The 57,671-nt window shown below is 69.0% G+C and carries 49 protein-coding genes and 1 riboswitch (1 of these 50 running past the window's edge); of the genes, 22 read left to right on the top strand and 27 right to left on the bottom strand.

The annotated features are described in order from the left end of the window. On the top strand, window positions 1-602 hold the 3' portion of the coding sequence (locus ACZ6O0_RS32630) for a cation diffusion facilitator family transporter (RefSeq protein ID WP_465768864.1). The gene continues 328 nt to the left of window position 1, outside the view; 602 of the gene's 930 nt are visible here — the last part of the coding sequence; the start codon falls outside the window, past its left edge; the stop codon is at window positions 600-602. 22 nt (window positions 603-624) lie between these two features. On the opposite strand, the gene ACZ6O0_RS32625 is transcribed toward ACZ6O0_RS32630, so the two are convergent. Then, entirely contained in the window at window positions 625-1,917 is a 1,293-nt protein-coding gene (locus tag ACZ6O0_RS32625) for a M20 family metallopeptidase (protein WP_465769250.1), read from the bottom strand. Between ACZ6O0_RS32625 and ACZ6O0_RS32620 the strand changes: the two genes are divergently transcribed. Continuing rightward, a complete protein-coding gene (locus tag ACZ6O0_RS32620; protein WP_465769256.1) occupies window positions 1,855-2,097 on the top strand; it encodes a hypothetical protein in 243 nt (80 codons plus the stop codon). The two genes, ACZ6O0_RS32625 and ACZ6O0_RS32620, sit on opposite strands and share 63 nt — an antisense overlap. Here ACZ6O0_RS32620 and atzF read toward each other — a convergent pair. From atzF to ACZ6O0_RS32590, 6 genes are all read right to left on the bottom strand, one after another. Further along, complete coding sequence (atzF, locus tag ACZ6O0_RS32615; RefSeq protein ID WP_465768863.1) at window positions 2,089-3,810, bottom strand: allophanate hydrolase; 1,722 nt, start codon at window positions 3,808-3,810, stop codon at window positions 2,089-2,091. The genes ACZ6O0_RS32620 and atzF overlap by 9 nt on opposite strands. Further along, window positions 3,807-5,759, bottom strand: a complete 1,953-nt coding sequence (locus ACZ6O0_RS32610) for a 5-oxoprolinase/urea amidolyase family protein (protein ID WP_465768862.1) — start codon at window positions 5,757-5,759, stop codon at window positions 3,807-3,809. The genes atzF and ACZ6O0_RS32610 overlap by 4 nt, the downstream gene beginning before the upstream one ends. A gap of 2 nt (window positions 5,760-5,761) precedes the next feature. Next, window positions 5,762-6,379 carry an urea amidolyase associated protein UAAP2 gene (locus ACZ6O0_RS32605; protein ID WP_465768861.1) on the bottom strand — a complete coding sequence of 206 codons (618 nt, stop codon included), beginning with the start codon at window positions 6,377-6,379 and terminating at the stop codon, window positions 5,762-5,764. Next, window positions 6,376-7,011, bottom strand: a complete 636-nt coding sequence (locus ACZ6O0_RS32600) for a DUF1989 domain-containing protein (RefSeq protein WP_465768860.1) — start codon at window positions 7,009-7,011, stop codon at window positions 6,376-6,378. Before ACZ6O0_RS32600 ends, ACZ6O0_RS32605 begins: the two co-directional genes overlap by 4 nt. Then, window positions 7,008-8,585 (bottom strand): amino acid permease, encoded by a 1,578-nt coding sequence (locus ACZ6O0_RS32595; RefSeq protein ID WP_465768859.1) that lies wholly within the window; start codon window positions 8,583-8,585, stop codon window positions 7,008-7,010. The genes ACZ6O0_RS32600 and ACZ6O0_RS32595 overlap by 4 nt, the downstream gene beginning before the upstream one ends. Before the next feature lie 53 nt (window positions 8,586-8,638). Then, window positions 8,639-8,747: riboswitch (guanidine-I (ykkC/yxkD leader) on the bottom strand. A gap of 129 nt (window positions 8,748-8,876) precedes the next feature. Continuing rightward, complete coding sequence (locus ACZ6O0_RS32590; protein WP_465768858.1) at window positions 8,877-10,064, bottom strand: aminotransferase-like domain-containing protein; 1,188 nt, start codon at window positions 10,062-10,064, stop codon at window positions 8,877-8,879. A gap of 95 nt (window positions 10,065-10,159) precedes the next feature. Between ACZ6O0_RS32590 and ACZ6O0_RS32585 the strand changes: the two genes are divergently transcribed. Together ACZ6O0_RS32585 and ACZ6O0_RS32580 are read left to right on the top strand one after the other, a co-directional pair. Then, window positions 10,160-11,152 (top strand): D-2-hydroxyacid dehydrogenase, encoded by a 993-nt coding sequence (locus ACZ6O0_RS32585; RefSeq protein WP_465768857.1) that lies wholly within the window; start codon window positions 10,160-10,162, stop codon window positions 11,150-11,152. Further along, window positions 11,149-12,534, top strand: a complete 1,386-nt coding sequence (locus tag ACZ6O0_RS32580) for an amidase (protein WP_465768856.1) — start codon at window positions 11,149-11,151, stop codon at window positions 12,532-12,534. Before ACZ6O0_RS32585 ends, ACZ6O0_RS32580 begins: the two co-directional genes overlap by 4 nt. Before the next feature lie 55 nt (window positions 12,535-12,589). Here ACZ6O0_RS32580 and ACZ6O0_RS32575 read toward each other — a convergent pair whose 3' ends face one another. Both ACZ6O0_RS32575 and ACZ6O0_RS32570 read right to left on the bottom strand, forming a co-directional pair. Beyond that, window positions 12,590-13,528: an NAD-dependent epimerase/dehydratase family protein gene (locus tag ACZ6O0_RS32575; RefSeq protein WP_465768855.1), complete on the bottom strand. Its 939-nt coding sequence runs from the start codon at window positions 13,526-13,528 to the stop codon at window positions 12,590-12,592. Window positions 13,529-13,600: 72 nt separating this feature from the next. Further along, window positions 13,601-15,010: a serine hydrolase domain-containing protein gene (locus ACZ6O0_RS32570; protein WP_465768854.1), complete on the bottom strand. Its 1,410-nt coding sequence runs from the start codon at window positions 15,008-15,010 to the stop codon at window positions 13,601-13,603. Window positions 15,011-15,070: 60 nt separating this feature from the next. On the opposite strand from ACZ6O0_RS32570, the gene ACZ6O0_RS32565 reads away from it, so the two are divergent. Continuing rightward, window positions 15,071-15,940 carry a diacylglycerol/lipid kinase family protein gene (locus ACZ6O0_RS32565; RefSeq protein WP_465768853.1) on the top strand — a complete coding sequence of 290 codons (870 nt, stop codon included), beginning with the start codon at window positions 15,071-15,073 and terminating at the stop codon, window positions 15,938-15,940. On the opposite strand, the gene sigJ is transcribed toward ACZ6O0_RS32565, so the two are convergent. After that, window positions 15,914-16,780, bottom strand: coding sequence for an RNA polymerase sigma factor SigJ (sigJ, locus tag ACZ6O0_RS32560; RefSeq protein WP_465768852.1), 867 nt, complete (start codon window positions 16,778-16,780; stop codon window positions 15,914-15,916). The two genes, ACZ6O0_RS32565 and sigJ, sit on opposite strands and share 27 nt — an antisense overlap. Before the next feature lie 77 nt (window positions 16,781-16,857). Between sigJ and ACZ6O0_RS32555 the strand changes: the two genes are divergently transcribed. Continuing rightward, a complete protein-coding gene (locus tag ACZ6O0_RS32555) occupies window positions 16,858-17,226 on the top strand; it encodes a DoxX family protein (protein WP_465768851.1) in 369 nt (122 codons plus the stop codon). Here the strand turns inward: ACZ6O0_RS32555 and ACZ6O0_RS32550 are convergent. From ACZ6O0_RS32550 to ACZ6O0_RS32525, 6 genes are all read right to left on the bottom strand, one after another. Next, entirely contained in the window at window positions 17,223-19,346 is a 2,124-nt protein-coding gene (locus ACZ6O0_RS32550; protein WP_465768850.1) for a M1 family metallopeptidase, read from the bottom strand. The genes ACZ6O0_RS32555 and ACZ6O0_RS32550 overlap by 4 nt on opposite strands. 82 nt (window positions 19,347-19,428) lie before the next feature. Next, on the bottom strand, window positions 19,429-25,131 hold the full coding sequence (gene pulA, locus ACZ6O0_RS32545) for a pullulanase-type alpha-1,6-glucosidase (RefSeq protein WP_465768849.1): 5,703 nt from the start codon (window positions 25,129-25,131) through the stop codon (window positions 19,429-19,431). A gap of 74 nt (window positions 25,132-25,205) precedes the next feature. Beyond that, a complete protein-coding gene (locus tag ACZ6O0_RS32540; protein ID WP_465768848.1) occupies window positions 25,206-25,928 on the bottom strand; it encodes an SIR2 family NAD-dependent protein deacylase in 723 nt (240 codons plus the stop codon). After that, the gene (locus tag ACZ6O0_RS32535; RefSeq protein WP_465768847.1) at window positions 25,925-26,485 is read right to left on the bottom strand and encodes a GNAT family N-acetyltransferase; all 561 of its coding nucleotides are present in this window, start codon (window positions 26,483-26,485) and stop codon (window positions 25,925-25,927) included. The genes ACZ6O0_RS32540 and ACZ6O0_RS32535 overlap by 4 nt, the downstream gene beginning before the upstream one ends. A gap of 13 nt (window positions 26,486-26,498) precedes the next feature. Then, window positions 26,499-26,711, bottom strand: coding sequence for a sulfurtransferase TusA family protein (locus ACZ6O0_RS32530; RefSeq protein WP_465768846.1), 213 nt, complete (start codon window positions 26,709-26,711; stop codon window positions 26,499-26,501). Then, window positions 26,708-27,823 (bottom strand): cysteine desulfurase family protein, encoded by a 1,116-nt coding sequence (locus tag ACZ6O0_RS32525; RefSeq protein WP_465768845.1) that lies wholly within the window; start codon window positions 27,821-27,823, stop codon window positions 26,708-26,710. Before ACZ6O0_RS32525 ends, ACZ6O0_RS32530 begins: the two co-directional genes overlap by 4 nt. A gap of 193 nt (window positions 27,824-28,016) precedes the next feature. Here ACZ6O0_RS32525 and ctaC point away from each other — a divergent pair, with 193 nt between their 5' ends. The 4 genes from ctaC to ACZ6O0_RS32505 all read left to right on the top strand — a co-directional run bounded on the left by ctaC (window position 28,017) and on the right by ACZ6O0_RS32505 (window position 32,470). Next, entirely contained in the window at window positions 28,017-28,811 is a 795-nt protein-coding gene (gene ctaC / locus ACZ6O0_RS32520) for an aa3-type cytochrome oxidase subunit II (protein ID WP_465768844.1), read from the top strand. Further along, complete coding sequence (ctaD, locus tag ACZ6O0_RS32515; RefSeq protein WP_465768843.1) at window positions 28,808-30,580, top strand: aa3-type cytochrome oxidase subunit I; 1,773 nt, start codon at window positions 28,808-28,810, stop codon at window positions 30,578-30,580. The genes ctaC and ctaD overlap by 4 nt, the downstream gene beginning before the upstream one ends. Then, entirely contained in the window at window positions 30,577-30,972 is a 396-nt protein-coding gene (locus tag ACZ6O0_RS32510; RefSeq protein ID WP_465768842.1) for a cytochrome c oxidase subunit 4, read from the top strand. The genes ctaD and ACZ6O0_RS32510 overlap by 4 nt, the downstream gene beginning before the upstream one ends. A 259-nt stretch (window positions 30,973-31,231) precedes the next feature. Then, window positions 31,232-32,470: a L,D-transpeptidase gene (locus ACZ6O0_RS32505; protein WP_465768841.1), complete on the top strand. Its 1,239-nt coding sequence runs from the start codon at window positions 31,232-31,234 to the stop codon at window positions 32,468-32,470. A gap of 54 nt (window positions 32,471-32,524) precedes the next feature. Here ACZ6O0_RS32505 and ACZ6O0_RS32500 read toward each other — a convergent pair whose 3' ends face one another. Both ACZ6O0_RS32500 and ACZ6O0_RS32495 read right to left on the bottom strand, forming a co-directional pair. Continuing rightward, complete coding sequence (locus tag ACZ6O0_RS32500; protein WP_465768840.1) at window positions 32,525-33,289, bottom strand: hypothetical protein; 765 nt, start codon at window positions 33,287-33,289, stop codon at window positions 32,525-32,527. A gap of 115 nt (window positions 33,290-33,404) precedes the next feature. Then, a complete protein-coding gene (locus ACZ6O0_RS32495) occupies window positions 33,405-34,232 on the bottom strand; it encodes an alpha/beta fold hydrolase (protein WP_465768839.1) in 828 nt (275 codons plus the stop codon). Window positions 34,233-34,272: 40 nt separating this feature from the next. On the opposite strand from ACZ6O0_RS32495, the gene ACZ6O0_RS32490 reads away from it, so the two are divergent. Beyond that, window positions 34,273-34,737, top strand: coding sequence for a MarR family winged helix-turn-helix transcriptional regulator (locus ACZ6O0_RS32490; protein WP_465768838.1), 465 nt, complete (start codon window positions 34,273-34,275; stop codon window positions 34,735-34,737). A gap of 60 nt (window positions 34,738-34,797) precedes the next feature. Here ACZ6O0_RS32490 and qcrB read toward each other — a convergent pair whose 3' ends face one another. The 4 genes from qcrB to ctaE are packed head-to-tail and all read right to left on the bottom strand — an operon-like array spanning window position 34,798 to window position 39,090. Next, the gene (qcrB, locus tag ACZ6O0_RS32485; protein WP_465768837.1) at window positions 34,798-36,462 is read right to left on the bottom strand and encodes a cytochrome bc1 complex cytochrome b subunit; all 1,665 of its coding nucleotides are present in this window, start codon (window positions 36,460-36,462) and stop codon (window positions 34,798-34,800) included. 5 nt (window positions 36,463-36,467) lie between these two features. Beyond that, the gene (qcrA, locus tag ACZ6O0_RS32480) at window positions 36,468-37,517 is read right to left on the bottom strand and encodes a cytochrome bc1 complex Rieske iron-sulfur subunit (RefSeq protein WP_465768836.1); all 1,050 of its coding nucleotides are present in this window, start codon (window positions 37,515-37,517) and stop codon (window positions 36,468-36,470) included. Beyond that, complete coding sequence (gene qcrC / locus ACZ6O0_RS32475; protein ID WP_465768835.1) at window positions 37,514-38,380, bottom strand: cytochrome bc1 complex diheme cytochrome c subunit; 867 nt, start codon at window positions 38,378-38,380, stop codon at window positions 37,514-37,516. The genes qcrA and qcrC overlap by 4 nt, the downstream gene beginning before the upstream one ends. Next, complete coding sequence (gene ctaE, locus ACZ6O0_RS32470) at window positions 38,377-39,090, bottom strand: aa3-type cytochrome oxidase subunit III (protein WP_465768834.1); 714 nt, start codon at window positions 39,088-39,090, stop codon at window positions 38,377-38,379. Before ctaE ends, qcrC begins: the two co-directional genes overlap by 4 nt. A gap of 31 nt (window positions 39,091-39,121) precedes the next feature. Between ctaE and ACZ6O0_RS32465 the strand changes: the two genes are divergently transcribed. The 3 genes from ACZ6O0_RS32465 to trpD are packed head-to-tail and all read left to right on the top strand — an operon-like array spanning window position 39,122 to window position 41,555. Continuing rightward, window positions 39,122-40,039, top strand: a complete 918-nt coding sequence (locus tag ACZ6O0_RS32465; RefSeq protein WP_465768833.1) for a cytochrome c oxidase assembly protein — start codon at window positions 39,122-39,124, stop codon at window positions 40,037-40,039. A gap of 46 nt (window positions 40,040-40,085) precedes the next feature. Then, a complete protein-coding gene (locus ACZ6O0_RS32460; protein ID WP_465768832.1) occupies window positions 40,086-40,505 on the top strand; it encodes an Rv3143 family two-component system response regulator in 420 nt (139 codons plus the stop codon). Between the two features lie 6 nt (window positions 40,506-40,511). After that, entirely contained in the window at window positions 40,512-41,555 is a 1,044-nt protein-coding gene (gene trpD, locus ACZ6O0_RS32455) for an anthranilate phosphoribosyltransferase (protein WP_465768831.1), read from the top strand. Between the two features lie 33 nt (window positions 41,556-41,588). Here the strand turns inward: trpD and ACZ6O0_RS32450 are convergent, their stop codons facing one another. Beyond that, a complete protein-coding gene (locus ACZ6O0_RS32450) occupies window positions 41,589-42,314 on the bottom strand; it encodes a hypothetical protein (RefSeq protein ID WP_465768830.1) in 726 nt (241 codons plus the stop codon). 441 nt (window positions 42,315-42,755) lie between these two features. Between ACZ6O0_RS32450 and ACZ6O0_RS32445 the strand changes: the two genes are divergently transcribed. Next, window positions 42,756-43,136 carry a hypothetical protein gene (locus tag ACZ6O0_RS32445; RefSeq protein ID WP_465768829.1) on the top strand — a complete coding sequence of 127 codons (381 nt, stop codon included), beginning with the start codon at window positions 42,756-42,758 and terminating at the stop codon, window positions 43,134-43,136. Window positions 43,137-43,824: 688 nt separating this feature from the next. On the opposite strand, the gene ACZ6O0_RS32440 is transcribed toward ACZ6O0_RS32445, so the two are convergent. Genes ACZ6O0_RS32440 through ACZ6O0_RS32430 form a run of 3 tightly spaced genes read right to left on the bottom strand, consistent with a single transcriptional unit; the run spans window position 43,825 to window position 48,075 of the window. Continuing rightward, complete coding sequence (locus ACZ6O0_RS32440) at window positions 43,825-46,911, bottom strand: hypothetical protein (RefSeq protein WP_465768828.1); 3,087 nt, start codon at window positions 46,909-46,911, stop codon at window positions 43,825-43,827. Window positions 46,912-46,962: 51 nt separating this feature from the next. Further along, a complete protein-coding gene (locus tag ACZ6O0_RS32435) occupies window positions 46,963-47,250 on the bottom strand; it encodes an Lrp/AsnC family transcriptional regulator (protein ID WP_465768827.1) in 288 nt (95 codons plus the stop codon). Window positions 47,251-47,268: 18 nt separating this feature from the next. Next, window positions 47,269-48,075: a helix-turn-helix domain-containing protein gene (locus ACZ6O0_RS32430; protein ID WP_465768826.1), complete on the bottom strand. Its 807-nt coding sequence runs from the start codon at window positions 48,073-48,075 to the stop codon at window positions 47,269-47,271. Window positions 48,076-48,198: 123 nt separating this feature from the next. Here ACZ6O0_RS32430 and ACZ6O0_RS32425 point away from each other — a divergent pair, with 123 nt between their 5' ends. Continuing rightward, window positions 48,199-48,612 (top strand): hypothetical protein, encoded by a 414-nt coding sequence (locus ACZ6O0_RS32425; RefSeq protein ID WP_465768825.1) that lies wholly within the window; start codon window positions 48,199-48,201, stop codon window positions 48,610-48,612. Here the strand turns inward: ACZ6O0_RS32425 and ACZ6O0_RS32420 are convergent. Continuing rightward, window positions 48,609-50,402 carry a DEDD exonuclease domain-containing protein gene (locus ACZ6O0_RS32420; RefSeq protein ID WP_465768824.1) on the bottom strand — a complete coding sequence of 598 codons (1,794 nt, stop codon included), beginning with the start codon at window positions 50,400-50,402 and terminating at the stop codon, window positions 48,609-48,611. The two genes, ACZ6O0_RS32425 and ACZ6O0_RS32420, sit on opposite strands and share 4 nt — an antisense overlap. A gap of 186 nt (window positions 50,403-50,588) precedes the next feature. Between ACZ6O0_RS32420 and ACZ6O0_RS32415 the strand changes: the two genes are divergently transcribed. The 6 genes from ACZ6O0_RS32415 (at window position 50,589) to ACZ6O0_RS32390 (ending at window position 57,463) form a co-directional block, all read left to right on the top strand. Next, on the top strand, window positions 50,589-51,896 hold the full coding sequence (locus tag ACZ6O0_RS32415) for an NYN domain-containing protein (RefSeq protein WP_465768823.1): 1,308 nt from the start codon (window positions 50,589-50,591) through the stop codon (window positions 51,894-51,896). Between the two features lie 109 nt (window positions 51,897-52,005). Further along, the gene (locus ACZ6O0_RS32410) at window positions 52,006-52,236 is read left to right on the top strand and encodes a hypothetical protein (protein ID WP_465768822.1); all 231 of its coding nucleotides are present in this window, start codon (window positions 52,006-52,008) and stop codon (window positions 52,234-52,236) included. Window positions 52,237-52,451: 215 nt separating this feature from the next. Next, entirely contained in the window at window positions 52,452-53,501 is a 1,050-nt protein-coding gene (locus ACZ6O0_RS32405; protein WP_465768821.1) for a C40 family peptidase, read from the top strand. Window positions 53,502-53,641: 140 nt separating this feature from the next. Then, entirely contained in the window at window positions 53,642-55,111 is a 1,470-nt protein-coding gene (locus ACZ6O0_RS32400) for a hypothetical protein (protein WP_465768820.1), read from the top strand. Then, window positions 55,104-56,348 (top strand): M48 family metallopeptidase, encoded by a 1,245-nt coding sequence (locus tag ACZ6O0_RS32395; RefSeq protein WP_465768819.1) that lies wholly within the window; start codon window positions 55,104-55,106, stop codon window positions 56,346-56,348. The genes ACZ6O0_RS32400 and ACZ6O0_RS32395 overlap by 8 nt, the downstream gene beginning before the upstream one ends. Then, window positions 56,345-57,463, top strand: a complete 1,119-nt coding sequence (locus ACZ6O0_RS32390; RefSeq protein ID WP_465768818.1) for a glycosyltransferase family 4 protein — start codon at window positions 56,345-56,347, stop codon at window positions 57,461-57,463. Before ACZ6O0_RS32395 ends, ACZ6O0_RS32390 begins: the two co-directional genes overlap by 4 nt. Window positions 57,464-57,671 lie beyond the last annotated feature (208 nt).

Genomic DNA, 57,671 nt, shown 5'->3' with positions numbered 1-57,671 from the left:
TCGCGTTGTCGGCGGTGGTCGCCGGGTACGAGTCGGTGCGCCGGCTGATCGATCCGCAGCCGCCGGGGCATCTGGTCGCGTTGATCACCGCCGGGCTGGCCGGATTCGCGGGCAACGAGCTGGTCGCCGCGTACCGGATCCGCGTCGGCCGCCGGATCGGCTCAGCGGCGTTGGTGGCGGACGGGTTGCACGCTCGTACGGACGGGTTCACGTCGCTCGCGGTCGTGCTCGGTGCGTTGGGTGTGCTGGCGGGATTCCCACTGGCCGACCCGCTCGTGGGGCTCGTGATCACGATCGCGATTCTCGTCGTACTGAAGAGTGCTTGGACGGACGTGTACCGGCGGCTGATGGATGCGATCGACCCGGAGTTGCTGACCGCGGCCGAGGCGACTCTCCGCGGTACGCCCGGGGTCACCGCGATCGAGGACCTTCGCCTCCGCTGGACCGGACACCGCATCCGCGCCGAGACGAGCGTCCTCGTCGACCCGGCCCTCACGCTCGCCGACGCTCACGCGATCGCGCACGACGCCCATCACCGCCTGTCGCGCTCGTTGCCCAAGCTCCACACCGCCACGGTCCACGTAAGCCCCGCCAACCACTAACCCACGCACAACTGTGAGGGAGTTAGGTGAGGAGGCGGAGGGCGGTGAGGGTGTACGCGCGGGCGGCGGTGAGGAGCTCGGAGATCGCGACGGACTCGTCGGCGCGGTGGGCTTGGGTGGTGACGGAGCCCGGGCCTAGGACGACTACGGGTGCGCCGAGGTCGCGGGCGATGTAGCCGCCGTCGCAGGCGGCGGTCCAGCCGGCTAGTGGGAGGGCGGGACCGCCGGCGTCTACGCGGGCTGTCTCGGTGATGCGGACGAGGTCGGCGTTGGCTGGGGTTTCGAAGGCGGGCATCTCCATGGGCATGTCTAGGTCGACTGTCAGTCCGCGGTCCTCTAGGTGGAGCTCGGCGACGCATTGGCGGAGGTCTTCGAGCACGGTGGCGGGGGACTCGCCTGGGAGCAGTCGGCGGTCGGCGACGATCACGCACTCGGCTGGCACGATCGAGCCGCCGGTGCCGCCGTTGATCTGGCCTACGCTCCAGGTTGCCGGGCCGAGGAGGGGGTGCGGGTCGGCGGCGACTGTGGCGTGCAGGCGTTCGATCTCGGCGACGATGGCGGAGGCTCCGTAGATGGCGTTGGCGCCGTCGTCGGGGTTGCCGGCGTGGCAGGAGCGGCCGTGGATGGCGACGCGGAGGTAGGAGTCTCCGCGTGCGGCGATGATTGTCTGCAGGTCGGTCGGTTCCGCGGTGATGCAGCCGATGAAGGGTCGCTCGGTCTCGGCGACGTACGCGCGGATGCCCTTGCCGGTCTCCTCCTCGTCGACCACGGCGGCGAGCTCGACCGGTCCGCTCAAGGAGCATCCGCGGAGGGCGGCGAGGGCGATCAGCGCCGCCGCGAGGCCGCCCTTCATGTCGGAGGCCCCGCGGCCGTAGATCCGCCCGTCGCGGATCTCCCCGCCGAACGGGTCCGTCGTCCACCCTTCCCCAACCGGCACGACGTCCGTGTGTCCAAGCAACAACAGTCCCGGACCACCGCCAACAGAACCGTTGCCCCCAGCACCTTTATCCCCGCTGTCGGCTCCGGCTGCAGCACCAGGACCGGCTCCGGCTGCAGCACTGGCACCGCCTCTAGCACTGGCACCGGCTGGAGCATCGGGCCCGGTTCCGGTTGCAGCACTGGCACCGCCTCCAGCAAAGGCACCGGCGCCGGCTCCGGGACCGGCCCCGGTCGCTGCACTGGCATCGGCTCCGGCACCGGATCCGGTGTCGGCGGCACGGTTGTCCTCGGTGTCCGTGGTGCCGGGGCTGGCGTGGTTGTCGGTGAGTGTGATGGTGAGGTTGTCGCGGCCTGGCTCGACCTGGGTCGTCGTCACGGTGAGGCCCAGGGTGCGGGCGGCTGCGGCGAGGACTGCGACGGTTGGCGCCTCTTCGCCGGGTGGGTTCTGGCCGTGGGCCTGGAGGAGGGCGACGGTGACGCGCACGAGGAGGTCCTCGTCGATTCGGTCCAGGATGGCCTGCTCGGTGGGCGTTACGTTCATGCCGCCCTAGCCTAGGCTGACCTCCTCGCCAGAGCCGGAGTCCGCGGCCAGGTACGCGCGCCAGCCGCCGTACGATGTGATGTCGCGGGACGGATCCGCCGCGTCGGCGGTGCACACGAAGCCGAGGACCTGGCCGCCGTCGGACAGCTCTACCGGACCGATCGCGAGTGGTGGAGCGATCGTTGCGAGGAAGCCGCCGAGTTCGGCAGCCGGCATGCTCCAGAGTTCGACCTCGAGGCCAGGCCCGTCCGAACCAGAGCTGCCTGGTCCGCTGTGACCTGAGATGCCGAGCCCGTCCTCACGGGCGGGGCCGTCGAGGTTGGGCACGGTTCGAGTCAGGCCGGGGCGTGGTCCGTCGACCAGATACATGCGGTACGACGGAGCCGTGCGCGCAACCCGGTCGAGGCGGGCGCCCCGTCGGACGAGCTCGGCGTTCAACGGTTGCCCGCTCAGGTGTGCTCCGGCGACTGCCAGCAGAATCTCGCCGTCCGCCGACCCAACACCCGCACCCCCGACGTTCGCCGGCCCATCCTGCTCGCCGGACCACGTGGCGGCGAGGTTGATGACGACCTCGTCGTGGCCTGCGGGGGCCAGGAGTTGGATTCCGAAGGGGAGGCCGTCGGGGCGGTCTGGGCCGGGGAAGGCGATGGCGCAGAGGTCCAGGAGGTTGACCATGTTCGTGAAGCGGCCCAGGCGGCTGTTGACGGCTATCGGGTCCGCCGCGACCTCGGCCAGGGTCGGATGGTCGGGCGTCACCGGCAGGAGGAGTGCGTCGAGTTGCGTCCACAGATGTTCGCTCGCGCGGGCGAGTGTCGCGAGGCGGTCGAATCCGGCGAAGGCCTCCGCGGCGGTCAGGGACGCACCCTGACTGACGATCGCGCGGACGGTCGGGTCGACAGCAGGATCGTCGACAAGCTTCGAGCCGAAGGCGAGCCACCGCTCGGCGAGCCACGGCCCGGAGTACAGCAACTCCGCCGCCTCGAGCAACGGCCGTACGTCGACCTTGACCACCTCACCGAGCCGGTGCGCCTGATCGAGCGTCGCCTGCCAAGCCACCTCATGCTGTGGAGACAGGTCCAGCCCCACATCAGGCACCCCGATCACCGCCGAGGCGCGGGCCACCCGACCCGGCCGGGACCGGGGCAGCGACGAGACTCGCCGCGACCAGGCGTCGTCCGGGTCGAAGGCAACCATCACGTCGAACACCCGCCGCGCCGTAGCCACCGACCGAGCCATCACCGTCACGCAGTCGAGCGACCGGCACGCCGGTACGACGCCACGCGCGGACACGATCCCGCGACTCGGTTTGATGCCGACAATCCGATTGAAGGCAGCCGGTACCCGGCCACTCCCCGCGGTATCCGTGCCGAGCGCGAAGTCGACCTCCCCACGGGCGACCGCGACCGCGCTGCCCGAACTCGATCCACCCGACACGTGCTCGGCCGAGTAGACCGAGTGACAAGCGCCGTACGGCGACCGCGTCCCGACCAGCCCGGTCGCGTACTGGTCGAGATTCGTCTTCCCCACCGGTACGGCGCCGGCCGCCAGCAGCTGATCGACCACGAAGGCGTTGGAGGTCGCCGGCGAGGTGTTGCGCGGATCGCCCGCGGTCGTCGGCACACCGGCCAGGTCGATGTTGTCCTTCAACGCCATCGTGAGTCCGCGCAGCGGACCGGGTGCGGGCTCGATCGGGTCGACCCGCGTGATCCAGACAGGGTTGTCGTTCATGCGCCCCACCTCGCCCGCTCGGCCTCGAACGCCGCTCGTCGTTTCGCGCGCACGGTCGCGATGTCCACGGGTGCCTCCTGCTCGATCCGGCGTACGTCTGCGATCGAGAACGTGGCCGGGGTGACCCGCAGGTCCGCCCGACCGGCCGCGATCTCGGCCCGTTCGTGGGCGAGTTGCTCCGCGCTCACCGGGGTGAAGCGGATCAGGTCGAACTGCCGCAACAACCAAGGATGCTCGTCGGTTGCCGACAATCGCCAGATCGGGACCGTCCGCCCGACCAACTGGTAGCCGCCGGGTCCTTCCATCCCGTACACGCACAGGTAGACGCCGCCGATCCCGACCGCGTTCTGCGGCGTCCACGTGCGCGCCGGGTTGTACTTGGTCGTCACCAGCCGGTGCCGCGGATCGATCGGTACGGCGACCGGCGCGCCGAGGTACACGTCACCCAGCCCGACGACCAGGTACGTCGCCTGCTGCATGATCTCGAACACCTCGTCGCGCTGCCGCAGATCGTTGACCCGCCGGATGAACTCGACGTTGTCCGGGCACCAGGGCGCGTCCGACCGGACCGAGGTCGCGTACCGGCGCATCGCCTCGTGGGCCTCCGGGTGGTCGAACGCGATCGGCAAGGTCACCTCACGCGCCGGCAGCACCACGGTTTCGGGATCGTCCAGCCCGGCGGCGAGGAACGCGAGTCGCTCGGCGAGTTCGGTCAGTGTCAGCCGTGCCGAGTCGACCGCCACCAGCATCGACCGCACACCCTCGACGATCTCCGTCACGCCGCCCGGCAGGTCGGCGCGCAAGGACTGGGCCAGCAGGTGGATCCACACCCGGACCGTGAGATCGAGCTCGGCCGGTCCCGCCTCGACGAGCAGGTGCCGCTCGCCCGCGCATCTGATCGTGTACGGCGGCGCCGTGGCCGCACGCTCGCCGTGGTGCAGGGCCTTCGGACGGTCGGAGGTGCTGATCGGGGAGACGCTCTCCGCCGGGTCCTGCCGGAGATCACTCAGCCAATGACGTCGTACCCGGATCGCCTCGGTCGCCGCCGCTGGCGTCACCGGCACCAGCTGGACGGTGTCCCCGGCGCGGAGCTGCCCGAGCATCCACCGGTCGGCCTCGATCACCACGGCCGGTACGACGAAGCCGCCGAGCGACGGACCGTCCTTGCCGACGATGACCGGAGTATCGCCGGACAGCATGATGCCGCCGACCGGGTACGCCGAGTCGTGCACGTTGGACGGATGCAGACCAGCCTCGCCGCCGTCGGTCCGGGCCCAGCCCGGCGTCGGACCGACGAGCCTGATCCCGGTGCGGTCGGAGCGATGGTCGACAATCCAACTGTTGGCAAAGAACTCGTCGACACCCTCAGGCGTGAGGTGGTCCGGAGCGCCATGCGGACCCGCGATCACCCGGACCTGCCAACTGTCGGAGAACGCCGGCAGGTCGACCGACAGCGGGGTGAGCAGGTTCTCCCGCCGGCCCAAGGGAAGTTGGTCGGCGGCCGCAAGGGCGCGACCCTCCTGACCACCGAAACCACCGAGTACGAACGTCGACCGGCTGCCGAGCACGCGCGGAACGTCCAGCCCGCCCTCGATCGCCAGGTACCCACGCAGACCCGGACCGTCGATCAGGCCCAGGTCGAGGGTGGACCCGGCCGGCAGCCGGACAACCAGGCCGGGGCGGAACCGGATCCCGTCGATCGTCGCATTGTTGACCGCGCCACCGACGCAGACCAGCCGATCCTCGTCACAGGTCAGCACCGGACCGCTGACCACACACTCCAGCCCGGCCGCGCTGTCCGGATTGCCCACTGCCGAGTTGACCAGTGCGAAGCTGAGTTCGTCGGCCGCGCCGGACGGCGGTACGCCGACGTCCCACAGGCCCGGCCGCCCGGCCAGGTCCTGGATCGTGGTCTGCGTTCCCGGTCTGATGATCGTGATGACGGCCACCGTCACCACCAGCCCAGGAGCTGGATCGGCGTCGGATTCCAGCCGTTGCAGGGATTGTTGATCTGCGGACAGTTGCTGATCAGCACCAGGATGTCCCGGCTGGCGGTGAGCTCGACGTACCGGCCGGGGGCCGAGAGACCGTCGTCGAACTTCAGGTCTCCGGTCGAGGTGACCGGGACGTTCATGAAGAAGTTGATGTTGTGGGTGAGCTGACGCTGCCCGATGCCCGCCGGTCCGCCGTACGTCAGGAAGGTCTGGCGGCAGGCGTGCTGGTGCCGCGTGCTCACGCCGTACCGGATGACGTTGCTCTCCTGGGAACACGCGCCGCCGACGGTGTCGTGCCGGCCGCAGGTGTCGTCGGAGATCACCGCGAGTTCGTCGAGCCGGGTCGACAGCAGGCGTGAACCTGTGGTCAGGAAGACGGCCTGCTGTTCGCGGATCGTGTCGAAGGCCGAGTACCGGTTGTCGATGTCGTGCGCGTCGTAGAGCAAGGTGTCGACTGCCTGATTGCCATGCAGGTCGACAATCTGCAATCGACCACCCGCCGGCACGGTGATCAGTGCGCCGTCGCCCGGCTCCACCACGGTGTCCAGGGCGGTGCGCGTCTCGATGATGGTCATGCGATCAGCTCCCGGGTCAGCTCGAGCGCACGGACCGCTTCCTCGCGCAGCTCGAGCTCCGTCCCATCGGCAGAGCGCAGTTCGAGCTGCTCCGTCCCGTCGGCAGCCGCGATCTGTACGGCGACTCCCGCGGCCGGCCCGTCGGACAACGGATGCGGCGCGGTGGAGATGAACACCAAGAGGTTCTGCTCCGCCCGCAGCGTGACACTGTCCCCGGCGTGCGCGTGGCCGGGAACGAACGCGAGCGAGGCCCGCGCGTCGTCCGCGATGCAGACCTTCGAGAAGAAGTTGATGCAGCCGTGCAGATCCACTGCTCCGAAACCGTGCTTGGCCAGTTCGAGCAGCAGTAGTTGCTCAGGGCGTCCGCCGGTGAGGCAGTCGTGCCAGTCGAGGGTGGACGCGACGACCGTCGCCAGCGCGAGACCGCGGTCGGACATGAGGACCATGCCGGTGCGGATCCGCGCGGACATCTGCGACTTCAGCGTGTCCGGGATGTTCAGCCGATCGAGCCGATCGGCGCCGATGATCAGCACCGACGCGTTCGCGCCGTCGGCCAACGCGGTCAGGGTGATGCTTCGTCCGGCGCGGACCGGTGCCGACCACGCCGCGTCAGCGGGGATCTCGTGGTTCATGCGCCGGCCCCTTCGGCGATGGCGGGAGTGGCGGCCGGGACCACCAGGCCGATCGAGGCGTGATAGGCGGTGCGCTGGGCCCGGTAGGCGATCAGTCCACCCACGGCCACGATCGTGAGAGTGATCAGCGGTAGATAGTGCAGATACCAGCCCGCGCCGGCCGGGTCGTACACCTCGGCACGCGGCCACCCGAGGTTGATCGCCATCGCGAGCCCGTAGGCGACCGCGACGATGTTGACAATCAGACCGAACCGTCCGAGCGAGAACAGCGGACGCCCGTCCTCGTCCTTCCCGGCGGCCGGTCCGTTGCCGGTCAAGCGCCGTACCAGCAGGGGTGCGGTCACCATCAGATACGCGATGTAGAGCAGCATGATGCAGACGCTGGCCAGGCCGAGGAACAGGCCCGCGTTGCCGAAGTTCACCACGAGGCAGACGCCGGCGAGGATCCCGGGCACGATGGTCGCCGCGACCGGCGTACCGGTACGGCGGGACACCTGGCGCAACTGACGCGACGCCGGCAGGACGTTGTCACGCGCCATCGAGAAGATCATCCGCGCGGCCGCGGTCTGGATCGCGAGCGTGCACACGCACACCGCGAGCGCGACATCGAGGAGCAGCAGCTTGCCGGGCGTCGTACCAAGGCGGCTGGTCAGCACGTAGGGGAGACCCTGCGTGGCGAGATCGCCGTCGGTCAGCGAGGGCGCGGCCATCAGCGCGGCGACGATGAGGAACGCGCCGCCGATCCCGGACGCGACGACGGCCCGGATGATCGTCCGCGGCGTGGTCGCCCGGGGCTTGTGCGTCTCCTCCGACAGTTCGCCCGCGCTGTCGAACCCGACCAGCACGTACGCCGCCATCAACGCCGAGATGAGCAGGGGTACGACGTACCCGGTGGTGCTGTCGAGGTTCGTCGTGTGCAGGACCACGGACGGGCCGCGCTCGGCCGTGGTTGTCAACAATACGACGATCAGAACGACGCCGACCAGCTCACAGGTGACGCCGACCGAGTTGACGACCGCGGTGATCCGGACGCTGGTCGCGTTGAGAATGGTCGTCGCCGCGAGCAGGAGACAGCCCAGGACGACAGCGTTCGCCGCGCCGTCCTTCGACGAGAGCGCCGGGTCGGTCCCGACCAGCTGGAAGCCGGACCAGACCGCGGGCAGTACGACCTGCAGCGCGATCGCCGCGGTGGCGAGCGTGATGATCTGCGCGATCACCATCGTCCAGCCGGCGAACCAGCCGATGACGGCGCCGCCGAGCCGCCGGGCCCATTGATAGATCGCTCCGGACAGCGGGTAGCGCGCGGCGAGTTCGGCGAAGCACAGCGCCACCATCAGCTGGCCGGCGAGGACAGCGGGCCAGGTCCAGAAGAACGCCGTACCACCGAAGCCGAAGCCCAGTCCGAACAGCTGGAAGACAGTGGTGAGGATGGACACGAACGAGAAGCCGGCAGCGAACGACGCATAGCTGCCGACCCGGCGCGAGAGCTGCTGGGCGTAGCCGAACCGGCCCAGATCCTCAGCGCCCAGTGCATCGGTGGTGGGCGAGGTCAGTGTTTCAGGGGTGGCTGACATTCCGGCCTCCGTCGGTTCGGCCCGGAACGCACACGGCACCCGGGGCCCTCAAGGCCTCCCGGGCTTTTGTCCCGCCGTGGAACGGCGCCGTCACGACGGCACCGTCTCCCCTCTCGGACCAGTCCTGCCGGTAGTGGCAGCGGAACCCTAGGGGCGCCCCGCCGTGGCGGCGGGTCTCGACCAGTTCAGGGCGTGCCGGTTTCGCCGGCCGTCCTCGGGTGTAACAGGTCGGTTAACGAATTCTCTCACCAAGTGGCGGGCAGGTGAGAGCACAGAGAGCCGGATAGTTGCCTAGGGCACCAACTCGTCCACGGAGCGGCGGAGGCGGGCGATGCCTTCGTGGATGCGCTCCGGCGGGGTCGACGCGAAGCACAGCCGCAGTGCGTCGTGGAACCGGCCGGTGGGGGAGAACGCCGGGCCGGGGATGAACGCGACACCCTCGGCCAGCGCGATCTCGAACAGTTCACCGGTGTCGACACCGTACTCCAGCGTGACCCAGAGGAAGAAGCCGCCCTCGGGATCGGTCCAGCGGGCGATATCGCCGAAGTTCTCCCGCAGCGCCGTGTGCATCGCGTCCTTGCGGCGCTTGTACTCGAGTCGCTGCGTGACCAGATGCTCCTCGAGATGACCACCGGTCAGGAACCCGGCGAGCAGCCGCTGGGCCGGCAGGTTCGTGCATGTGTCCATCGCCTGCTTCGCGTTGATCAGCAGGGGCTGCAGCTCCGGATCGGTGTCCACCCAGCCGACCCGCAGTCCCGGCGCGACGATCTTCGAGAACGTCCGTACGGCGAACACCAGCGGATCGCCCGCACCGAGCTCACGCAGCGACGGCAACGGATCCCCGGCGAACCGCAGCAGCCCGTACGGATCGTCGTCGATCACCATCGATCCCCAGATACGGGCGAGTTCGAGCAGCTGGTGCCGCCGCTCCAGCGAGAGTGTCGCGCCGGACGGGTTCTGGAACGTCGGGATCGTGTAGATCGCCTTCGGCCGCCGTCCGTCGAGGAGCCGGGGGAGATCGTCGACAATCATTCCGTCGACATCGACCGGGACCTCGAGCAGTTCGGCGCCGTACGACAATGCCGTCGCGCTGCCGTTCGTGTACGTCGGTGACTCGACGACGACCAGGTCGCCGGGGTCGACGAAGAGCTTGCAGAACAGATCGAGCCCCTGCATCCCGCCCGCGGTGATCGTGAGCCGGTCGGGGGTGGTCTCGTCGCTCGTCCCGCGCAGCATCTCGAGGAGCGCGTCGAGCAGCGGCGGATCTCCCTCGGTGGCCGCGTAGTCGTACGCGTCCGGGCGGCTGAGTTGTTCGGCGGCGATCGCGGCGAGGACCGCCGATGGGACCGCTTCGGCGGCCGGTGATCCCATCGCGAACCGCACGATGTCGTGCGTCTGCTTGTGCAGCAACGACGTACTCGAGTCGATCACCGAGCCGACCAGTCCGGCCACGCGGCCGGCGTACGGGAGCGTTCGCAAGGGACTACCTCCTGAAGGCGCGCGGTCCTGCGAGTCAGTGTGCGACCAGCGGAGGATTGTTGACAATCCTACGGACGCCTTCCTAGCCTCGACGCATGCCACCTCCCGCCGGGCGCCCCGTGATCGCGGTGCTCTGTGAGCGGTCGTCCGCCGGTGAGCTGCTGATGCCGCCCGGGCTCGACGGGCTGGGCGTCGACTTCCGGTTCTGTGATGCGTCCGGGCTGGGCGAGGCGGTGCAGGGAGCGCGAGGCCTGCTGTTGTGGGACTACTTCTCCACGGCGGTTCGGACTGTCTGGGCCGAGGCCGGGTCGGTGGAGTGGATCCACGTGACGGCGGCGGGCGTGGACACGCTGCTGTTCGACGAGCTTCGGGATTCCGATGTCGTGGTGACGAACGCGCATGGGGTGTTCGACCGGCCGATCGCGGAGTACGTGCTGGGCGCGGTGATCGCGCACGCGAAGGACAGCCGGCGGAGCCTGGAGTTCCAGCGGCGGCACGAGTGGCGGCACCGGGAGACGCGCAGCGTGCTCGGTACGAACGCGCTGATTGTCGGCACGGGTGCGATCGGGCGGGAGACGGCACGGCTCCTCCGCGCCGCCGGCCTGCAGGTCCGTGGGGCCGGACGCGTGGCACGGCCGGCCGACCCCGACTTCGGCGAAGTCGTTGCCAGCAGCAACCTGTCGGCCGCAGCGGCGTGGGCCGATCACCTGGTCGTCGCGGCGCCGCTGACGGACGCGACCCGCGGGCTGGTCGACGCCGAGGTGCTGTCGGGAATGCGGCCCGGTGCACATCTGATCAACATCGCCCGCGGTCCGATTGTCGACGAAACCGCGCTGCTGAAGGCTTTGCGCGACGGACGGATCGCGGCCACCCTCGACGTCTTCGATCGCGAGCCGTTGCCCCCCGACCACCCACTCTGGGATGCGCCGAACGTCACCATCACCGCCCACATGTCGGGCGACGTGATCGGCTGGCGGGACACGCTCTCGGCCCAGTTCGTCGCCATCCTGCGCCGCTGGCTCACCGGAGAACCCCTGCTGAACGTGGTGGACAAGAAGCTCGGCTACGTCCCGACGGGAGATCGATGACGCAGGCAACGGAACTGGTCGAGGGCTACCGGATCGGGACGATCTCGCCGGTGGAGGCGACGCGGGCGGCGCTGGACGCGATCGAGCGGTACGACGACCAGGTCAACGCGTTCGTCCTGGTCGACACCGAGGGCGCCCTCGCCGCCGCGAAGGAGTCGGAGGCCCGGTGGCATTCAGGGGAGCCGCTCGGCCCCGGAGACGGCGTACCGACCTCGATCAAGGACGCGTTGTGGACCAAGGGCTGGCCGACACTGCGCGGCAGCACGTTGATCGACGAGGCCGGCCCGTGGCTCGAGGACGCCCCGGCCGTCGCCCGCCTGCGTGAGACCGGCGCCGTGATCCTCGGCAAGACGACCACCCCGGAGTACTCGTGGAAGGGCGTCACGGATTCCTTCGCGTACGGCGTGACGCGCAACCCCTGGGATCCGGCGACGACACCAGGCGGTTCGAGCGGCGGATCGGCGGCGGCCGTCGCCCTTGGGATGGGCGTGTGGTCGGTCGGCACCGACGGCGGAGGATCGGTCCGGATCCCGGCCGCGTTCACCGGGACGGTCGCACTCAAGCCGACGTACGGGCTGATCCCGTTGTATCCGCCGAGTGCGTTCGGGACGTTGTCTCACGCCGGGCCGATGACGCGGACGGTCCGCGACACGGCCGCGCTGATGGACGTGATCACCGGGTACGACGCTCGCGACTGGTCCGCGATGCCGACGCCGGCCGGCTCGTTCCTGAGCGGGCTCGATGACGGGATCGCCGGCCTTCGGATCGCCTTCTCGTCCGATCTTGGTTTTGCTGACAATGACCCCGAGGTCGAAGAGCTCGTCCGCGCGGCGGTCGGGGTCCTCGCGGCCGCCGGGGCCGAGGTGACCGAGGTCGATCCGGGGTTCGCCGATCCTCTCGACGCGTTCCACGTGCTGTGGTGGTCGGGTGCCGCGAAGATCCTGTCGGCGCACGACGTCGACGATCGCGTCGATCCCGGACTGCGCCGGGTGGCCGCGCTCGGATCGGCGTACTCCGCCGCTGATGTCCTGCAGGCGACCAACGTCCGGATGGAGCTCGGGCAGCTGATGGGACGGTTCCACCAGCGGTACGACGTGCTCGTGACGCCGACCCTGCCGATCACGGCGTTCCCGGTCGGACAGGATGTGCCGGACGGTTCGGCGTCACCGGATTGGACGAGCTGGACGCCGTACACGTACCCGTTCAACCTCACCCAGCAGCCGGCGCTGAGCGTGCCGTGCGGGTTCACTCGCGCCGGACTGCCCGTCGGGCTGCAGGTCGTCGCGGCGCGGCACGCGGATGCGCTCACCCTGCGTGTCGGCCAGGCGTATCAAGCGGCCACCGATTGGCACCTGCGCACACCGACCTTGCAGTCGCGATGAGCAAGTACGCGCGGAACGAGATCTACACCCTGCTCCCGGCCTCCGCCCCGGCCGACTAGAGGCCGTTGCGGAAGCCGTCGCGCCAGGAGGCGTAGCCGGGCTGCCAGCCGAAGGTCGCCTTGGCCAGGCTGTTGTCCGCGCCGCGGATCTCGTTGAAGGCGGCGACCCCGACGTCGCCGACAGCGAGCCGGCCCAGCCAGGCCGGCACGTGCCGCGGCGGCTTGGCGCCGAGGATGCGGGCGAACTCCGGCAGCCACACCGCCGCCTGCGCCGGGTCGTCGTCGGCGATCTGGAAGACGCCGGTCGCGTCGCTCTCGATCGCCTTCACCGTCGCGTCGGCCGCGTCGTCGTAATGGATGAACGACCAGATCCCGGTCCCGTCGCCGATCAGCGGCAGCTTGCGCTTCTGGATCATCTCGACCATCGAGCCGCCCTTGCCGATGTCGCCGGTCGGCCCGTAGAAGCTCCCGTACCGCAGCGCGACCCCCTCGATCCCGTCGGCGTTCGTGACGACCGACTCGAGGTGCTTGATCCCGGCCATCGTCTTGCGCTGCGCCGGCACCGGATCGGGGTCCAGCGGATCCGCCTCGGTCTTCGTGGCGGATCCGCCGTGCTGCAAGTTCCAGCCGGCGTACGACTGGACGACGAACCGTCGTACGCCGGCAGCCAGGGATGCGGCGAGCAGGTTGTCGGTGCCTTCGGTGCGGAGCCGGTTCGTCAGCGCGAAGCTGTCGTCGAAGTGCTTCAAGTCGATCCCGCCCTTGAGCGCCGTCATCTGATGGACGACGACCTCCGGGCGGACCGACCGCACCGCGGCCGCGACCGCGCCGGCGTCGAGGCCGTCCGCGAGGACGACGTCCGCCCCGAACGCCCGCACCCCGGCCGCGCCGGACTCCGACCGGATCATCCCGGTCACCTCGTGCCCGGCCGCGACCAGCTGCGGCACCAACGACCGGCCCAGTCCGCCGGTCGCACCTGCTACCAAGACCTTCATGTCATTCCTCCGTCGTCTGTTGTTACGACCCGGAGGACACGCGCCGGTCCCGGCTTGTGACAGTGACGCCGATCACGTCTCCGAGGTGATCGTGAAGGCGGTCGGTCCGAAGGAGACGTTCTGGGTGACGTCGATGGTCAGCTGGTCCGCCGGCGGGTGGCAGCTGAGCGTGAGGACGAACGGCGTCTCGAGGAAGCGGATCGTCGCCACGAACCTGTCGCCATCGAGGTGAGCGCTGGAGACCACGCGCTGCCCGACCTGCGGGTCGGCCTCCTTGAGGACGCCGACCGAGTTGAGCTCCCGCCAGTCGCCGGGAGCACAGACGATGTCCACCGGGTCGGTCGCGCCCGGCTCGAGACCGGCGAACGTGAACGTGCCGGTGCCGTCCGGATCCAGCCGGACCGCGGTCAGCCCGGTCGCGTGGTCGTCGGTGAAACGGTAGGTCTGCCCGTTCCCGGCACCGGCACCCGCGGAACCGGTGGGTGGAGCCAGCTCCAGGCGCTCCGGCCTCGCGACCGGCGTGACCTCCTTGCCCTCGAGGGCCGGCAGCAGGTGGTCCCAGACGGTGTTGAGAATCGCCTGCATGTCGGTGGTCGCGCTGGTGATGATGAGCGCCGCGTCGAACGCCGGGAAGATCAGGCAGAACTGACCGAACGCGCCGTCGCCGCGGTACGTGTTGTGGCGACCACGCCAGAACTGGAAGCCGTACCCCTGCTTCCAGTCCGGATTCTCCTCGGTGTCGTTCGGCACCTGCTTCGAGGTCGCTGCCTCGAACCACTCGGCCGGGACGAGCTGCTTGCCCTCCCAGACGCCGCGCTGCAGCAGCAGCTGCCCGAAGGACGCCAGCGACTCGGTGTTGATGCTCAGGCCCCAGCCGCCGACCGTGATGCCCTCGGTCGACACCTGCCAGCTCGCCTCGGTCGCGCCGAGCGGCTCGAACAGCCGCGGCCGCAGGTAGTCGAGCAGCCGCTCACCGGTCAGCCGCTGCAGGATCGCGGACAACATGTACGTCGCGCCGCTGTTGTAGGCGAACACCGTGCCCGGCTCGTGCTCGACGTCGAGACCGAGGAAGACCTTGATCATCCGGCGGTCCCGGGACAGCGCCTCGACGGTGTCCTTGTCGTGACCGGTCGTCATCGTCAGCAGGTGCCGGATCTTCATCGCGGCCAGGTTGTCGCTGATCGTCTCCGGCAGTTCGCCGGCGTCGAAGAACGAGATCACCTGGTCGTCGAGCGACAGCAGCCCGGCGTCGATCGCGAGCCCGACCCCGGTCGAGGTGAAGCTCTTCGACACGGAGAACAGCAGGTGCGGGTCGGTCAACCGGTACGGTGACCAGGCCTCCTCGAGGACGACATGACCGTGCCGCAGCAGCATCACGGTCTGGATCTCCGGCGGGGCGGCGTCGAGCGCCGCGACGAATGTGTCGAGCGCGGCGGCCGACAACCCCTGGGCTTCTGGTGTACTCCGTGGAAGTCTGCTCACTCCAGGCACGCTATCTCCCGAACGGACAGATATCAGGTGAGTCCCGCCAGACGAGCAGCTGTGATTGTCAACCCGATCAAGGTCCCCGACGGCTTCCGCCCCACCGTCGAGACCGCGGTGACCGAGCGCGGCGTGGACATCGCGCTGTGGCTGGAGACGACCGAGGAGGACGCGGGAGTCACGATGGCCCAGCGGGCGATCAAGGACGCCGTCGACCTGGTCGTGGTGGCGGGCGGTGACGGCACCGTGCGCGTCGTCTGCGCCGAGCTCGCCGGGACGGACATCCCGGTCGCCGTCCTGCCGGCCGGGACCGGGAACCTGCTGGCCCGCAACCTCGGCATCTCGCTCGACCTCGACGCCGCGCTGGCCGAGGTGCTCGACGGCACCGAGCAGCGGATCGACAGCGTGCTGATCGAGGGCGACGAGCTGGCCGGCGACCGGTTCGTCGTGATGGCGGGCCTCGGGCTCGACGCGGCGATCATCGCGGACGCCCCGGACGACCTGAAGAAGCGCGTCGGCTGGGCGGCGTACGTCGTGTCCACGATCAAGAACCTGAACCATCCGTCCGTGCGGGTCGAGATCGCCGTCGACGACCAGCCGCCGGTACGCCGCCGCGCGCGGACCGTGGTGATCGGCAACGTCGGCACCCTGCAGGCGAACATCCCGCTGCTGCCGGACGCGGTCCCGGACGACGGGCTGATCGATGCCGTCGTCCTGACGCCGCGCCGGATCAGTCAATGGCCCCGGCTGGCGCTGAGCCTGGTGATCAAGTCGTGGCGCGAACAGCACATCCAGCGGTTCACCGGGAAGCGGATCCGGATCACCGCGGCGAAGACGGTACGACGGCAACTGGACGGGGACACGATCTCCGACGGTCGCACGCTGAGCGCGTCCGTCGATCCGTCAGCCCTGGTCGTGCGCGTGCCCTGACGGCTGCAGGTGGGCGAGCTTGTCCGGGTTCACGATGCCGTGGACGGCGGTGATCGCGCCGTCGGCGATGACGAACGACCAGACCGCGACGGTGCGGTCCGCGGCGTCGTGCATCCGCAGCGCCGGCTGACCGCCGACATGGGCCGGTACGACGCGGAGTCCCGAGGCGGCCAGTTTGGTGAACGCGCCGATCGCCATCCGGGCGACCTTGTCGCCGCCGTGGATCGGCCGCGGGAACGCCTGGCCCTTGCCGCCGCCGTCTCCGGTGAAGGTGGCGTCGGGGGTGAGGAGCTCGACGAGGGCCTCGAGCTGACCGTCCTCGGCGGCCGCGACGAAGCGCCGTACCAGCTCGTCGCGCTCGTGGGGTGACGGGTCGAAGCGTGGCCGATTGTCGGCGATCCGGCGACGGGCGCGGACGGCGAGCTGGCGGCAGGCGGCCGGGGTCTTTCCGATGATCGCGGCGAGGTCGTCGTAGGAGTAGCCGAAGACGTCGTACAGCAGGAAGACCGCGCGCTGGTCGGGGGAGAGGCGCTCGAGGACGACCAGGAACGCGGTGGACAGCGAGTCCGAGAGGGCGGCCCGGTCGGCGAGGTCGACGTACTCGTCGATGGCCGGCTCGGGCAGCCACGGTCCGAGGTAGGTCTCCCGCTGCCGGCGCGCCGATCGCAACTGATCGATCGCCAGCCGCGTGGTCACCGTGGTCAGGAACGCCTTCGGCGACTCCACCCGGTCCTCGCGATGGAGCCGCAGGTACGCCTCCTGGACGACGTCCTCCGCGTCGCCGAAGCTCCCCAGCATCCGGTACGCGATCGACAGCAGCAGTGGCCTGAGTTCCTCCATCACACCTTTCGAGACGATCGACGGTGTCTCCCGGTGACAGTGTCACAGGATCGGATAGCCGAACGTCTGCAATCGACATGAACACGATCACCTGGATCCTCACCGCCGCACTGGCTGTGGTCTTCACGATCTCCGGTGTCGCGAAGTCCACGATGTCTCGCGACCGCCTGATCGCCACCGGCCAGACGGGCATCGCGCCGTTCCCGATGCCCGTCGTCCGCGCGGTGGCGATCGCCGAACTGCTCGCGGTCGTCGCGCTGTTCGTGCCGTGGCTGACCGACACCGCCCGCGTCCTCACGCCTTTGGCCGCACTCGGCCTGGCCGGCGTGATGATCGGCGCGGCGACCTCGCACGCCTCTCTCCGTGAACCCAGATCAGTAGCCGCCAACACCACCCTTCTCGCCCTGGCCGCCTTCGTCGCGGCGGCCAGGTTCGCAACCCTCTAGCGCCGCGGGCCGGTCTTGTACCTGCCGAGCAGGCTCGCCGCGTCCGGTGTGGCTGCGGTGAGCTTGGCGGCACTGGCGAGCACCGGTTTCGTGGTGGTGAAGAGCCAGGTCTGGAACAGGCTGTCGAGCTGCTGTCCCGAGATCTTCTCGGCCAGTGCGATGAACTGGTCGGTGGTGACGTTGCCGTTGCGGTTGGTCTTCGCCCAGGTCCGCAGGATGCTGAAGAAGTCGGCGTCTCCGACGGCCAGCCGCAGTTGGTGCAACGTCATCGCGCCGCGGGCATAGACCGGGAACTCGAACAGGAAGTCCGGCCCGGGGTCGCCGATCGGCAACGTCCAGAACGGATGGTCCGCCGGGAACACGTTGTAGAAGAAGTCGAACGTCTCCTGCGCCGTGCCCGTTCCCTCGCGTTCGCTCCACAACCACTCGGCGTACGTCGCGAACCCTTCGTTCAGCCAGATGTGCTGCCAGCGGGCCACCGCGAGACTGTCGCCGAACCACTGGTGGGCGAGCTCGTGCACGATCACGCCCTGCCCGTTGACGGTGTCGGTGAAGAAGTCCCGCGCATAGATCGGCCGGGTCTGGTTCTCCAGCGCGAACCCGAGACCGTCGGCGTCGTCGACGATGCCGCCCGAGGCCGTGAAGGGATAGCGGCCGAACGTGTCGGAGAGGAACCCGACGATCTCGGTCTGCCGGGCGAACGACGCGTCGACGACCTCACCGGTGGTGGGTGGAGCGTCCGCGGCGCTGCCCACGATCCAGTCGTTCGGGTTCGGGGTGCTGCCGGCTGGCGGGCCCGGCACGGTCCAGCCGTCGAACGGATCCGCGTCGGCCTCGAACGACGTCGTACCGGCGCCGGTGGAGACGACGATGTCGTCCACGACGACGCCCGGAAGCTGGACCGCGTCGTCACTGGCGTAGGTGATCGACACCTCGACGTTCTTCCCCGCGTACGCCGACAGGTCGACCTTCCACTGCTCGTACCCGTCACTGCGGCCGCTCGCTGCCCACCAGGAGCCGGTGGACCCGGACGGTGTGCAAGCCTCGTCGGACTCCGCGGTCTGGTAGTGCTCGAGGAACGGATGCAGCTCGAGCCAGAACGGGCAGACCAGGCCGGTGTCCTGGCTGGTGTGGCCGTTGACATCGGGCAACGTGGTCCAGTCGTCCTGGCCGACCGTGTGCGCCTCGACGAACGCGTAGTCCCACCCCGCCTCGGTGTCCCGGGTGATCCAGAACGACAGGTTCGCCCCGGCCGCCGGCACGGTGATGGTCCGCGCCAGCCGCTTGTACGACGGCTCGCCGGTCGCCACCCGCTGCGAGATGGCGTACTGCTGACCGGTCCGCGGCACGGCCTCGTCGAACAGGTCCGGATCGAACGCGTCCCAGTACCGGATGCCCTGCTTCTGGTACGCACGCAGCTCGAACTGGCCGATCGTCGCGGTGGTCAGGTACGACGCCATCGGCTCGCGAGCGTCCCAGGTCCAGGTGGTCCAGCCGCGGCTGGTGCGCTTGTCCTCCAGGACGCCGTTGGCGACCGCCTCGAGCCCGGCCGGAACCGCGATCTTGAACGTGTACGCCGCCTTGTCGGTCGGATGGTCGTTCACCGGGTACCAGGTGTCCGCGACGTGCGGTTCGCCGATCACCACGGTGCCGTCGTCGGTGTGGACGAACCCGCTGCCGTCGCTGAGCGTCTCGGGCACACCGTCGTACCGGATCACCGCGGTGAAGTCCTTCGACTTGGGCAGCCCGGACCGTGGTTTGACGGTGAGCTCGTCAGCCGCGCGGGACCAGTCGGCCGGACGCCCGTTGACGGTGATCGAACGTACGGTGAGGCCCTGCAGGTCCAGGTTGAACCGGGACAGGTTCTGGGTCGCGCGGGCGCTGATCGTGGCGACACCGGTGAGCCGGTCGGTCGTCGGCGCGTACTTCACGTCCAGCAGGTAGTGCTTGACGTCGTAACCACCGTTCCCGTCGGTGGCGAAGTACGGATCGCCGGCGCCCAGAGCTCCCGGCGTGAATGGTGGTGTGTGATCGGACGCTGGTGCCGTCCCCGTCCCCAGACCGAGGCTCAGCGCCGAGACCAGTGCTCCGGACAGCAGCAGACTCGCTCGTCGGAACATCTCTCCCCCTCGGATGCGCTGTGCAATTGGTCAGCTTTCGACGCTACGGAGCACAGCGCATCCAGGGAAGGGTTCAGCGGGTTCAGGTCTGGATCAGTACGGCGACCGTCCGGGCCGGGACCGTGACCGTGCCGGAGGACGCGGTCCAGGTCGTCTGCTTCACGACCGGGTCCGAGCCCGCGGCCTGGACCGGGGACAGGGCCAGATTCGCGCCGGCCAAACCCGGGACCTGCTGGGTGACGGGGGAGCCGGTGGAGTTGAAGACGACCAGGACGCCCTTGAGGGCCGGGTCGACGTTCGGGCCGACGGTGTCGTCGACGCGCATCGTGATCACGCCGGGGGTCGCACCGCTCACCGGGAAGCTGAGCTTCGCGTTGATCAGATCGGCCGAGCCCAGCCGGAACAGCGGGGTCGAGAACCGCAGCTTCAGCAGATCGGCCGCGGCGGCGGAGGCGGTGGCGACGTCGGCCGCGGTCGGCTTCAGGGCCGGGTTGGCCAGGAGCGGCTTCATGTACGTCCACTTGGCCTCGTTGTCGGCCTTGGGTGGCAGACCGTGGCCGAAGCCGTTGTCGGCACCGGTCCAGTCGAGGGTGTTGAACCAGTCGCCCGAGTCGTAGGAGTTGCGGTCGAGCGACTTGCTCCGGAGCAGGTCGGCGCCCGCGTGCCAGAACGACGGGGTCTGGGCCAGCGCGGTCGTGGCCAGTGACACCGTGTTCATCCGGATCCGGTCCGGCATCGTCATCGATGTCGGCAACTTGTACGTGAGCGTGTCCCACAACGTCTCGTTGTCATGGGCATCGACGTAGGTGATCACCTCGTCCGGCTGGTCGGCGTACCCGGCCGGTGAACCGTTGTAGTCGACCTGATCGCCGCGGACGACGTCGCCCGAGGACGCAGACCGGAAGCTGAACGACCGCAGGTTGCCGGCCAGACCGAGCTGGATCAGGTCGGTGTCATGAGCGAGTCTTTGCGCTCGTTCGGTCGGCGTGCCGTTGATCGGGTCGCCGTTCGGGTCGCTCGCCTCGCCGGAGCCGAAACCCTGGATCCGCGGGTTGTCGTCGAACGGGCCGCCGCCGCGCACGCCGTCGCGGAGCCGGTCGGAGAACGTGCCGATCCCGGTGCCGCCGAGGTTGCCCTGCCGGGCCTGGACGAAGAGCGCGTCGTCGGCGACCTCGCCGAAGTTCCAGCCCTCGCCGTACACGTAGATGCTCTTACCGTCCACGCCGTCCTTGGCGAGCGTGAGCTTGTCGAGCGCGGCCCGGACCTTGAGCATGTTCGCCTTGCTGTGGTGGCCCATCAGGTCGAAGCGGAAGCCGTCGACGTGGTAGTTGCGGGCCCAGCTGACCGTGCTGTCGACCATGATCTTCTCGGCCATCGCGTGCTCGGTCGCGATGTTGCTGCAGCAGGTCGACGTCTCGACCTTGCCCGTCGCGTTCAGCCGCTGATAGTAGCCGGGGACGACCTTGTCCAGCACGGAGGTCGGCGCCTGACCGGCGGCCGGGGTGTGGTTGTAGACCTGGTCCAGCACGACCCGGAGGCCGGACTTGTGCAGCCCGCCGACCATCGTGCGGAACTCGGCGACGCGCGCCAGGCCGTCCTTCTGGGTCGCGTACGAACCCTCCGGCGCCAGCCAGTGGTACGGGTCGTAACCCCAGTTGAACCCGTCCTTGGCCGCCACTGCCGTCACGCAGGCCTGCTGCTGATCGGAGTCCGCCGGGAACGACGCCAGATCACAGGCCGGCGTCTGCTGCCCGGTCTCCGGGATCGACGCGATGTCGAACGTCGGCAGCAGATGCACGGTGTTGAGGCCGGCCGCGGCCAGCGAACGCAGGTGCTTGGTCCCGTTGCCGTCGTCCGCGAACGCCAGGTAGGTGCCGCGATGCGCGGCCGGCACGGTGCTGTCGTTGATCGAGAAGTCGCGGACATGCAGCTCGTAGATGGTCGAGTCGACACCCCGTGCGAGCTTCGGCGCCGGTGTCTTCGACCACAGCGCCGGCTTCCCGGCCGCGTCGTTCAGATCGACCGCGACGGAGTACGCCGAGTCGGTCGTGAGCGCCACCGAGTACGGGTCGGTGACGACGTTCGTCTCCACCTTGCCGGTCGACGGCGCGTAGACCTTGACCTCGTACCGGTAGGAGGCGTTCTTCCACGACGGTGATCCATCCACGGACCACGAGCCGTCGTTGCCGAGCCGCATCGGCACCCGGCGCGAACCGACGAGCAGCGTCACCGCCTGGGCGGTCGGCGCCCACAGCGTGAACGTCGGCGCGTTGCCGTGCCAGGTGACGCCGTACGAGCGTCCGGTCGCACTGCCGTAGACGTCGTCGAGCACACCGGGTATCTGCACACCGGTTGCGTCCAGCAATCGTCCGGCATCGTCGTACTGCGCCAGCCCGAGCTGCCCGGTCAAGATCTTCTTGGCATCACCATGGTCGAGTCTCAGCGCGGTATAGCCCTCCAAGGCCGGGAACTTGGCCAGAACCGACGCAGGGATCCCAGCCGGGTCGTAACGCAGTCCGGACGACGTACCGCCGATGTCGTCCGCGTCGACCTTCAGCGAGCCGTCGGTCGACCAGTGCAGCCGCCAGCGCGACCGCTCCGGGTGGGCAACCGCCGGTACGGCGAGCAGATCCTTCGTGAGCCAGTAAGCCTTCGCCTGGCTGAGGTCCGGCTGCGCACCCGGCCGGGAGGTCGTCACCGTCAGCATGTGGGTCGCGATGACGTAGGAGAACGTGACCACCAGTCCGTCACCCGGAACGGTGAACGGGATGTTGGGACCGTTGCGAACCCCGCCGGCGCCGTAGTTCTCGTCGAAGGACAGGTTGTGCGCGACCTTCGCCTCATAGCTGCCCGCTCCCAACTCGCTGGTGGACCAGGTGTAGGTCCCGTCGCCGTTCTCGTCGGTCAGCCAGGGTCGCATGCACGACGGGTCCCAGTCGCCCGGACAGCCCAGCTCGGACTGGAACGAGCCGGGCACGGTGATGATCGGCCCCTCGGCACTGGACGTCACGAAGTGCCGGCCTTGCTCGTAGTAGAAGGTGACCGGAGTCCCGGGTGCCGTGTAGGAGATGTTGGCACCGTTCTGGACGCCGCCGGCGCCGTAGTTCACGTCCCAGTTCTTGTTGAGTGCCGCCTTGTAGGCGTGCTCACCGGCCGGGCTGGTGTAGGTGCCCTTCCACACCTTGTCCTTCGGGTCGAGCGTCAGCTGTGCCTGGTCGCAGTCCGGAGACCAGTCCGCCGCGCAACCCATCTCGCTGTTGTGATCACCGGGCACGCTGACGTTGGCGGGCTGTACGACGGGACCAGTGCCGCCACCACCGCCGCCACCCGGCGTGGGAGCGTCGCCGACCATGCCGTACGAACCGGACACCGAGTAGTTGCCCCACGCATCCCGCAGCACGGCCCGGTACTCGAGCAGGGTCCCCTTGGGCAGCCCGGACACGTCCTGGAACACCCGGTACGGCGCGTTGTCGTCGGAGCCGAGCCGCTGCCAGGCCGTCGTACCCACCGGGCGGTAGCCGAAGGTCACGGTCACCGGAGTGTTCTCGGGCACGGCCGCCGCGATCTCAGCACGACCGCCGACCGTCGCACCGAGCTCCGGCGAGCTCATGTAGACCGCCGGCGCCTTGGACCGCGACGGCACCTTGCTCTGTGCCTGGTACACGGTCACCGACAGCGGTGCCTGGCTGAGCAGCACCCTGCCCTCACGGTCGGTCTTGACCGCCTTGGAACCGCCATAGACCGGCTTGAGCGAGGTGTTCGGACCGTACGTCGGAATCGTCGCGGACGCGGCCGTGGTCGAGTTGTTGGCGACCACCAGGTACTCGACGTTGTCGGCGCCGAGCCGGCTGAACGCGTACAGGCCATTGGTGTTCGAGGAATACCGGTGCACCTGGCGACCGTCCGCCAGTGCCGGGTACTTCGCGCGCAGCTGTGACAGCGCCGCGATGTGCTTGTACATCGGCGCGTTGACGTCGTACCGGTCCTTGCTGCCGATCGTCGTCGTACCCGTGCCGTCGACGACCTCGTCGTCGGTGTAGTCGGCGGTCTTGGTCGCGAACATGTCCTGCCGCGCGTCCTTGTCACCGCCCGGGCCGGTGAAGCCCTGCTCGTCGCCGTAGTAGACGACCGGCTGACCCCGGGTCAGGTACATCAGCGAGTGCGCGAGCTTGTCCCGCGCGAGCAGCTCCTGGCCGTTCGCGCCGCCCTGCTTGATGAACGTGCCGACCCGGCCCATGTCGTGGTTGCCGAGGAACGTCGGCAGCTGGTACGCGTTCGAGTCCGCGTCGGTGTAGTAGTCGTCGTTCGCGTAGAGGTCCCGCAGCTTGGTGCCCGAGTCGCCCTTCGCGTAGGCGACCGCGCTCTGCTGGAAGCCGAAGTCGAGCGTGGCCTGCAGCGCGCCCTTCGTGGTGTACGTCGACATGAACGTCGGGTTCGCGTCGAACACCTCGCCGAACATGAAGAAGTCCTTCGACCCGGCACTCTTGGCCGCGGCCAGGATCGCGGGGGAGAACTTCTGCCAGAACTCGATGTTCACGTGCTTGACGGTGTCGATCCGGAAGCCGTCGATACCGAACTCGGCCCAGGTCTTGTAGACGTCGATCATCCCGTCCCGCACCCGCGGCTGCTCGGTGAACAGGTCGTCCAGGCCGACGAAGTCGCCGTACTCCGCGCTCTCGCCGGCGAACGTCGAGTCACCGCGGTTGTGGTACAGCGTCGGGTCGTTCAGCCAGGCCGGCACCTTGACGTTCGCGTCGGCCTCGCTGTGGAAGAACGGCTTGTTGGGGAAGGAGGTCTGAGCGTCCATCGGTGGGAACGTGTCGCCACCGGCGTACTGCTTGTCGTCGAACACGTTGCCGGACGCATCCTTGTACGGCGACGTGGACTTCGGGATGTACCCGTACTGGCCGGACTCGTAGTCGATCACGTCCGCGGTGTGGTTGGTGATGATGTCGAAGAAGACCTTCATCCCCTTGCGGTGCGCCAGCGTGATCAGCTGCTTCATGTCCGCGTTGGTGCCCAGGTGCGGGTCGATCTGGGTGAAGTCGGTGATCCAGTAGCCGTGGTACCCGGCGCTCACGTTGGCGCCCGTGCCCTGCACCGGCCGGTTCTTGAACGACGGCGTGAGCCAGATGGACGTCGTACCGAGCGACTTGATGTAGTCGAGCTTCTGGATCACCCCGGGCAGGTCGCCACCGTGGTAGAAGCCCTTGTCGGTCGGGTCCAGGCCGGTCTGCAGCCGGTCGCCGGTCAGGCCGCCGGCGTCGTTGGCCGTGTTGCCGTTGGCGAAGCGGTCCGCCATCAGGAAGTAGAACCGCTCCTTGGTGAGGTCCTTGCGCAGACTCGGTGACGCCAGCGTCTTGTCCGCCGGGGTCACCGCCGAGCCGGCCAGGTCCACCGGCTTCACGGTGACGACGTGGCTGGTGTCGTCGTAGCTGAACGCGAGCTTGGCCGGCCCCTCGATCCGCAGCGGGATGTTCGGGCCGTTCAGCACGCCGCCGGCGCCGTAGTTCTCGTCCCAGGCCTTGTTGACCGTGACCTTGTACTCGTACGAGCCGGCCGGCACGTCGAAGACCTTCGTGTACGGCGCTGCCGCACCGAGACTGGTCGCGTCACACCCGGGGTCCCAGTCGCCCGGGCACCCGAGCTCGCTCTGCAGCGACCCGGCCAGCGTGATCACCCGCTCGGCGGCCACCTGGGCCGGCGCGGACGACGCCGTACCGAGTCCGAGAACGATCACCGCCGCCGCGGTGAAGCCTGCCGTCCAACGCCTGAACCCGCGCATAACGGTTCCCCTCCCAGCCGGTGACCCTGGGCGGACGCTAACTCGCAACGTTCACCGTGAGGAGGGCTCGAATGTCACGGTAAGGTCACGAGGTCCGGGAGGGTGGTCTCGATCGGGGTGTGCAGGACTGTGGTGGCCTCGTCGTCGTACGGGGTGGCCTGGGCGTTCAGGATGATCAGCGGCTTGCCGGCGGTGAGTGCGATGTCGCAGAGGCCGGCTGCTGGGTAGACCTGGAGGGACGTGCCGACGGCGAGGAAGACGTCGGCGGATTCGGTGGCCGCGACTGCACGGTCGAGTACGGCGCGGTCGAGGGACTGACCGAACGAGACGGTCGCCGACTTCAGTACGCCGCCGCACACCTCGCAGGCCGGGTCCTGGTCGCCTGCGTCCAAGCGGGGGAGGACGTCGGCCATCAGGATCCGGCGACCGCAGGCGAGGCAGTCGACGGACCAGACCGTCCCGTGCAGCTCGTGGACGAGGTCCGGGGACGAGCCGGCCTTCTGGTGCAGGCCGTCGACGTTCTGGGTGATCAGTCCGGTCAGGCGGCCCTGGCGTTCGAGCTCGACCAGGGCCAGGTGGCCCGGGTTGGGCTCGGCGGTCCAGGCCGGCGCGGCCAGGCGGTGCTTCCACGCCTCCACGCGGACCTCGCGACTGGCGACGTACTCGTCGATGTCGAACATCGCCTGCGCCGCCGGGTTCTTCGTCCACAGTCCCTGCGGGCCGCGGAAGTCGGGGATCCCGGACGCGGTCGAGATCCCGGCTCCGGTGAGTACGGCGATGCGGTCGGCGTCGATCACGCCTCCGACCGTAGCGGCTCCCACTCGGTCGCCAGTACCGACATCATGATCTCGTCCACCCACTCGCCGTCCCACAGGAGCGCGTCGCGGAACCGTCCCTCGACCACGAAGCCGGCCTTCTCGTACGCGCGCTGGGCCCTGGGGTTGAACGCGTACACACCGAGGCTGATCCGGTGCAGGCCGATCTCCTCGAGGCCGTAGCCGACGATCAGCCGGGTGGCCTCGGTCCCGAGCCCGCGGCCCTGACCGGCCGGCCCGATCAGGATCCGGAAGTTGCAGCACCGGTTGTCCGGGTCCCACTCGTTCAGGACGGCCTCGCCGACCACCTCGCCGGAGGCCTGGTCGACGATGGCCAGGTCGAGCCGGTCGGTCTGGTACTTCCGGGTCCGGTACCACTGCCGGGCCTTCTCCTCGCCGATCTCGCCGTGGCTCCCGGTCAGCCGGGTCACGTCCGGGTCGGCCATCGCGACGGCGAGCGCGTCGTAGTCACCCTCGTCCACCGGCCGGAGGACGACGAGCTCCCCGGTCAGCGTCGGCTTGTGCGCGAAGTCGGTCACAGCACGGAGTCTGTCAGTCGACCCGTCGAACGACATACGTGTTTTCGGCGGCGGACACCAACTCCTGCGAGCGCATCCGGCACCAGGCCGGGATGTCGGTGGCGGCCGCCGGGTCGTCGGCGAGCACCGTGACGGTGTCGCCGACGGCAACGGTCGGTAGCGTCTTGGCCAGGTTGATCACCGGGAGTGGACAGAGCAGGCCGCGGCAGTCGAGGTCGACGTTCACATCCCCACCTCCGCCCGGATCCGCTGGACCACACCAGGAACCACAGCACAGAACCGATCGATCTCGGCGTACGTCGTGCCGCGCGTCAGCGAGATGCGGACGTTTCCATGCGTCAGGACGCCCATCGCGGCGAGGACATGCGAGGGCTTCAGGGTGCTCGACGTACACGCCGAGCCGCTGGAGACCGCGAACCCTTCCGTGTCCAGCGCGGTCACGAGGGTCTCGCCGTCCACGTACAGACACGAGAACGTGAGGATGTGCGGCAGCCGGTCCTCGGGATCGCCGACCACCTCGACGTCGGGGATGTCGGCGGCCATCCGGCGCCGGATCTCGTCGATCCAGGCCCGGTGCTGCTTGTTCAGCTCCTCGGCCTCGCTGAGCCGGGCTTGCAACGCAGCGGCGGCCGCCAACGCGTTGGGTACGTCCGGGAAGCCGGGGGAGAGCCCGTCCTCGCGTTCGTCCATCGGCCAGGCCGGGGCGATCCGGGTCCGCTTCCGCACCGCCAGTAATCCGACACCCGCCGGTCCGCCCCACTTGTGCGCGCTCGCCGCCAACGCCGCCCATCCGGACGGTACGGCGTCGTGCCCGATGGACGCGGCCGCGTCGACGAACAGGGGTACGTCGCCACACGCCTCGACCGCCGCGTCGATCGGCTGCCGCGTACCGACCTCATGATTGGCGGACTGCAGCGCCGCCACGGCTACACCGGGTTGCCGGACCGCTTCGGAGAACGCCTCCAGGTCGACCCGCCCGGCCATGTCCACACCCACTTCGACGCCCGTGGATCCCGCCGTGTGCAGTACGGCGGAATGCTCGACGGCACTGTGGACGACGGTGCTCCCCACCCGCTTGCGGGCGGCCCCTATCGCGGTCAGTCCGGTGTGGACGGCCGCCGTACCCGAGGTGGTCAGGTACAGCTCGTCCGGACGCACTCCGACCGCGTCCGCGAGCACCGCGCGGGCGTTGTCCAGCAGCAGCCGCGCGGTCCGTCCCTCGTGGTGCAACCGGACCGGATCGGCCCACCCCGAATCGACTGCCGACAGCAACATTTCCCGTGCTGCCGGGTGTAACTGCTCGGCCGACGCCGCGTCCAGATACGCACGCTCACTCACACGGGAAACGCTAAGCCCTACCTCTGCGCAAGAACGCGAAAGGTGTCCAGTAGTGTTTGGTCGTCAGTCTCACTTGGGAAGGGAAAGGCGCCCCGTGGGTTCGAACGGCACGCCCGGAGTGGACGAGCGATCGGCAGGTCCTGCCGGCGCCACACGTCCGGCGAAGCGACGCCTGCTGGTCGGTAGTGCAGTGGTGTTCGGCACCCTGCTGCTGACCGGTTGCTCGTCGGAAACCACTGAGCAGTGGAAACGACTCGGTCTCCCCGAGGGCGCATCGGACCGGACCGAGGCCGTCCGAAGCCTCTGGATCGGCGCCTGGATCGCCGCGCTGATCGTCGGTGTATTGGTCTGGGCCCTGATCCTGTACGTCAGCGTCCGCTACCGCAAGCGCAACGACGAGGCACCCCGGCAGGTGCGGTACAACCTGCCGCTCGAGGTGCTCTACACGCTGGCGCCGTTCGCGATCATCGGCGTGCTCTTCTATTACACCGTCGAGCACGGCGACAAGATCACCGCGATGTCGAACGCCCCGCAGCACACCGTCAACGTGGTGGGCCAGCAGTGGCAGTGGACCTTCAACTACAAGGACACCGTCGACGGTCAGCAGGGCGTCTGGGAGACCGGCACGATGGACAAGCCGGCCACCCTGTGGCTGCCGGTGAACGAGTCGGTCCACTTCGACCTGAACTCGCCGGACGTGATCCACTCCTTCTGGGTGCCGGCGTTCTACTTCAAGCTCGACGTCATCCCGGGCCGGACCAACAAGTTCGAACTGACCCCGACCAGGATCGGCACCTTCGCGGGTAAGTGCGCCGAGCTCTGCGGGCTCTACCACAGCCGGATGGTGTTCACCGTCAAGGTGGTCAACCGGGACGAGTACGACGCGCATCTGCGCGAGCTGGCCGCCAAGGGCCAGACCGGCGCCGCCACCGGCGGCTCGGATGCGACGACCATTCCCGGTCACGGGGAGCAGGAGGGCGGCAAGTGACCGACTACGCCGAGCGCACCGGCGCTATCGGTGCTACTACCGCGCTGCCCAGGCGGCGTAGCAAGGGCCAGATCGCGGTCAAGTGGCTGACCACCACCGACCACAAGCTGATCGGCCACATGTACCTGATCACCTCGTTCGTGTTCTTCCTGATCGGCGGCGTGATGGCGCTGGTCATGCGTGCCGAGCTGGCCAAGCCGGGCCTGCAGATCGTGAACGAAGAGGTCTACAACCAGCTGTTCACGATGCACGGCACGATCATGCTGCTGCTGTTCGCGACGCCGCTGTTCGTCGGGTTCGCGAACGAGATCATGCCGATCCAGATCGGCGCCCCCGATGTGGCGTTCCCGCGGCTGAACATGTTCAGCTTCTGGCTGTTCCTGTTCGGCGGTCTGATCACCCTCAGCGGGTTCTTCACCCCGGGCGGCGCCGCCGACTTCGGCTGGTTCGCCTACGCCCCGCTGTCCAACGCCGTCCGCTCGCCGGGCATCGGCGGGGACCTGTGGATCATGGGTCTGTGGATGGCCGGTCTGGGCACCATCCTCGGTGCGGTCAACTTCGTCACCACGATCATCACCATGCGCGCGCCCGGGATGACGATGTTCCGGATGCCGATCTTCACCTGGAACATCCTGGTCACGTCGATCCTGGTGCTGATCGCGTTCCCGATCCTGGCCGGCGCGCTGCTGATGCTGGAGGCGGATCGAGCCTTGGGGGCTCACGTCTTCGATGCCGCGAACGGCGGGCCACTGTTGTGGCAGCACTTGTTCTGGTTCTTCGGGCATCCCGAGGTCTACATCATCGCGTTGCCGTTCTTCGGCATCATCACCGAGATCCTGCCGGTGTTCAGCCGCAAGCCGGTCTTCGGCTACATCGGCCTGGTCAGCGCGACCCTGGGCATCGCAGTGCTGTCAGTGGCGGTGTGGGCGCACCACATGTTCGTCACCGGCGCGGTGAACCTGCCGTTCTTCTCGTTCATGACGTTCCTGATCGCGGTCCCGACCGGGGTGAAGTTCTTCAACTGGATCGGCACGATCTGGGGCGGTTCGGTGTCGTTCGACACGCCGATGCTCTGGGCGATCGGCTTCTTGACCACCTTTCTCTTCGGTGGTCTGACCGGCATCATCCTGGCCTCGCCGGCACTGGACTACCAGCTGTCCGACTCGTACTTCGTGGTGGCGCACTTCCACTACGTGGTGTTCGGGACCGTGGTGTTCGCGATGTTCGCCGGGTTCTACTTCTGGTGGCCGAAGTTCACCGGGCGGATGCTCGACGAGAAGCTCGGCAAGCTGCACTTCTGGTTGCTGTTCATCGGGTTCCACACCACGTTCCTGGTGCAGCACTGGCTGGGTGTCGAGGGGATGCCGCGGCGCTATGCGTCGTACGGCGCGAACGAGGGCTTCACCACGCTGAACGAGGTGTCCAGCGTCGGTGCGTTCATCCTCGGCCTGTCGATGTTGCCGTTCTTCTACAACGTCTACAAGTCGCGCAAGTCCCCGCTGGTCGGTGTCGACGACCCGTGGGGTTGGGGCCGGTCGCTGGAGTGGGCGACCAGTTCGCCGCCGCCGCGGCACAACTTCGAGCGGCTGCCGCGGATCCGGTCCGAGAGCCCGGCGTTCGACCTGCACCACGCCGACCTCGCCCTGGCCGAGTACCCGGCCAACCGGGCCGGCAAGGACAACCTGCTGGACGCGGGTGAGGACCAGGGCCGGGTCGAGCATCTCGAGGAGATCGCGAGTACCGAGACCGAAGGGAAGGACAAGGCGTGAAGGTCGAAGCCTGGGTCTTCGGGATCCTGAGCGTGTTCGTGCTGGTGGTCACGCCGATCTACTGGCTGATGTCGGAGGACCCGACCGGGACCACCGCGCTGGTGATGACGTTCTTCCTGTCGCTGCTGGTCGCGTTCTACCTGAGCATCACCGCCCGCCGGATGGACGCCAGGCCGGAGGACCGCAAGGAAGCCGAGATCGTCGACGGAGCCGGTGAACTCGGCTTCTTCCCGCCGTACTCGTGGTGGCCGCTGTGGTGCGGCCTGACGCTGGCGGTCGTCGTGCTCGGCGTCGTCTTCGGCTGGTGGCTCTTCATCGTCGGCTGCGCCCTGGGCATCGTGACCCTGAGCGGTTTCATCTTCGAGTACTACCGCGGTGACCACGCTCACTGAGGCCACCTCTCCTCACCCCCTGCGTGCTGCGACTGCAGGGGATGAGGAGAGGCGACCTAGTTGAGCGTTATACGAAAAACGCCGTCTGGGAACGAACCGGGCGGCGTTTTCGTGCGTCTTTAGAGACGTCACCGGTAACGGGCCGTTGTGGTCCGTACCACTACGGTGGCGGTGCGTTGCCAAGGTCTGTCCGTACGCCGGGTTACCCTGACGACGGTTTGACGAAACAGGGGAGAGCTGGGGAATGGTGAGCGGTTCGGTGAGGAAGCACGGCCTTGCCGTGGCGGGGATCTGTGTGCTGCTGCTGGCCGGCACGGCGTGCAGCGACACGGACGCGGGTGGGAACAACTCGTCGGCACCCGGTGCGACGACGACGCAGGGCAATGGCACTCCGGGCGCCTCGACCACCCCGGGCGCCTCGACCCCGTCCCAGGATCCGGCCGCGGCGGCGATCTCGATCGTGCCCGCCAAGGGAGCGAGCTCGGTGCAGCCGGACAAGCCGGTGACCGTGTCCACCTCGACCGGCAAGCTGAGCGACGTCACGCTGAAGGACGACGACGGCGACAAGGTCGACGGCAGCTTCAACACGGACAAGACGCAGTGGACCTCCACGGACCACCTCAAGCCGAACGCGACGTACACCGTGAGCGGCTCCGCCGAGGGCACCGACGGCGCGAGCGTGCCGATCAGCTCGACCTTCAAGACGCTGAAGGCGGCCAAGAGCCTGAAGGCCTCGGTCGTCCCGCTGAACGGTGAGACCGTCGGCGTGGCGCTGCCGATCCAGATCTACTGGAACAACCCGGTGAAGGACCGTGCCGCGGTCGAGAAGCGGCTCAAGGTGACCACCTCGGTCCCGGTCACCGGCAGCTGGCACTGGGTGAACAGCAAGCAGGTCAACTACCGGCCGATGAACTACTGGCCGGCCGGCACCAAGGTGACCGTCAGCATCGACACCCAGGGCGTCAACGCCGGCAACAACACCTGGGGCTCGAGCAGCCGCAAGATCGCGTTCAGCATCGGTAAGTCGGTCGTCGCCAACGTGAACGTCAAGAAGCACCAGATGACCGTGACGATCAACGGCAAGCTGGCCCGGACCATCCCGATCACCGCCGGCAAGGACGGCTTCACCACCCGCAGCGGGGTGAAGGTGATCATGGAGAAGTTCACCACCAAGCGGATGGACGCCGCGACGGTCGGCATCAAGCCGGGCGACCCGGACTACTACAACATCAGCGACGTGAAGTGGGCCCAGCGGGTGACCAGCTCCGGCGAGTTCATCCACGGCGCCCCGTGGTCCGCCGGCAGCCAGGGCAGCGCCAACGTCAGCCACGGCTGCGTCGGCATGAGCCTCGCGGACGCCCAGTGGTACTTCAACCAGACGCTGCGCGGCGACCCCGTCATCGTCACCGGCACCACCCGCCACATGGAGCCCGGCAACGGCTGGACCGACTGGAACACCACCTGGGCCGCCTACAAGGCCGGCTCAGCCCTCTCCTGACCGCCACACCCGACGCGACCCCCTTCCCCGCATACCCGCGGGCAGGGGGTCGTTTCAGTTGAAGGTGTATCCGGCCAAAGCCTTCGAGGGGAACGACGCGAGCTGACTCCAGTCATCCAAGGCTGAGTCCAGGATCTCCTTCACTTTGGACTTGGCCTGTTCGAGAGCAAGCTCGATGAAGCACTGGCATCGAGTGAGGTCATCTCCGTTCAGGAGGCACAGCAGTACTCCGGTGATCTGCACGCCACGGGCCACGGCTACGAGCTTGGCGTCACCAGGGAGTGGGATCTTCCGGACGAGTTCGCGAACGAACCGCCGTTCGAGCCGGTCGGCGCCCAGCAGCGATGCCAGGCGCTCGCCAATCCCGCCGACCAGATCGTGGATCTTGGCCTTTCCGTCGAGGATCGCCTTCGCGATGCCAGCCAGAAGCCGGCAGCGTCGGCGCCGGCGGTTGCGCAGCAGCTTCCTGAAGGTCGTGTCCGTGACGTACTCACTCGCCCGCTCGGCGACAGTCTCGCGCCAGCCCTCTGTCAGGGCGTCTGCGCAGAGTTTCGCTGCCGCGTCGACTCTGTCGCGCTGCCGCGGCGTGAGATTCTCCGGCGCATGTGTGGGTCGTCCGCGGGCCTGTTGAGACCGGCCCGAACGCCGCTTGCGTCTGCTGCGCGAGCTTCGACGCCCGCGCGCCGGTCGGGGACCCGGCTGACGGGCAGCTGTGGACCGACGACTCTTGGTTGAGGTCTTCGGCCTCCGAGCCCGTTGGCCGGGAGCCAAGGCGGGCTCACCAAGGTGCTGATAACAGCGCAGACCTGCTTCCTTCACTGGCCTGTCGCAGGGTCCTCCGTCCTCGGTCGCTGCTCTGCACTTCGGCATATAACGATGATCGGCTGTTCAGGTATGGTCCGCATTAGTCACGGTGTGTCAGGACATCGGCGCATCACCCAAGGAGCTTCTGCAGCGCGCTTGAGAGCTCGTCGGCGTGGAGTGTGGGGAGTGAGTGGTGGGTGGCGTCGTCGAGGTGTACGACGGTTGCTGTGGGGGTGAGGGTGGTGACTCGGTGGGTCAGCTTGGTGGGGTTCTGGCTCTTGCTGCGGCCGGCGACGATGACCAGGGGACTGGGGTGGAGGTTGCGTAGCTGGTCGTCGGTGGGGCGACGCGGGCGGACGAACGGGGTTGCGGGCTGCTCGGCGGCCAGGGCGGCGAGGTCGAGCCAGTCGGGGTCCACGGGGAGGCCTTGAGTTTCCCAGCGCAGGAAGGACTTCGTGCGGGCCTGGGAGGGGCGCAGCAGGCTCGGTAGGGCGCGGAGGACGTAGGGGAGTCGGAGGCCGAGGTAGCAGTCGGTGGGGTCGACGAGGGCGAGGCGGTCAACGCGGTCCGGGTGCGCGAGGGAGTAGGTCAGCGCGATCCAGGCGCCGTACGAGTGACCGCAGAGCGCGGTCCGGGTGATGCGCAGGCCGTCGAGGGTATTCGTGAGCCAGGTGTGCAGGTCGGACGGCGTCTTCGGCCGCCGGCCGGTGTTCGTACTGCGTCCCGCGTCGCCGATCAGGTCCACGGCGTACACGCGGTGGCGCTCGGCCAGGCGGGGCGCCACGGCGAACCACACCGGCGAGGTCGCTCCGTGCCCGGCGAGCAGGACGACGGGTGGGCCGTCGTCCGGACCACAGGCATTCACGTGGGTGGTGCCGAACTCGTCGGTGAGCTCGAGCTGCTCCACCGGGACGTCCCAGCGGGCGAGGAGAGCGTCGTACGCGTCCTGGAAGGTCATGGCGCGAGAATAGCTCACTCAGTGAGGTAAATTGCCGGGTATGCGAGAAGGAGTGCGGCCGGCCGACCCCGAACGGGCGGCGGCGCTGGACCTGGTGCACCGGCTGCGGGACGTCGCGCTGCGGCTCGAGCTGGCGATGGGGGAGTTCGCCCGGACGTCCGGGCTGCACGGCACCGACGTACGGGCGCTCATCCGCCTCCTGGACGCCGAACGGGCCGGTGTCGAGGCGACGCCCAGCTGGTTGGCCCAGCAGCTCGGAATGACCTCTCAGGCGACGACAGCCGTCATTCACCGGCTGGAGGCCGCCGGGCACGTCGAACGCCTCAGAAGCCGCTCAGACGGCCGCAGCGCCCGCCTCCAGGTGTCCGACGCCGCGATCGCCCTCGGCTGGCAGTTCTTCGGCCCGCTCCTGGACCGTCTGATCGCCACCACCGAAGCGCTCGACCCACGCGAGCAGACCCTCGTGAAGGACTACCTGACCGCCGTCTCCGACGCCCTCGGGTAAAACGAAAAGGGCCCCGGCGTGATGCCGGGGCCCTTCGCTGAATGCCGTGCTGGTACGACGTCAGGAGCGGTCGCTGGTGACCTCGCGGTAGGTCTCCGTCTCCTCGGTCAGCTCGTGGATCTCGTCCGCGTCGTGCGCGTGCTCGTGAGCCTCTTCGAGCTCGTGGGCGGTCGGCTTCTGCACCGCGTCGGCGTAGTAGAAGCGGGACAGCCGGGCGCGGAGCTTGTTGAGAGCCCGGCGCGGGGCGCGGACGCCGTTGTCGTCGGTCTCCGGACCGATGTCGAGCGGCAGGACGCGGTCCCGGGCGGTGAGCGTGTACGACTCGTAGAGGCCGATCGGCTCGTGCTTCTCGGTGTACTTGCCCTCGGGGGAGCGCATGATCACGCCGGTCTCCAGACCGTGCATCAGCCGGTCGTTGTCGGCGCGCTGCAGCGAGATCGCGACCCGCCGGGTCACCCAGAACGCCAGCACCGGGCCGAGGAAGACCGCGAACCGCAGGAACCAGGTCACGTGGTTCAGCGACACGCCGAAGTGGGTGGCGACCAGGTCGTTGCCACCACCGATCCACAGCAGGCCGTAGAAGGTGATGAAGGCGGCACCGATACCGGTCCGGGTCGGCATGTTGCGCGGCCGGTCCAGCAGGTGGTGCTCGCGCTTGTCACCGGTGATCCAGCCCTCGATGAACGGGTAGAGCGCGACCAGGGTGACGAACGCCGGTGGAATGATCAGGGCCGGGATGAGCAGGTTCCAACTCAGCGTGACGCCCCAGAAGTGCGACTCGAATCCGGGGAAGATCCGGACCGCGCCCTCCAGCCAGCCCATGTACCAGTCCGGCTGGGATCCCGCCGTCACCTCCGCGGGGTTGTACGGGCCGTACAGCCAGACCGGGTTGATCTGGAGCAGCGCCCCCATCAGCGCGGTGATGCCGAAGACGACGAAGAAGAAGCCGCCGGCCTTGGCCATGTACACCGGCATCAGCGGGTAGCCGACCACGTTCTTCTCGGTCCGGCCGGGGCCCGGGTACTGCGTGTGCTTGTGGTACACGACCAGGAACAGGTGGACCGTGACCAGGGCCAGGATCAACCCCGGGATCAGCAGCACGTGGATGGTGAAGAACCGGGAGACGAACTCGTCGCCGGGGAACTCACCGCCGAAGATGAAGAAGTTCAGGTACGTGCCGATCACCGGCGACGCCTGGATCATGCCGTTGGTGATCCGCAGACCGGTACCGGACAGCAGGTCGTCGGGGAGGCCGTAACCGATGAAGCCCTCGATGATGCCGAGGAACAGCATCGTGAAGCCGATCACCCAGTTCAGCTCACGCGGCTTGCGGAACGCGCCGGTGAAGAAGATCCGGAGCAGGTGCACCATCATCGCGGCGATGAACAGCACCGCCGCCCAGTGGTGGATCTGCCGCATCAGCAGACCGCCGCGGATGTCGAACGAGATGTCCAGCGTCGAGGCGTACGCCTCCGACATGTGCAGGCCCTTGAGCAGGCTGTACGAGCCCTGGTACTCGACCTCGGCCATCGACGGCCGGAACCAGAAGGTGAGGAAGATGCCGGTGAGGATCAGGATGATGAAGCTGTAGAGCGCGATCTCGCCGAGCATGAAGGACCAGTGGTCCGGGAACACCTTGCGGAGGTTCTTCCGGCCGATCTTGCCGATGCCCAGGCGGTCGTCGACCCACTTGACCGGGGGCGGAAACTCTTTCGTCTCTGACACTGGTGTCACCCTCGTTCCCAGAAGCTCGGGCCGACCGGCTCGGTGAAGCCGCTTTGTGCGACCAGGTAACCCTCGCTGTCCACCGCCAAGGGTAGCTGAGGCAGCGGACGGGCCGCGGGGCCGAAGACGACCTTGGCGCCGTCGGCCAGGTCGAAGGTCGACTGGTGGCACGGGCAGAGCACGTGGTGGGTGGTCTGCTCGTACAACGAGATCGGGCAGCCGACGTGGGTGCAGATCTTGGAGTAGCACAGGATGCCGTCGACACCCCAGTTCTCCCGCCCGGGCTTGGTGCGGATCTCGCTGGGCTTGATCCGGACCACGATCACCGCGGACTTCGCCTTGGCGTTCTGGTACGCGACCGGGCTCTCCTCCTGCAGCGGCGCCAGGTTGGCCGGCGCCGCGTTCACCAGTTGGCCGATCACCATGTCGGACGGCTTGATCGGCCGGTCGGTGACGTCGTTGACGACCCGGATGCCCTTGGCCCAGATGGTGTTGTACAGGGTGCGGCCGGGCAGCGGACCGAGGTCACGCAGCAGCACGATGGTCGGCAGACCGAGCAGGGCCATCGCGCCGATCAGCGAGCGGCGGATCAGCTTGCGCCGGGTGAAGCCGGACTCCGCCACACCCTGCTGGAACGCGTCGGTGATGTCGGCGATCTGCTCGGGCGTGGAGTGCGCGTCGTGCCGGTCCTCGGAGATCTCCTCGTCGACCATCAGCTTCTTGGCCCACTGGATCGCGCCGGCGCCGATCAGGAACAGCGCCAGCCCGAGGCACAGGCCGATCACCATGTTGTTGGCGTTGCCGGACAGCGGGCCGAACTCGAGCACGGACTCCCGCGGGATGGCGAAGTACGCCACGCAGGACCCGAGCGCGAGCAGGCCGGCCAGGGTGAACATCGTCGCCACCTGGCGCTCGACGCGGTCGGCGGCCTTCGGGTCGATGTCGGTGATCCGGTACTCGTGCGGCTCGATACCCGGGTCCGGGATCGGCTCCGCCACCTGTACCTGACCGTGCTCCTCTTCCGCCTTCACGACGGGAAGCTTGTCGTCACTCATTCGGCCTTCGCTCCCTTGGCCTTGACGCCCTTGGCGCCGATCCACACTGCAACACACACCAGCAGGCCGATACCGACCAGCCAGCCCCACAGACCTTCGGAGACCGGGCCGAGCCGGCCGAGGCCGAAGCCACCCGGGTCCTTCTGCGTCTGCAACGCCTTCAGGTAGGCGATGATGTCGCGCTTGTCCTCCGGCTGCATGACCTGGTCGGAGAAGACCGGCATCTGCTGCGGGCCGGTCAGCATCGCTTCGTAGATGTGCTTCTCACTCACACCCATCAGCGACGGCGCGTACTTGCCGTTCGGCAGGGCGCCACCGCGGCCGGCGAAGTTGTGGCAGGCCGTGCAGTTCGTCCGGAACAGCTCGCCACCGCGGGTGACCTGCTCGTCGGTGGCCTTGCTCACGTCGTACGACTCCTGCGCCGGGACGGCCGGGCCGGGGGCCAGCGAGGCGACGTACGCCGCCAGGGCCTCGATCTCCTCCTGCGTGTACGCCGGCGTCTTGCGCGGGATCTGCGCACCCGGCTGCATCGCGGGCATCCGGCCGGTGCCGACCTGGAAGTCGACCGCGGCCGCGCCGACGCCGATCAGCGACGGGCCGGCCATCTTGCCCTCGCCGTTCCCGCCGCCCTCGGCGTTCAGGCCGTGGCAGCTGGAACAGCCGACCGCGAAGAGCTTCTTGCCCTCCTCGATCTGCTGGGACTGGGCCGAGTTGTCCGCGACCGCGTTGTCAGGGGCGAAGGCGGCGTACGCCGAACCCACTGCCAGGAGGCCGAACAGGAGCACGACGAGGCCGGCTGACCGGTGCCGTCGACGTGCGGAGAGGAAGCGCGCCGGTGACAAGGAAAGTCTCTTCTCACTCATTTGAGCAGGTAGATGGTCGCGAACAGGGCGATCCAGACCACGTCGACGAAGTGCCAGTAGTAGGACACGACGATCGCCGAGACGGCCTGTTCGTGGGTGAACTTACGAGCCATGTACGTCCTGGCCAGGACGAACACGAAAGCGATGAGACCGCCGGTCACGTGCAGACCGTGGAACCCGGTGGTCAGGTAGAAGACCGATCCGTACGGCGACGACGAGATCGTCAGGCCCTCGTGGACCAGCTTGGCGTACTCGGTCACCTGGCCGGCGATGAACACCGCGCCCATCACGTACGTGAGGATGAACCACTCACGCATGCCCCAGGACCGGGGGTTCGCCAGCGCGCCGCTCCGGCCCACCTTGCCGTGCTCGGCGGCGAACACACCGGCCTGGCAGGTGAACGACGACGCGACCAGGATGAACGTGTTCACCGAAGCGAACGGCACGTTCAGCATCTCGGTCGACGTCTGCCAGAGAGTCTCGGTCCCGGCAGCGGCGGAAGCGGTCGTCACCGACCGGATCGTGAAGTACGCCGCGAAGAGGGCGGCGAAGAACATCAGTTCGCTCGAAAGCCAGACGATCGTGCCGACACTGACCATGCTGGGACGGTCGTGGTGTCCGTGTTCACGAGACGCTGGGAGCGCGGTTGCAGTGGCCACGCCGTCATTATGTCGGTCCTGCTGTTCAACGCCACGACCACCCCCGTGCATGTCGGCAACTGATGGTTTCTACTGTGGAAGCGTGCTTCCCCTCCACGCCACGCCGGGCGACCAGATCGAGCCGTTCACGCCGCTGCGGTTGCTGACGGGCTGGACCCTCGAACCGGTGTTACTCGGTGTGATCGTCCTCCTCGGCGGGCTCTATCTGTACGGCGTCCACAAGCTGCGCAAACGGGGTGACAAATGGTCCCGGGCCCGCACCTTCTCGTTCGTCGGCGTGGGGCTCGGAAGTGCCGTGATCGCGACCCAGTCGGCGCTGGGCACCTACGACACGGTGCTGCTCAGCGTGCACATGGCCCAGCACATGATCCTGTCGATGCTGACGCCGTTGATGCTGGCGCTCGGCGCGCCGATCACGCTGGCGTTGCGGACCCTTCCGCAGCGTCCCCGGAAATGGTTGCTCTCCGTATTGCATTCGCGGGTCGCGAAGGTGCTCTGCTTCCCGCTGGTCGGCTTCACACTGTTCGTGCTGAGCCCCTGGGCGCTCTATTTCAGCGGCTGGTACGTCGCCACTCTGCACTCGCCCGTGTTGCACGACCTGCTGCACCTGCACTTCATCCTGGTCGGCTCGCTGTTCTTCTGGCCGCTGCTCGGGATCGACCCGGTGCCGGGGCGCGTGATCTATCCGTTCCGGCTGATGTTGATCTTCCTCACACTGCCGTTCCACGCGTTCCTCGGCATCACCATCATGTCCGCGAACAAGCTGATCGCCGAGGACTGGTACACCAGCTTCGGCCGGTCCTGGCCGCCGTCGCCGCTGCACGACCAGTACATCGCGGGCGGCCTGCTGTGGGGCTCGGGTGACCTCGTCGGCGTGGTGTTCTTCGCCGTCCTGTTCGTCCAATGGGTGCGCGAGTCCCAGCGCGAGGCCCGCCGGGAGGACCGCCGGCTGGACCGGTTGGAGGAACAGGCTCGCCGGGCCGGGCAGACACCCCGGTAGCATTCGCGGTGTCCAGTCTTCCTAGAACCAAGCTTGGGATGGATCGATGAGTTCAGAGCGTCCGCTGAAGGTGCTGGTCTACAGCGACGACCGTACGACGCGGGAGTCCGTCCGGCTGGCCCTGGGCAAGCGTCCGGCCGCCGATCTGCCCGAGCTCGAGTACGTCGAGTGCGCGACCGAGCCGGCCGTGATCAAGACCATGGACAAGGGCGGGATCGACCTGGCCATCCTGGACGGCGAGGCCGTCCCGGCCGGTGGCATGGGGATCGCGCGGCAGCTCAAGGACGAGATCTTCCAGTGCCCGCCGGTGCTGGTGCTGACCGGCCGTCCGCAGGATGCCTGGCTGGCGACCTGGTCGCGCGCCGAGGGCGCGGTCTCGCACCCGCTCGACCCGATCCGGCTGGCCGAGGTCACCGCGGACCTGCTCCGGCAGCGGCTGGCCAAGCTGCCCGCCACCACCGCCTGACGCCCCATGGCCGCCTACACCTGGCCGCAGGTGCTCAATCCGCTGCTGCGGCGTGAGGACCTGGAGGCCGCCGCCACCGCGTGGGCGATGGAGCAGATCCTGTCCGGCGCCGCGTCGCCGGCGCAGCTCGCCGGCTTCGTGATCGCGCTGCGGGCCAAGGGCGAGACGGTGACCGAGGTCGAGGGCCTGGTCGCGACCATGCGCGACTTCGCCGGCAAGGTCTCGGTCTCCGGCCGGACGCTCGACGTGGTCGGGACCGGTGGTGACCAAGCCCACACCGTGAACATCAGCACGATGTCGGCGATCGTCGCCGCCGGGGCCGGCGCGAAGGTGGTCAAGCACGGCAACCGTGCGGCCTCGTCGGCCTGCGGTGCGGCCGACGTTCTCGAGGAGCTGGGCATTCCGCTCGACCTCACCGCGGCGCAGGTCGCCGAGGTGGGGGAGCGGGTCGGGATCACGTTCTGCTTCGCGTCCGCGTTCCACCCGGCTCTTCGGCACGCCGCGGTGCCTCGGCGTGAGCTCGGCGTACCGACGACGTTCAACCTGCTCGGACCGCTGGCGAACCCGGGCGATCCGTCGGCGCAGGCCGTCGGCGTCGCGGACGAGCGGATCGCCGGACTGATCGCGGGAGTGCTTGCGCGGCGTGGGATCGATGCGCTGGTCTTCCATGGTGATGACGGGCTCGACGAGCTGACCACCCGGACGACGTCGAAGGTGTGGACTGTCGGCGGCGGATCGGTCGACGGGCCGTTCACGGTGGATCCCCGGGAGCTCGGGATCGAGCCGGTGTCCGCGGATGCGCTGAAGGGTGCGGACGCTGCGTACAACGCGAAGGTCGTACGGGCGTTGGTCGACGGAGAGCCCGGTGCGGTGCGGGACGTCGTACTGCTGAACGCCGGCGCGGCTCTGGCGGCGTACGAGCCGGAGCCGGGGGATGTGACGAGCCGGATCCGGAGCGGGATGGACCGGGCGGCGGAGGCGATCGATTCGGGTGCGGCGAAGGAAGCACTCGACCGGTGGATCGCTGCTTGCGCCGAAGTGCGAGGCTGAAAGGGCCGGCGGATTCCGCCGGCCCTTCGCGCGTTACTTGTTGATCTTGATCTGGCTGACCTTGAAGCGCCAGACGTTCTGCCACAGCGGCGTGGATCCGGCGATGTCGGCGATCGACACGGCCGCGGTGCCGTCGCCGCGGTCGATCACCGCGACCATCACGGTCGAGAAGGTCTCCTTGACGCCCGGCTGATTCACCGCGACCTTGGCGACCAGCTCATGGCCGACGTGACCGCCGACAGTGATCGCCTTGTGGGTGGTCCCCGGCAGGACCTTCACGTCCTTGCTGTACAGCGCGATGATCGCCCGCGAACCCGCCTGCACCGCGGCCTCCTTCAGCCCGGCCGCGGTGTTCTTGTACGCGATGTCGGGAGCCAGCTGGCCGAACGAGGTGACGTTGCCCCACTTGGCGCCCTTGCCGTTGTAGTTGTCATGCACCGTGAACCAGATCGCGGCCCCGCCGACCAGCCCGGTCTCGTCGGAGTAGTTCGTCCAGGCCGAACTCATGATCGGCATCGTGTCGTTGTTAGCAGCAACCATCTCGGTGCCGAGCACCTTGCCCACCGGCGTCGGCGTCTCCGACGGCTTCACCGACGGACTCACGGTCTCGATCGGCGCCTGATTCCCCGACGGCAGCGCCACCGGCGTCACCGCGTCCGCCTTCGTCCAGATCCACCCCACACTCAATCCGGTCGTCGCCAACGCCGCAATCACCAACACCAGCGCACCAATCAACCGCGCCTTGGCCCCAGCCTCCATCGGCGGCTTCCCGCCACCCGCGCCCCCCGCGCCAGACGGCAACCGCTGCCCAGCCCCCACCTGCCCATACGCCGCCTGCCCGGCAGCCTGCCCCGGCCGAGCCCCCTGCTGCCCATACAGCCCCGACTGCCCCGCCCCGCCCGCCTGCTGCCCGTAGGGCGCCGACTGCGCGGCCCCGACCGCCTGCTGCCCGTGGGGCGCCGACTGCCCTGCCCCGGCCGCCTGCTGTCCGTAGGGCCCTGACTGCCCTGCCCCGGCCGCCTGCTGCCCGTAGGGCGCTGACTGCGCCGCCCCGAACGACTGCGGCCCCTGCTGTGGCAGGGCGTGCTGCCCCTGCGGCACGTGCTGCGCCTGCGGTCCGCCCTGCACCTGCTGCCCGCCCCCCGGCAGGCCGTGCTGGGGCTGAGGCGGGTGTGACGGCTGTGGCTGGGAGGCAGCTGGTTGCTGCACACCCCACATCTGCTGCCCCGCCTGCTGCTGCGAAGCGAACTGCTGGGCACCGGGCTGCTGGCCACTGAGCTGCCCACTAGGCTGCTGACCGCCTTGCGGTTGGCCAGGGTGATGCTGGGCGCCCTGTGGACCGCCCTGCTGCGGCCGAAGCTGCTGCGGCCCCCACATCTGCTGACCCTGCTGTGCCGGTGGCTGCTGGGGTCCAGGCTGCTGCCAGCCGGCCTGCTGGTTCGCGCGGGGCGCCGAGTGCTGTGGCGCCGCCGGAGCTTGTTGAGCGGGCTGCTGCTGATGTTGCGGCTGACTGGGCTGCTGCTGAGTCGGCTGACCCGGCTGTTGTCCGGCGTACGGCATGCCGGCCTGTGGCTGCTGTGATCCAGCCGAGTGCGCCGGCGTAGGTGGTGGCGGCGGCGCCGGTGCAGGCGACTGCCCGAACAACGCATCAGCCGAACCACCCGCCGGGCTAGGCGGATAAGCCTGCGCGGAACCGCCGTACCCAGGCCCCTGCCCACGCCCACCACCCGCGGACACCTGCGGCTGCCCACCCTGCTCAGCCACCTCTGCCCGACCAGCGTGCGCGGGCGCCTGCGGCCGACCACCTTCCCCGGATGCCTGCGGCTGCCCGCCCTGCTCAGCCACCTGTGCCAGACCACCGTGCGCGAGCGCTTGCGGCCGACCATCTAGCCCAGGTACCTGCGGCTGGCCGACGTACTCCGGTGCCTGTGCGGGACCGCCGTGCGCGGGTGCCTGTGCGCGACTGTCGTGCGCCTGCGGTGGACCACCGTGCCCAGCAGCTTGCGGTTGGCCGCCGTGCTCGGGTGCCGGTGGGCGACCACCTTGCTCGGGTGCCTGCGGTGTGACGCCGTGCTCGGGTGCCGGTCGGCGACCACCCTGCTCCGGTCCCTGCGGTTGACCGCCCTGCTCGGAGGACGGCGAAGTGGCCGGCTGTTGCGCGGGGTGGGGTTGCTGTGGGTGGTCGGGGTATTGCGGGTTGGGGCCGCCGGGGGGTGGGGCGCTGTGCCGGGCGGGGGGCCGGGGCGGGGGTGGGGTGTGGTCTTCGTTCTCAGCCAACGTTGATTCCCTTGTAGGCCTGACTCTCGGCCGTCCTCAGATCCGGCCGGGTGGTGGGGATGTCGCTGATGTACGCGACTGCGGTGCCGTCACCGAGGTCGAAAACGGCCACCGTCAGGGTAAGCACTCGGGCGGTCACCTTGGCCGACTTCGCGGTCACCGACTGCTGGAAGAACCAGCCCGACTTGTCCGACCGCTTCACCGCGCCGTTGGCGATCGTCTTGAACGTCACCGGGATGTCGCCGTACATGTTCGACCGCAGCTGGATCGACAGCGCCGCGGCCGTCGCCTTCGGGTCGCCGTTGAACCCCGAGCCGGTGCCGAGCGCGCCGACGAAGATGTCGGCGTACCAGTCGTTCTTCCCGTCGAACTTCTCCTGCAGCAGGATGTACTGCCCGCTCGAGTTGAGCAGTTGCGGGACCAGCCGCTTCCGGTCCGACCACGGCGCGGTACGGCGGGGGAACGAGATCGCGTCCGACGAGATGCGGGCGCCCTCGTGCAGCTTCGGGTTCTTCGACTGTCCTGGCTTGGTACTGCTCTGGCCCGTCGGCTCGTTGGTCGCCTGACTGCCGGTCGCCGTCGGCGTCCCGGTCGGCTGCGGATCCGCCTTCTTGTCGGCACCCGGATTGACGATCAGGAAGACCGCTGCCGCCACCAACATCACCAGCGCGATCCCACCCCCGATCATCAACGGCATCTTCGCCCCAGAAGGCCCGCCGCCGCCTCCAGCTCCCTTCCCCTTCTTCTCCCGCTTCCCCCCAACCTCCTGCTGCGCCCCGCCACCCCAGGCCTCGGCACCTTGCTCGCCCCAAGCCTGCGTGGCGGTCTGCTGCCCTCCGCCCCAGCTCTGCTCACCACCACTACCGGCCTGCCCCGCACCCCAAGCCTCACCGGCACTTTGCTGCCCCGAACCCCACGCCTCGCCGGCCTGCTGCCCAGCACTACCCCAAGCCTCAGCAGCCGTCTGCGGCCCCCCACCCTGGTTCTCACCAGCCGCCTGCTGACCCCACGGGCCCGCCTGTTGTCCGGCACCCTGGTCCTCGGCGCCGGTCTGCTGGCCCCACGGTCCAGCGTCTTGCCCACCGCCCTGCCCGCTACCAGAGGTCGGCTGGCCCCACGGCGAGGTCTGTTGCCCGCCGCCCTGGTTGTCTGTAGCCGTTTGCTGGCCCCACGGTCCGCCGTCTTGCCCGCCCCCCTGGCCGTCGCCAGCCACCTGCTGACCCCACGACGCGGACGATTGCCCACCGCCCTGGGTCACCTGCTGGTCCCACGACGCGGACTGTTGCCCAGCGCCTTGATTCTCGCCGGCCGTTTGGCCCCACGGTCCGCCGCCCTGGTTCTCGGCAGTCACGTGCTGGTCCCGCGGGGCGGGTTGTTGCCCGGCGCCTTGGTTGTCGCCGGCCGTTTGGCCCCACGGTCCGCCGCCCTGGTTCTCGGCAGTCGCCTGCTGGTCCCGCGGGGCGGATTGTTGCCCGGCGCCTTGGTTGTCGCCGGCCGTTTGGCCCCACGGTCCGCCGCCCTGGTTCTCGGCAGTCACGTGCTGGTCCCACGGGGCGGATTGTTGCCCGGCGCCCTGGTTGTCGGCGGTCGTTTGCTGGTCCCACGGGCCGGACTGCTGTGCGCCGGCCTGCCAGCCGTTGCCTTCGGCTTGCTGCTCGGCGGTGGCCCAGGCGGCGTTGTCTCCGGTCTGCGGGCCGGCGCCGTTGGCTCCAGTTGCCTGCCACGGGTCGGTGCCGGTCTGCTCAGGCCCCCATCCGGTTGCCTGTCCAGCGTCGTTCCCGCCGCCCTGCTGCAGAGGCCAGCTCTGCCCGCCCCACGGCTGGCCCTGGCCGGCGTCGTCACCAGTCTGCTTCTGCACACCCCAGCTCGGCTCTTGCCCGGCCTCGGCACCCCACCCTTGGCCCTGGTCCGAGTTGCCAGCAGTCTGCTGAACACCCCGGCCCGGTCCCTGGTCGGACTGCCCGTTGGCCTGCCGCGCGCCAGAGCCCTGAGCCACCTGCGCGTCCCACCCGCTCGCCTCGGCACCCCACGCCTGCTGCTCCTCCCCAGACTGCGCACCCCACGCCGGCTGGACCGGCCCCTGCTCGGTCCGAGCTCCCCACATCGGTTGGGTCTGCGTCTGGTCCGACTCGGGCTGCGTACCCCACGTCGGCTGGGTCTGCGCCTGGTCCTGCTCGGGCTGTGTGTCCCACGTGGGCTGGGCCTGGTTCTGCTCGGACTGGGCGCTCCAGGCTGGCTGGGTGGGCTCGGACTGGGTGCCCCAGGCTGGCTGGGTCGGCTCGGACTCTGCGCCCCAGGTCGGGGTGGCGGACTCCGACTGTCTGCCCCAGGCGGGCTGTACTTGGGTGGGCTCGTCGGTGTCGGCGGGCGGAGGGTCGGGGCGCGGTGTCGGCGCCACGGTCGGTGCCTCGGTCCAGCTCACGTCCGACCAGGCTTGCGTCTGCTGCGCGGCGGTGCCAGCGGCGGCTGCGGTGGTGCTGGCCTTGGAGGTTGCTGAGTCGGCCGGTGCGTCGTCGGGGTCGTCGGGGACTGGGGCGAGCTTCAGGGTCCAGCCGGTGGTCGTCGTCGGCGCCGGGGTAGCGGCGGATTCGGCGAGCGGCTCGTTGAGGGGGTCTTCGAGTTCGTCGTCCGAGATCTCGCGTTGGGACCAGTGTTCTGGTGGGGCCGGGGCGATGACCGGGGCGTCCCAGGTGGCGCGGGCGCGCTCGAAAGCGGTGCGCTCATCCGCGTCGGTTGGCTCCTCGGCGTCGTTGGCCGGGGTGACCGCGGACAGGCGTGGACCGTCGGCCGCCTGGGTCGATTCGCCGGACTGCGGATCGGCGTCGGCCAACGTCGCTGGCCGCCACCAACCTGATTGCTCCTCCGCGCCGTCGGAGGCGGGGACGGCGGTGGGGCGTGCTGTCTCGGGCTGCGCGGGCGTGGCCGGTTCGGTGTCTGTGCTGGACCACGTCTCCGCGAGTGAGCGAGGCTCAGGCTCGGCGGGTTGGGTTCGGTTGGTCCATTGCTTCCCGTTCCACCAGCGGATGGTGTCGGGCTGGCCCGTGGGATCCGGGTACCAGCCTTCGGGAGGGTTGCTCATGCGTTCACCGTAACTTCAGCGCGTGTCAGTCCGGCCGTGCTCGCCCAGCCCTCAGACACCGTCCTCCTGGCCGAGGCTGAAGGCGGCTTCCAGGTCGTGCGACGAGTACGCGCGGAACGCGATGTGCGTCTCGGTGCTGAGTACGCCGGGCACCCGGTTCACGTGGTCGGGGATGACGGTGGCGAGGTCGTCGTGGTGGGCGACCCGGACCATCGCGATCAGGTCGAGCCCGCCGGTGACGGAGTACACCTCACTGACGCCCTCGATCGCGGCCACCTGTTCGGCGACCTCCGGGATCCGTGCGACGTCGGCCTTGATGAACACGATCGCGGTGACCATGCCGTCCTCTCCTCGAACTCACACCCCAACCCGCTGAAGCATAGTGTGGTCGAGCTCCCGCAGCGCCGTCGCCGTCGGTTCGTCCGCGGGCAGGAACGCCTCCATCCGCAACTCCGAGACCGTCACGTCGATCGCCGTACCGAACCGGGTCAGCGTTGTGATCAGCCGCAGCTCGCCCAGCTCCGACCGGAGCCGCAGCGGTACGGCGAAGCCGAGGTGATCCGGCCCGGTCGGCGGCCGTGGCGGCACCACCGCGATCAGCTCCTCGATCAACGCGTCCGCCTCGGCATCCGGATTCAGCGCGGCCTCCCGGGTGAGCGCGTCGATCACATGCCACGCCCACTGATCCAGGTTGACGATCCGCGGAGCCAGCCCGGCGGGGTCGAGCAGCAGCCGGGGAACGTTGACCGGCGGCGTCAGCAGCCGCTCCGACACACCGGCCATCAAGGCATGGAAGCTGCCGTTGGCGAGCACCAGATCACCGCGCCGATCGACGACGACCGCCGGGTACGGGCGATGGCCGTCGAGGATCGCGGTCAGCGCCGTCCGGATCGCGCCGAGACCCGGTCCGTCGTACGGCGTCTCGTCGTACGCCGGCGCATACCCGCCCGCCAACAGCAGCGCGTTGCGATCGCGAAGCGGGACCTGGAGCGACTCGGCGAGCCGGATGACCATCTCCCGGCCGGGGGTCGATCGGCCGCTCTCGATGAAACTCACGTGCCGCTGCGTCGTGCCCGCCCGGATGGCGAGCTCCAGCTGGCTGACCCGGCGACGGGTCCGCCACTGCCGCAGTCCCGCGGACAGATCAGATCGAGAGGTCAGCATGTCTCAGGTCTAGCGCATCGCACCGACAGTCCATACCCAGCAGGGAATTGTCCGGGGTACGGCGTACTCGGCAAGCTGCTGAGGCAGGGCGGCAACGGGTCGCCCGGACCGAAGGAGAACGCCTTGTCCGACGCGCAGGAACTGGCCGATCGGTACGTCGCAGTGTGGAACCAGCCCGACCCGGACACCCGGCGCCAGGCGATCCAGGAGCTGTGGACCGAGGACGGCAGACATCTGCTCCAGCCCCCGGAGGAGATCGTCAAGCGGGCCAAGGAGATCGGCATCACGGCCACGCTGGAGGCCCGCGGGCACCAGGCGCTGGTCAAGCGGGTGACTCGGGCGTACGACGAGTTCGTGGCACCGGGGCAGTTCGAGTTCCGCCGGCACGGCGAGGTCGCAACCTCGCACGACATGGTGAAACTCCGCTGGGCGATGGTGCCCGCCGGCGGGGGAGAGGTACTTGCCGTCGGCATCGACCTGCTGCTGCTCGCGCCCGACGGCCGGATCCGCAGCGACTACCAGTTCATCGAGGCCTAACCGACCCTGGCCGGCCCGAGCGGGCGCAGATGACGACGGCGCTCGGTCGGGTGGTGGTGGACGTCGGAGTGGGCGTTGTCGAGGCGGGTGAGGTGGCGGCCGGCGCCGCCGACCGGGCAGGTCCAGGTGCCGTCCATCTCGACCAGGCGGATGCCGGGCTGGTCGAGCCAGCGCAGGACCAGCTCGATCTCCTCCGGCGAGGCCGCGGCGACCGGGCCGATCCCCGGCAGCACCGTCTCGGCCGACGCGCGGAGCATGGCCAGATACCCCCGCGGATCCGTCCCACGCGGGCTGATCCCCGCCGCGGCGAGCCGGCCGCGACGGATCACGTGCAGCTCCCAGCCGCCGTCGTCGGTCCGCCGGGCCGCGCAGATCTCGGCGCAACCGGTGACCGACGCCATCCGCTGCATCCGCGCCGAGCTCCGCACGAACGCACTCAACCGGTCCCGGTGGACGGCGGCGTCCTCGAACCGCTCGTCGGCGGACAGTACGTCGATCCGCCGGTCCAGCGCCTCGACCACGGGCGTCGGGTCCACGGTCAGCGCCGTCCGCAGCGCGGTCACGAACTCGCCGTACGAATCCGCGGAGATCCGCCCGTCGCAGGGGGCCACGCAGCGGCCCATCTCGGCCAGCACGCACGGCGACAACTGCGGGTGCCGCGACATCCGCGCGGTGCACTGCCGGATCGGGAACGCCTCGTGCAGCGCGGCCATCGCCCGCTCGGCCGTTTTCCGCGAGCTGAACGGGCCGAGGTAGCCGGCGTCGTCGTCGCGCACCTGTTTGACCAGCGACAACCGCGGAAACGGTTCGACGGTGACCTTCAGCCAGTGTTGCCGCTCCGGGAACTTCGAGCGCCGGTTGTACCGCGGCTTGTGCTCCGCGATCAGCCGCAGCTCGCGGACCTCCGCCTCGAGTGACGTCCCGCACTCGATCCCGCGGACGCCGGTCGCGATGCCGACCATCTCGCCGATCCGGTTGCGGGTCTCGGAGGCGGTGAAGTACGAGCGGACCCGGGTCCGGAGATCCTTCGACTTCCCGACGTACAGCACCTCGCCGCGGTCGTCGGTGAACAGGTACACACCCGGTGCGTGCGGCAACGTTTCGGCCAGGTGCCGCTTCGCGCGCACGGCCGGCGCGACCCGGGACGAGAACGTCTGCAGATCCTCGAGCGTCTGCACGCCCAGCGAGCCGACGCGCTCGAACAGTCCGTGCAGTACGTCGACCGTCGCCCGCGCATCGGACAGGGCCCGGTGGTTCGGCGTCGTCCTGGTCCGGAAGAGCTTGGCCAGCGTGCCGAGTTTGCAGTTCGGCGCCTCGTCCGGGGTGATCACCCGGCGCGCCAGCAGGGCGGTGTCGACGACCGCGAAGTCGGGCCAGTCGTACCCGTGCACGAGGCTCTCGTGCTTCAGGAACCCCATGTCGAACGGCGCGTTGTGCGCGACCATCACGCAGCCGTGGGCGAACTCCAGGAAGGCGGGCAGCACGGACTCGATCCGGGGTGACGAGGCAACCATCAGGTTGGTGATGCCGGTCAGTACGGCGATGAACGGCGGGATCGGGTCCGACGGGTTCACCAGGGTCTGGAACTCGCCGACCACCTCCCCGCCGCGGACCTTGACCGCGCCGATCTCGGTGATCCCGGATTCGCCCGGTGCGCCGCCCGTGGTCTCCAGGTCGACGACGCAGAACGTGACGTCGCGCAGCGGCGTACCCAGGTCGTCGAAACTCGGCTGGACGCCGCGGATGGGCATCGGCGATTCCGGAGCCGGCGCGCGCACGGGGCTGGTCATGGCAACGACGCTAAGAGCCGCCACCGACAATTCCGCAGGTGACACGCGAGGGAGTCGACTACGCTCTCTGTATGCGTACACAGGCGATCACCGCGAAACCGGCCGGAGAGCCGGGGCGTTGTGGTCTGCATCACTGGCCCAGCGGTTCCCGCTGCCAGGCCATCGTTCCGGCCGGACTGCGGACCGGTGACTGAGGCAGGCACCGCCGCGAGCTCCGCCGCTACGACTTTGCCCGAACCGGTCCGGCAACGGGTCCTCACCCTCGCCGCGCATGCCCTCGGCCAGCTTCCCGCGTCCGACATCCCGGCTCCGTTGCGCCGTTTCGCCAGCTTCGCGCCGGCCAAGCGCGCGAAACTCTCGGCGTCCGTGCTCGGTCCGATCCTCGAGACCGACGACCACTTCCGCCGGCTGACCGCCTTCCAGGTACGCCGTGAGCACCCGGAGCTCGGCGACGCCGTGGCCGAGGGCATCCCGGTCCCGACCGCGGATCCGGTCGAGGTCGCGGCGCTCGCCTACCTCCTCCGCCCGGACGACTGGGAGCAGCACGTCGCCGCGGCCGCGCAAGTGCCGGTCGAGACGTCGCACGCCGACGAGGAGGCCGTCAACCGACTCGCCGACCAGCTCGACCAGGCCCGGACCGAGACCCGACAGGTCCGCGAACGGCTCCGCGAACAGGTCAACGAGCTCAAGGCCGAGAACGTCACGCTCCGCCGCAAGCTGAACGAGGCGCGGCAGCGGATCAGCGGTCTGCAGAGCGAGCTCGAGCACCAGACGACCCAGGCCGAGACCGCCGACGAACGGGTCGACGCCGCGCGGACCGAAGTGGACCGTGAGCTGCGCAAACTCCGCGCCCGCATCACCGAACTGGAAGCGGTCGAACACGCGGCACGCCGGACGGCGGGACAGGAACGCGAGCTCGCGTCGACGCGGACGCGACTGTTGCTGGACACGTTGCTCGAGGCAGCGAGTGGGCTGCGGCGTGAGCTGGCGCTGCCACCCGGGGGAGAGCTCCGGCCGGCCGACACAGTGGCTGGGACGGAGCCGGACGCCGCGCCGATCGGGCGTACGGCGCCTGAGGACGACCCGGCGTTGTTCGACGAGTTGTTGTCGTTGCCGCAGGTGCATCTGATCATCGACGGCTACAACGTGACGAAGACCGCCTGGCCGAACTCGCCGCTGCACTCGCAGCGTCAGCGGTTGGTGACTGCCTTGGGTGCGCTGGTCGCGCAACGCCGGATCGAAGTGACCGTCGTCTTCGACGGCGCGGAGCTTTCTGGCCCGGTGCAACTGAATCCACCGCGTGGCGTCCGCGTGCGCTTCAGTCCCGCCGGTGTGATCGCCGACGAGGTGATCCGGCAACTTGTCCGTGCCGAGCCGCCCGGGCGCCCGGTTGTCGTGGTCTCCACCGACCGCGAGGTTGCCGAGAGCATCATCAAGCTGGGTGCTCGCGCGCTCTCCGCCAGCAGCCTCATCTCACGCATAGCCCGCGCCTGACAACAGAAATTGTCGGCGGCCTTCTCTAGCGTCCTTTTCAGCCGGGTGCAAGTCCGGGTGCTTCCCCACTTTGGAGGACGTTGTGCTGATCGACTGCGACGCATGTGTGATGAGGGGTCCGGGCTGCCAGGACTGTGTGGTCACGGTGGTGCTCGGCCTGTCCGCCGAACGGTCCGGCAGCTTGCGGATCGACGACGACGAGAAGGCCGCCCTGGACGCGCTGGCCGGGTCCGGTCTCGTTCCACCGTTGCGCCTCGTGCACGCTGTCAGCAGTGTCGATCCGGACACTGTTGTCGAAACCCTCGACGAGGAAGGCGAAACGGCCGTTGGGTCGGGATGATCCTTCGTTAATTTTGGATCAAACCCGAGGGGCGAATTGCACTGGTCACGAAACGGTCACTACTGTTACGTCTCGTTGCCTCAGGGCGTCGGTCGATCAGGCCGACCGGGCAACGGCAAGCCGAGGGAGTAACCGGCCGGCACCCGTGGGTGAGACATCCACAGCCGGCGCGGTTGACGGGGACGGCGCGAGCAGAGGAAGGGACCGACCGGGCTGTGTCCACCGGACGCATCAACCGCACCAAGGGAATCGCCCTCGCCGCCATCACCAGCACCGCCGTCGTCGCGGGCGTGATCTTCATCCAGGGAGCGGCGGACGCTGATCCGAAGCCCACCCTGGCCCAGGCGAAGACGCAGGTCGCCGATCTGCAGCACAAGGCCGAGGTGGCCGGTGAGGCGGCGAACGCGCTGCGCGGGCAGATCAGCGCCTCGACCGCCCGGGTGAACTCCTTCAAGGCCGCGATCGCCAAGCAGCAGGCCCAGGTGGACACGGTGAAGCGGCAGATCGGATCCCTCGCGGTCGCCGGGTACCAGACCTCCGGGATGTCGACGACGGCCCAGTTGCTGCTGTCGCCCGACCCGGACCAGTTCCTCAGCCAGGCCTCCACCGCCCAGGCTTTCGCCGGCCAGCAGGACTCGGCGCTGCGCCGCTACCAGCAGGCGCAGGGCAAGCTGACCGACCTGCAGACCAGTGAGCAGACCGAGCTGACCGCGCTGCAGGCCGTGCAGTCGCAGCAGGACGCGCTGAAGAAGCAGCTCCAGGCCAACCTCGACGCCGCCCAGAAGGTGCTCGACAAGCTCAGCGACGCCGAGCGCAAGCGGATCGAGCAGGAGAACGCCGACGAGGCCGAGAAGGCACGCAGCCAGCGCCCGTCGCGCGACGGCGACCGGATGGACGACCTGCCGGTGCCGGCCAGCGGCCGCGCGGCGACGGCGGTGCAGGCCGCGCTGTCCCAGCTCGGTGACCCGTACGTCTGGGGCGCCGACGGTCCCAGCTCCTACGACTGCTCCGGCCTGATGATGTACGCCTGGGGCAAGGCCGGTGTCTCGCTGCCGCACTCGTCGAGCGCCCAGCAGAGCTCGGGCCGCCGGGTCAGCAAGGACCAGCTGATGCCCGGTGACCTGGTGTTCTACTACAGCCCGACCAGCCACGTCGCGATGTACATCGGTAACGGCCGGATCGTGCACGCCCCCCGCCCGGGCAAGTCGGTCCAGATCGCCCCGCTGGACGAGATGCCCTACAACGGCGCCGTCCGCCCGGGCTGACCTGCGACCTTGACATACTCATCGGCTCCGGGGATCCATCCCCGGAGCCGAGTCGTTTCACGTTCGTCCGGGTGCCGTAATGTCGGAGGTGGCACGTAGTGTCCCGCCTGACTGGGGCAGGTGAGCAGCGAGGGGCCGAGGTGATCGACGAACAGGGCGATACGGTGCCGCTCCCGGTGGTCCCACCAGCCGGTGACCGATCGCAGCCGGGTGGTGACCGATCGGAACGGTCCGGTCAGCCTCCGTCGAGCACGTGGTTCAAGCTGAGTGGCCGTGAGTTGCCGCCGTCGTTCGCCCCGATCGCCAAGAAGGTCGCGCTCGGCCTGGCCGTCTGCCTCGTCGCCGGAGCCGGGTACGCCGGACTCCAGCAGATCGCCAACGCGCCCGCCGACCCGAACGCGCCCGGCACGCACTCACCGCTGACCTCCTCGACTCCGGACGACGCCGCCGAAGGGGTACGCCGTGCCGTCGCCGGAGAAGCCGTCCTGCAGAAGATGGCCGACGCGGTCGAGAGCGACAAGCGCACCGAGTTCCTGGACACCATCGACCCGAAGGCCACCGAGTTCCGGGCCAGCGCGCGGACGATCTTCGCGAACCTGAGCACCCTGCCGATCGACAGCTTCCAGTTGCGCTACGTGAGCGACGACACCGGCGCGCTCACCCCGGACCGGCAGGCCGAGCTCGGTGGCAGTCAGTCGTGGCTGGCCCAGGTCGAGGTCTCCTGGCAGCTCGCCGGGTTCGACGCCAAGCCGGCCCGCGAGACCCTCCCGGTCACGTTCGTCACCCGGGACGGAACGACGTACGCCGCCTCGTTCTCGGAGCGGTTCGTGGCCGGTCAGCGGCGGCCGATCTGGGCGCTCGGCCCGATCGACGTGGCCAAGGGCGAGCACAGCCTGGTGATCAGCCTCGACTCGGAGTCGGACGCGAAGAGCTATGTCCCGGTCGCGGATCGCGCGGTCGAGTCGGTCACCAAGGTGTGGGGCAAGGGCTGGCGGCAGAAGGTGATCGTCTACCTGCCGGCCAAACAGGCGCAGATGGAGTACATCCTCGGTGCCCAGCCGAACACCTACACCCAGATCGCCGCGGTCACGATGGCCGAGCTGGACACTCCGCAGGCCGGCGCTCCGGTCCGGATCGTGGCGAACCCGAAGCTGTTCGTCGAGCTCGGCAAACAGGGCCGCAAGATCGTGCTGACGCACGAGACCACCCACGTCGCGTCGACCGCGACCGCCTCGCCGGTGCCGTTGTGGCTGGCCGAGGGATTCGCCGACTACGTCGCGTTCACCGCCGTACCCGTGCAGGACGAGTCGGCGGCGAAGGAGCTGTTCAAGGCGGTCCGGGCCGGGAAGGTGCCGGCCTCGCTGCCCGCGCCGGAGGCGTTCGCCGCCTCGGCGACCGAGCTGCCGCAGGCTTACGAGTCGGCCTGGCTCGCCTGCCGGTTGATCGCCGAGCGGGAGGGACAGGCGAAGCTGGTCAAGTTCTACCGGGCCGTGCACACGTCGAAGAGCCCCACCGGTCTGACCGACGCGTTCAAGTCGGTGCTGGGGATGACCGAGGCCGAGTTCGTCGCCGAGTGGCAGCAGTACCTGAAGAGGCTCGCCGGTGCCTGAGCCGGCCGCGCGCTGGGCACCACGTGCGGCCGCCGCCATCCTCGCAGTGGCGCTGGTCCTGACGATTGTCGTCACCACGCCCTGGCACCTGATCGACCTGCCCACACCGGACGCGACGCTCGACTTCACCGCGGCGGAGATCGCCCGCCAGAACGCGTTCCGCCACGAGTTGTTGCCGTGGTCAACGACCTCCTGGGTGCTGTCGGTGCTGGTCCCGCTCGCGATCGGCTTCAGCCCGCTCGGCCGGCGGCTGTACGACGCCATCCGGATCCGCCGGTGGTACTTCGCCGTACCAGTGCTCGTCTTCGGGCTCGTACTCCTCACCAGCGTCGTCACGGTGCCGACGGACGTGATGGCCGAGCGAGTCACCCGGAAGTACGGCCTGTCGGTGCAGAGTTGGGCGCTGTGGACCCGTGACCGGGCCGTCAACTGGCTCCTCACGTCGCTCGCGCTCGCGGTCGTAGCTCTGGTCCTCATCGGCCTCGCCAGGCGCTGGCGCCGCGGATGGTGGTTGCCAGCGGCAATCGTCAGCGCGATCCTCGTCCTCGGCGTGTCGTTCGCCTATCCGGTGCTGGTCGAGCCACGGTTCAACCAGTTCACCTCGATGCCGGCCGGACCGCTCCGTGAAGACTTCCTGAAGCTCGCCGCGGACGACGGAGTGCCGGTCAAGGACGTGCTGGTCGCTGACGCGTCGAGGCGGACAACCGCCTTGAATGCTTACGTTTCCGGGTTCGGATCGACCCGTCGGCTGGTGGTTTACGACACGCTGCTGAAGGATGTGCCGCCTGCGCAGGTCCGGCTCGTGGTCGCGCATGAGCTGGGTCACGCGGCGGAGGACGACGTACTGCATGGCACGCTGATCGGCGTCCTGGGTGCTGCGTTCGCGGTGACCCTACTGGGGTTGTTGCTCGGGGCAAAGATGGCCGACCCGCGGCGGACGGCGCTGCTGCTGGCCTTGATCGTCGCTGGTACGACGCTCGCCTCGCCGGTGCAGAACCTGGTCAGCCGGAAGATCGAGGCCCGCGCCGACTACCACTCGCTGCAGCTGACGAACGACCCGAGGGACTTCGTCGCGATGCAGCACGACCTGGCCGTGACGAACATCTCCGGGCTGGATCCGGCACGCTGGCGGTACTGGATGTTCGCCACGCACCCGACCGCGCCGGAACGGATCGCGATGGGCCGCGCCTGGGCGACCGAGTACGGAACACCGGTCCCGCCTCTGGTGTCTCGATGACGGTCCTTGTCGTCACCAACGACTTCCCGCCGCGGCAGGGTGGGATCGAGACGTTCGTCCGGTCCTTGTGCGACGAGCTTCCCGAGCTTGTCGTCTACACCTCACATGAGCCCGGCGACACGGCGCACGACGCCGGCCTGCCGTTCCCGGTGGTGCGGGACCGGAAGACGACGTTGTTGCCGACGGCCCGGATCACGAAGAACGCCGTCCGGCTGATGCGCGAGTACGACGCGGACCGGGTGCTGTTCGGCGCGGCCGCACCGCTCGGGCTGATGGGGCCGGCGCTGCGACGGGCCGGGGCGCGGCGGATCGTCGCGATGACACACGGGCATGAGACGTGGTGGGCCGGCGTACCGGGTGCTCGACAGGCGCTGCGGCGGATCGGTGACGCGGCGGACGCGATGACCACCGTGTCGACGTGGTGCGCGGACCGAATCGCGCCGGCGTTGTCGGCGGACGCCGTACGGCGGATGCGGCGGCTGACGCCCGGGGTCGACACGGACCGGTTCTTCCCGGATTGCGGGGGAGAGCAGGTCCGTAAAGGGCTCGGTCTTGAAGGTGTCCCGATCGTGGCGTGTGTGTCGCGGTTGATTCCGCGCAAAGGGCAGGACACCTTGATCCGGGCGTGGCCGCGGGTCCTGGCCGCCGTACCGTCCGCGATCCTGCTGCTGGTCGGCGGCGGTCCTGACCGCGAGCGGCTCGAGGGGTTGGCGGCATCGGTCGGGGTGCGGTCGTCGGTGGTGTTCACCGGAGCCGTGCCGTGGGCGGACATCCCGCCGTACGTCGACGCCGCGGACGTCTTCGCGATGCCATGCCGGACCCGGCGTTTCGGCCTCGAGCCGGAGGCCCTCGGCATCGTCACCCTGGAAGCATCCGCCACCGGAAAGCCAGTCGTCGTCGGCGACTCCGGCGGCGCCCCCGACACCGTCATCCACGGCAAGACCGGCTACCTGGTCGACCCGTACAACCCCGTCCCCGTCGGCGTGCGCATCGCCGAACTCCTCACCAACCCCGCCCAAGCCCAAGCCATGGGCACCGCCGGCCGAGACTGGGTCCGCCAATCCTGGACCTGGCCCCAAACCGGCACCACCCTCCGCAACCTACTCAACCTCTAACCGGGAAAGCCCCACGCGCCCTGCTCCGCGCGCTCCTGTCGTCGCGTGCTACGCCGGGCGCCCCACCCACCCTTCCGCACGCGGCTGCCGCTCAGTTCGACCGCACCGTGGTCCCTGGGCTGTGTCAAGGATTGTGGACAGTTGCGGGGGTGTTGGTTAGGCGGCTGTTGTGGGTTGTTGGTGGTGGGTGAGGGCTTCGTGCGGGGTG

The organism is Kribbella sp. NPDC048837 (assembly GCF_055586945.1).
The sequence above is the reverse complement of the archived record's forward strand: the minus strand, read 5'-3'. Positions and strand labels throughout refer to the sequence as shown.

Excerpts from the sequence above, each read along its gene's own strand:
- ACZ6O0_RS32550 (WP_465768850.1), bottom strand. The coding sequence starts at position 19,346 with ATGTTCCGACGAGCGAGTCTGCTGCTGTCCGGAGCACTGGTCTCGGCG.
- ACZ6O0_RS32420 (WP_465768824.1), bottom strand. The coding sequence starts at position 50,402 with ATGACCAGCCCCGTGCGCGCGCCGGCTCCGGAATCGCCGATGCCCATC.
- ACZ6O0_RS32410 (WP_465768822.1), top strand. The coding sequence starts at position 52,006 with ATGAGGGGTCCGGGCTGCCAGGACTGTGTGGTCACGGTGGTGCTCGGC.
- atzF (WP_465768863.1), bottom strand. The coding sequence starts at position 3,810 with ATGAACGACAACCCTGTCTGGATCACGCGGGTCGACCCGATCGAGCCC.
- ACZ6O0_RS32390 (WP_465768818.1), top strand. The coding sequence starts at position 56,345 with ATGACGGTCCTTGTCGTCACCAACGACTTCCCGCCGCGGCAGGGTGGG.
- ACZ6O0_RS32440 (WP_465768828.1), bottom strand. The coding sequence starts at position 46,911 with ATGAGCAACCCTCCCGAAGGCTGGTACCCGGATCCCACGGGCCAGCCC.
- qcrA (WP_465768836.1), bottom strand. The coding sequence starts at position 37,517 with ATGAGTGACGACAAGCTTCCCGTCGTGAAGGCGGAAGAGGAGCACGGT.
- ACZ6O0_RS32585 (WP_465768857.1), top strand. The coding sequence starts at position 10,160 with ATGCCACCTCCCGCCGGGCGCCCCGTGATCGCGGTGCTCTGTGAGCGG.
- qcrC (WP_465768835.1), bottom strand. The coding sequence starts at position 38,380 with ATGAGTGAGAAGAGACTTTCCTTGTCACCGGCGCGCTTCCTCTCCGCA.
- trpD (WP_465768831.1), top strand. The coding sequence starts at position 40,512 with ATGGCCGCCTACACCTGGCCGCAGGTGCTCAATCCGCTGCTGCGGCGT.
- ACZ6O0_RS32490 (WP_465768838.1), top strand. The coding sequence starts at position 34,273 with ATGCGAGAAGGAGTGCGGCCGGCCGACCCCGAACGGGCGGCGGCGCTG.
- pulA (WP_465768849.1), bottom strand. The coding sequence starts at position 25,131 with ATGCGCGGGTTCAGGCGTTGGACGGCAGGCTTCACCGCGGCGGCGGTG.
- ACZ6O0_RS32435 (WP_465768827.1), bottom strand. The coding sequence starts at position 47,250 with ATGGTCACCGCGATCGTGTTCATCAAGGCCGACGTCGCACGGATCCCG.
- ACZ6O0_RS32580 (WP_465768856.1), top strand. The coding sequence starts at position 11,149 with ATGACGCAGGCAACGGAACTGGTCGAGGGCTACCGGATCGGGACGATC.
- ACZ6O0_RS32495 (WP_465768839.1), bottom strand. The coding sequence starts at position 34,232 with ATGACCTTCCAGGACGCGTACGACGCTCTCCTCGCCCGCTGGGACGTC.
- ACZ6O0_RS32450 (WP_465768830.1), bottom strand. The coding sequence starts at position 42,314 with ATGGAGGCTGGGGCCAAGGCGCGGTTGATTGGTGCGCTGGTGTTGGTG.
- ACZ6O0_RS32555 (WP_465768851.1), top strand. The coding sequence starts at position 16,858 with ATGAACACGATCACCTGGATCCTCACCGCCGCACTGGCTGTGGTCTTC.
- ACZ6O0_RS32600 (WP_465768860.1), bottom strand. The coding sequence starts at position 7,011 with ATGAACCACGAGATCCCCGCTGACGCGGCGTGGTCGGCACCGGTCCGC.
- sigJ (WP_465768852.1), bottom strand. The coding sequence starts at position 16,780 with ATGGAGGAACTCAGGCCACTGCTGCTGTCGATCGCGTACCGGATGCTG.
- ACZ6O0_RS32575 (WP_465768855.1), bottom strand. The coding sequence starts at position 13,528 with ATGAAGGTCTTGGTAGCAGGTGCGACCGGCGGACTGGGCCGGTCGTTG.
- ACZ6O0_RS32595 (WP_465768859.1), bottom strand. The coding sequence starts at position 8,585 with ATGTCAGCCACCCCTGAAACACTGACCTCGCCCACCACCGATGCACTG.
- ACZ6O0_RS32605 (WP_465768861.1), bottom strand. The coding sequence starts at position 6,379 with ATGACCATCATCGAGACGCGCACCGCCCTGGACACCGTGGTGGAGCCG.
- ACZ6O0_RS32430 (WP_465768826.1), bottom strand. The coding sequence starts at position 48,075 with ATGCTGACCTCTCGATCTGATCTGTCCGCGGGACTGCGGCAGTGGCGG.
- ctaE (WP_465768834.1), bottom strand. The coding sequence starts at position 39,090 with ATGCACGGGGGTGGTCGTGGCGTTGAACAGCAGGACCGACATAATGAC.
- ACZ6O0_RS32460 (WP_465768832.1), top strand. The coding sequence starts at position 40,086 with ATGAGTTCAGAGCGTCCGCTGAAGGTGCTGGTCTACAGCGACGACCGT.